The sequence below is a fragment of the Streptomyces sp. NPDC017529 genome (genome assembly GCF_044329785.1).
Lineage (GTDB): Bacteria > Actinomycetota > Actinomycetes > Streptomycetales > Streptomycetaceae > Streptomyces.
Window position 1 is genome coordinate 289,747 of sequence record NZ_JBIRJY010000006.1, and the last position, 52,716, is coordinate 342,462.

Genomic DNA, 52,716 nt, shown 5'->3' on the forward strand with positions numbered 1-52,716 from the left:
GATTGCTCGCGTACAGCTTGCTCCAGCCGCCCTTGACCTTCTGCTTCGCGGCGATCCCGGAGAGGCTGTCGCCGGGGGCGACGGTGTACGTGCCACCGTCCGCGGCGGAGGCGACGGAGGCGCCGACGACCGGCAGCGCCAGGGTGGCCGCCGCCGTCGAGGCGCGGGTGAGTAATCGCCCCGCACCACTGCGGCGGCGGGGGGCTCGGTGACGGCCGGTCGGGGAGAACATCATCACGGGGGCGTCCTTCCGGTGGGCATCCGGGATCCGAACGCCAGCACGGTATGGAGGCCCCGTCCATGAACACAAGCACCACGGGAGAATCGGTCAGCGGCTGTCCCGATAGGCCCGTTACGCACCCGGGTTCCGGCCCTTCGCAGTTCCGTTCACGTTCCTTTGCCGTCACTCGGCGGCAAGGCGGCCCCGGGTGAGCCGGCCTCGCCGCTGCGAGCGTGGCACATGGCGGTAAGCCTCTGCCGCCTTCTGCGCGCAACGCTTTCGCAGACGATTCCGTGCGCCAGCCGCTCGACCGACACGCCCGACTTCTCGGCTTCGGCACGCAGTTCGGTCAGTTCTTCCCCGGCGAGATCAACCGTGATCGCAGGCATGACCGCAGGCCAGGCCACCCACCAGCATGCTCGCGCCCCAGTAGTCACCACGAGTGAGCGGCCGCACGGCGTTCACCTCCGGGACGGATGACCGGCTCACCGCACCGGATGCCCCGCCCCCCGCAACGTCTCCTTGACCTCGCCGATCCGCAGATCCCCGAAGTGGAAGACGGACGCGGCCAGCACCGCGTCGGCGCCTGCTTCGACGGCGGGCGGGAAGTCGGCCAGGCGGCCCGCGCCGCCGCTGGCGATGACGGGGACCGTGACGTGCTTGCGGACGGTGGCGATCATCTCGGTGTCGTAGCCGTCCTTGGTGCCGTCCGCGTCCATGGAGTTCAGGAGGATCTCGCCGGCGCCGAGTTCCGCGGCGCGGTGGGCCCATTCGACGGCGTCGATGCCGGTGCCGCGGCGGCCGCCGTGGGTGGTGACCTCGAAGGAGCCGGTCTCGGTGCGGCGGGCGTCGACGGACAGGACCAGGACCTGGCTGCCGAAGCGTTCGGCGATCTCGCGGATCAGGTCGGGGCGGGCGATGGCGGCGGTGTTGACGCCGACCTTGTCCGCGCCGGCGCGGAGGAGTTTGTCGACGTCCTCGGGGGTGCGGACGCCGCCGCCGACCGTGAGGGGGATGAAGACCTGTTCGGCGGTGCGGCGGACCACGTCGTAGGTGGTCTCGCGGTTGCCGGAGGAGGCCGTGATGTCCAGGAAGGTCAGTTCGTCGGCGCCCTCCTGGCCGTAGATCTTGGCCATTTCGACGGGGTCGCCGGCGTCGCGGAGGTTCTGGAAGTTGACGCCCTTGACGACCCGGCCGTTGTCCACGTCCAGGCAGGGGATGACTCGGACCGCCAGGGTCATGTGTTCGTGGCCTCTCTGAATGCTTCGAGTTCGACTTCGACCAGTACGCGCGAGTCGGCGAAGCCGGAGACCACGACCAGGGTCGTGGCGGGCCGTACGGCGTCGAAGAGTTCCTTGTGGGCGCGGGCCGCCTCGTCCACGTCGCGCGCGTGGGTCAGGTACATGCGGGTACGGATGACCGACCCGGCCCCGAGCCCGAACGGCTCCAGGGCCTCCAGCGCGCTGGTGAAGGCGACCTTCGTCTGCTCGTACGGGTCGCCCTCCCCGTACAGCACGCCACCGACCAGTGGCATCGTGCCGGCGACCAGGACGCGGTCGCCGGCCGCCACGGCGCGCGCGAAGCCGATGATCTCTTCCCAGGGACTGTCGGTCTGCGCGCGCTCTATGGTCATGACGAAACGGCCTCCAATGCCTCTTCCAGGGTGAACGCCTTGGCGTAGAGCGCCTTGCCGACGATCGCGCCCTCGACGCCTTCAGGTACCAGGGTGGCGATCGCCCGGAGGTCGTCAAGGGAGGAGACGCCGCCGGAGGCGACGACGGGCTTGTCGGTCGCGGCGCAGACGCCCCGCAGCAGTTCCAGGTTGGGGCCCTGGAGCGTGCCGTCCTTGTTGATGTCGGTGACGACGTAGCGGGCGCAGCCCTCGGAGTCCAGGCGGGCCAGCGTCTCGTAGAGGTCGCCGCCGTCGCGGGTCCAGCCGCGGCCGCGCAGGGTGGTGCCGCGGACGTCCAGGCCGACCGCGATCTTGTCGCCGTGCTCGGCGATGACCTTGGCGACCCACTCGGGGGTCTCCAGGGCCGCCGTACCGAGGTTGACGCGCTTGCAGCCGGTGGCCAGCGCGGCCTCCAGGGAGGCGTCGTCGCGGATGCCGCCGGAGAGTTCGACCTTGATGTCCATGCTCCGGGCGACCTCGGCGATCTGCTTGCGGTTGTCGCCGGTGCCGAACGCCGCGTCGAGGTCGACCAGGTGCAGCCACTCGGCGCCGGACCGCTGCCAGGCCAGTGCCGCCTGCAACGGGTCGCCGTAGGACGTCTCGGAGCCGGACTCGCCGTGGACGAGGCGGACCGCCTGGCCGTCGCGGACGTCGACGGCGGGGAGGAGTTCGAGCTTGCTCATCGCGGAGGGTCCTAGAGGGTCTTGGTCCAGTTGGACAGCAGCTGGGCGCCGGCGTCGCCGGACTTCTCGGGGTGGAACTGGGTGGCCCACAGCGGACCGTTCTCGACGGCGGCCACGAACGGCTCGCCGTGGGTGGCCCAGGTGACCTTGGGCGCGCGGATGTTGGGGTTGCCGACCACCAGCTCCCAGTCGCCCACGGCGTAGGAGTGCACGAAGTAGTAGCGGGCGTCGGCGGGCAGGCCGTCGAACAGGCGCGTGCCCTCCGGCGCCTGGACGGTGTTCCAGCCCATGTGCGGGACGACGTCGGCCTTGAGGGGGCCGACCGTGCCGGGCCACTCGTCCAGCCCCTCGGTCTCCACGCCGTGCTCGATGCCGCGGGAGAAGAGGACCTGCATGCCGACGCAGATGCCCATGACCGGGCGGCCGCCGGACAGCCGGCGGCCGATGACCCAGTCGCCGCGGGCCTCGCGCAGGCCCTTCATGCAGGCGGCGAAGGCGCCGACGCCGGGGACCAGCAGCCCGTCGGCGTTCATGGCCTTGTCGTAGTCACCGGTGATCTCCACGTCGGCGCCGACGTGGGCGAGGGCGCGCTCGGCGGAGCGGACGTTGCCGAAGCCGTAGTCGAAGACGACGACCTTCTTCGCGGGCGCGGTGCTCAATTCCACACCTCCAGCCGCAGGATGCCGGCGACCAGGCACATGGCCGAGCCGATGCCCAGCAGGACGAGCACGCTCTTGCCCATCCCCTGCTTCCAGAAGGAGTAGAGGCCGCCGAGCAGGAAGAGGCCGAGGACGATGAAGACGGTGGACAGGCCGTTCACAGCGCTCCCTTGGTGGAGGGGAGGATGCCGGCGGCGCGCGGGTCGCGTTCGCTGGCGTAGCGCAGCGCGCGGGCCAGCGCCTTGAACTGGCACTCCACGATGTGGTGGGCGTTGCGCCCGTACGGGACGTGGACGTGCAGGGCGATCTGCGCCTGCGCGACGAAGGACTCCAGGATGTGCCGGGTCATCGTCGTGTCGTACGTGCCGATCATCGGCGCGATGTTCTCCGGCTCGGTGTGCACCAGGTAGGGGCGCCCGGAGAGGTCGACGGTCACCTGGGCCAGCGACTCGTCCAGCGGGACGGTGCAGTTGCCGAAGCGGTAGATGCCGACCTTGTCGCCGAGGGCCTGCTTGAAGGCGGCACCCAGTGCGAGGGCGGTGTCCTCGATGGTGTGGTGGGTGTCGATGTGCAGGTCGCCGTCGGTCTTGACCTTGAGGTCGAAGAGGCCGTGCCGGCCGAGCTGGTCGAGCATGTGGTCGTAGAAGCCGACGCCTGTCGACACATCGACCTGCCCTGTGCCGTCGAGATCGATCTCGACCAGCACCGAGGTCTCCTTCGTGGTGCGCTCCACGCGCCCAACGCGGTTCATCGGTTCTCCTTCAGTACTGCACGGACCGCGTCGAGGAACGCGTCGTTCTCGGCCGGGGTTCCCGCGGTGACCCGCAGCCAGCCCGGTACTCCGTTGTCACGGACCAGGACGCCCTGGTCGAGGATGGCCTGCCAGACCGCGTGCTGGTCGTCGAACCTGCCGAACTGGACGAAGTTGGCGTCGGAGTCGACCACCTCGCAGCCGGCCGCGCGCAGCTCGTCCACCAGCCGGTCGCGCTCGGCCTTGAGCTGCTCGACGTACTTCAGGAGCGTGTCGGTGTGCTCCAGCGCCGCGAGCGCGGTGGCCTGGGTGACGGACGAGAGGTGGTACGGCAGGCGGACGAGCTGGACGGCGTCGACCACGGCCGGGTCGGCGGCCAGGTAGCCCAGGCGCAGCCCGGCGGCGCCGAACGCCTTGGACATGGTGCGCGAGACGACCAGGTTCGGCCGGCCCTCGATCAGCGGGAGCAGCGAGGGGCGGTGGCTGAACTCGCCGTACGCCTCGTCCACGACGACCAGCGCGCCGCCGGTCCCGGCGCGGGCGGCCTGCGCGGCCTCGTAGAGCGCGAGAACCGTTTCGGCGGCGACGGCGGTGCCGGTGGGGTTGTTGGGCGAGCAGACGAAGACCACGTCGGGCCGCTGCTCGCCGATGGCCGCCACGGCGGCCTCGACGTCGATGGTGAAGTCGTCGTTGCGCGGCCCGGAGATCCAGCCGGTGCCGGTGCCGCGGGAGATCAGGCCGTGCATCGAGTACGAGGGCTCGAAGCCGATGGCGGTGCGGCCGGGCCCGCCGAAGGTCTGCAGCAGCTGCTGGATGACCTCGTTGGAGCCGTTGGCGGCCCAGACGTTGGCCATCGTGACCTCGTGGCCGCCGGTGCGCGTCAGGTAGGCGGCCAGTTCGGTGCGCAGCTCGACCGCGTCCCGGTCGGGGTAGCGGTTCAGCTCGCGCGCGGCCTCGGTGACCCGCTCGGCGATGCGCTTCACCAGCGGCTCCGGCAGCGGGTACGGGTTCTCGTTGGTGTTCAGGCGTACGGGGACGTCCAGCTGCGGCGCGCCGTACGGGGACTTGCCGCGCAGCTCGTCCCGGACGGGGAGGTCGTCGATCTTCGTCACGTGCTCGCTCACTTGCCCTGCGGGATCTTCCAGTCGAACCTGGCCTTCAGCGCGGCGCCGTGGGCCGGGAGGTCCTCGGCCTCGGCGAGGGTCACCACATGGTGGGCGACCTCGGCCAGCGCGTCGCGGCTGTAGTCCACGACGTGGATGCCGCGCAGGAACGACTGGACGGACAGGCCCGAGGAGTGGCAGGCGCAGCCGCCGGTGGGCAGGACGTGGTTGGAGCCGGCGCAGTAGTCGCCGAGCGAGACGGGCGCGTACGGGCCGACGAAGATCGCGCCGGCGTTGCGGACCCGGGCGGCGACCGCGGACGCGTCGGCGGTCTGGATCTCCAGGTGCTCGGCGCCGTACGCGTCGACGACCTTGAGGCCCTCGTCCACGCCGTCCACCAGCACGATCGCGGACTGGCGGCCGGCCAGCGCGGTGCTGATCCGCTCGGTGTGCCTGGTGGCGGCCACCTGGGTCTTCAGCTCGGTCTCGACGGCGGCGGCCAGTTCGGCCGAGTCGGTGACCAGGACGGCGGCGGCGAGCGTGTCGTGCTCGGCCTGGCTGATCAGGTCGGCGGCGACGTGCGCGGCGTCGGCGGTGTCGTCCGCGAGCACCGCGATCTCGGTGGGACCGGCCTCCGCGTCGATGCCGATGCGGCCCTTGAGCAGGCGCTTGGCGGCGGCGACGTAGATGTTGCCGGGGCCGGTGACCAGGTTGACCGGGCGGCACTCCGCGGTGCCGTACGCGAACATGGCGATCGCCTGGGCGCCGCCGGCCGCGTACACCTCGTCCACGCCCAGCAGGGCGCAGGCGGCGAGGATCGTCGGGTGCGGCAGGCCGCCGAACTCCGCCTGCGGCGGGGAGGTGACGGCGACGCCTTCGACGCCGGCCTCCTGCGCGGGGATCACGTTCATGACGACGGAGGACGGGTAAACCGCCAGGCCACCGGGTACATACAGGCCGACGCGCTCGACCGGGACCCAGCGCTCGGTGACCGTGCCACCGGGGACGACCTTGGTGGTGACGTCCGTGCGGCGCTGTTCGCGGTGGACGATCCGGGCGCGCCGGATCGACTCCTCCAGGGCGGCCCGCACGGCCGGGTCCAGCTCAGCGAGCGCGCGCTCCAGCGCCTCGGCGGGCACGCGTACGCGCTCGATGGCGACACCGTCGAACCGATGGGCGTACTCGATCAGCGCGGCCGTCCCACGATGGCGCACGTCCTCGCAGATGGGCCGCACCTTCTCCAGGGCGGCTTCCACGTCGAACTCGGCACGGGGCAGCAGGTCGCGCAGGGCGCCGCCCTCGGGGAGGGCGTCACCGCGCAGATCGATTCGGGAGATCACCCCTCCAGTGTCTCAGACCCGTTCCCGGGCCCGAGCGCCCGTACCAGTCGGTGATACACAGCACCGGGACCGCGTAACGCCTGATGCGGCCGGTGCTCCTGGGACGCCGGGCGACCGTCTCGATTTGACCCTCACCGCCCGTGTTCGCGCGGTGACACAGCGGGAAAGGGGCCCGTACGGGCGTACGGGGAGACGAGCCGGACGTACGAGAACGGACGTACGGAAACCGCTGGACGCGGGCACCGCGCACGCGGGACCGTACGGACCCGCTCGGGGGAGCGGGGAAAGGGGGAAAGCACGGTGACCACGCCGGAGGAGGGCGACGCGCCCGCGGAGCTGCGGCTGAACCCTGCCGAGTGGAGCATGTGGCAGGCGTTCCGCAACGGCAGCACCTGCGACCTGCGCACCGGCGATCCGGCCAGGGACGACCCGCACGGGCAGGTCCGGTGGGGCCCGGAGCGGCGGGTGCGCGCCCGGATCGTGGCGCTCCTGCTGCTGGAGGGGCCGCCCGCGCAGCCCGGCCGGGTGTCCGCGCTGAAACTCGCGGGGGCGTACATCACCGACACTCTCGACCTTGCGGGCGGCACGATCAAGCCATTCGTGGAGCTGCGCGACTGCCGCTTCCAGAACGAGGTCGTGCTGCCCGAGAGCCGCTTCACCACGCTGCGGATGGTCGGCTGCGCGATACCCCGGGTGGAGGCGGCCCGGCTCCAGACCGAGGGCGACCTGCACCTGCCGCGCTGCGTCGTACGCTCCGGCATCCGGCTGACCGACGCGCACATCGGCACGGACCTGCTGCTCAACCAGACGGTGGTGCACAAGGACCGGCAGGGCAGGTCGGTGATGGCCGACGGGCTCACCGTCGCGCAGGACCTCCAGGCCGAGATGATGGAGTCCTACGGCGAGCTGTCGCTGCGCGGCGCGACGATCGGCGTGTCGCTGAGCCTGCGCGGCAGCCGGCTGAGCAACCCGTACGGGCGCCGGGCCCTGAACGCCCCCCAGATGACGGTCGAGCGCACGCTGTACCTGACCGGCGCCGGCCTGGCCAGCTCGCCCTTCTCCAGCGCGGCCACGCCCCCGTACGGCATCGCCCACACGCCCACCCGCGGCACCCGCTTGCAGCGCTTCGAGTGCGAGGGCGGGATGCGGCTGGACGACGGGCGGTTCGGCGACGCCGTCGACTTCGAGCAGGCGCGCTTCATCATGGAGGCCGACCAGGAGCTGTCGCTGCGCCGCATCCAGACCCCGGAGCTGCGCTTCCTGGGCGAGCGGCCGCAGCGCGGGCGCGTCATCCTCTCCGGCGCGCGGGTCGTCAACCTGGTGGACAAGGCGGCGAGCTGGCCGGGGCTCGGCGGCCTGTGGATGGCGGGCTTCAACTACGAGACGCTCATCCCGCGCGGGCACTTCCCGCTGTCGCGGCGGCTGGAGTGGGTGGCCGCCGCGACGCCGGAGTACGCGCCGGAGCCGTACGAGATGCTGGCCACCGCCCTGCGCGGCAGCGGCGAGGACTCCGACGCGCGCGAGGTGCTGCTGGCCAAGCAGCGGCGGCGCCGCGAGACGCTGCCGCTGGCCGCCAAGCTGTGGGGCATCCTCCAGGACTGGACGGTGGCGTACGGCTACCGGCCCGGGCGGGCCGCGGTGTGGATGGCGATCCTGTGGGCGCTCGGCACGGCCTACTTCGCCGGGTCCCCGCCGCCGGCCCTCAAACCCAACGAGGCGCCGCCCTGGAACCCGTACCTCTACTCCCTCGACCTCCTGCTGCCGGTGATCGACCTGAACCAGGACACCTTCTGGAAACCGGTCGGCGGGGCGCAGTGGGTGGCCGCGGTCATGATCCTGGCGGGCTGGGTCCTGGCGACGACGGTCGCGGCGGGTGCCTCGCGGCTGCTGCGCAGGCAGTAGGAGCACGAGGGGGCGCGAGCCGCCGTCCGAGCTACCGGACGGCGGACGGGCCCCGGCGGCCGTGCCGGGCGGCCCCACGAGGCGGGCCGCCGCCCCCGCACGGCCCTGTGGATCACGGCCCGGGAACCACTCCCGCCTCCACAGGCTCTAGGCTTACGGGCTGTGACCTCCGTGCGCCTACCGCTCTTCCCGCTGAACTCGGTGTTGTTCCCGGGACTCGTCCTCCCGCTCAACGTCTTCGAGGCGCGGTACCGGGCGATGATGCGCGACCTCCTCGCCCTGCCCGAAGACGAACGCCGCTTCGGGGTCGTCGCGATCCGCGACGGCCGCGAGGTCGCGCCCTCCGCACCCGGCCTGCCGGACGCCACGGCGCTGCCGGCCGCCGGCCCCGCAGCGGGCTTCGGCACCGACCCGGCCAGCGCCTTCCACACGGTGGGCTGCGTGGCGGACGCGGCCACCATCCGCGAGAAGAGCGGCTCCGCCCCCACGCCCGACGAGGACGCCGAGGCGGCACCGCCCGCGGCCGCCCCCGGGCCCGGCACCTCCGGTTACGAGGTGCTGGCCACCGGCACCACCCGCTTCAAGCTGCTGTCGGTGGACGCCTCGGGCCCGTACCTGATGGGCGAGGTGGAGGAGCTGGAGGAGACCGAGGGCGAGGGCGCCGGCGCGCTGGCCTCCGGCGTCGTACGGGCCTTCCGCACCTACCAGAAGCGGCTGGCCTGGGCGAACGAGCGCACCCTGGCCGGCGGGCAGGAGCTGCCGGCCGAGCCGTCGGTGCTGTCCTACCTGGTGGCGGCCGCCGCCGTACTCGACATCCCCGCCAAGCAGCGGCTCCTGGAGGCGCCGGACACCGCGGCGCGGCTCACGCAGGAGCTGAAACTGCTTCGCCAGGAGACCGCGGTGATCGGTAAGCTCCCGTCGCTGCCCGCGGTGGACCTGACCCGGCACCCCACCAGCCCCAACTGACCCCGTGACGAGCCGAGGCCCGACGACCTTGTCCAAGAAGCCGAAGCAGACCAGACAGCAGAAGAACGGTAAGCAGCCGGCCGGCGCGGGCGGCACACCGGCGACGGTGGCGCTCACCGAGGCGGGCGTGGACTTCACCCTGCACGCCTACGAGCACGACCCGGCCGCCGCCTCCTACGGCGAGGAAGCCGCCGAAGCGCTCGGTGTCTCCCCCGACCAGGTCTTCAAGACGCTCCTCGCGGAGGTGGACGGCGCCCTGACCGTCGCCGTGGTCCCGGTCTCCGGCTCCCTCGACCTCAAGGCCCTGGCGGCCGCGGCCGGCGGCAAGCGCGCCGCGATGGCCGACCCGGCCGCGGCGGAACGCAGCACCGGCTACGTACGCGGCGGCATCTCGCCGCTCGGCCAGCGCAAGCGGCTCCGTACGGTCATCGACGCGTCGGCCGCCGCGCACCGGACGGTCTGCGTCTCGGCCGGACGCCGCGGCCTGGAGGTCGAGCTGGCCCCCGACGACCTCCGGCAGCTCACCCAGGCGACGCTCGCGGCGATCGCACGAGGCTGAGTCCGGCGCAGGGGCTTTACGGCTCGCGGTTCCTCCGCTACGACCCGTAGGGGAGGTACGCCATGTCGAAGAAGACCCGTAAGCGGAAGTGGCGCATCAAGAAGGGCAAGGCCAACCACGGACGGCGCCCCGCCTGACCGGCCGGCGCGGGCCCGGGGCCACTGGCACCGGGCCCGGCCGGCAGGACCGTCAGCCGTCCGACGGCGGCGCCGGCTGCGGCGCCACCCACTCCGGCTCCGGCGGCTCCGGGTCGCGCGGCCCGAAGAGGCCGGTCAGGAACAAGTGCGTGATCATGGCGGCGACCGGCCAGGCGAGCAGCGCGCCCTTCGCGTGCAGACGCAGCGGCCCGTCGAAGACCACGCCCTTGCCGGCCTCGGCGGCATGCGCGGCCAGATCCGACGTCGGGCCCAGCCAGATCCCCAGCCGCCACGCCACCACGGACCCGAGCAGCCCGCCGACCACCAGCGCCACCACCAGCGGAATGCCGCCGGCCCTGCGGAGCACGAAAGCCGCCGCCGCGCACAGCACACCGAAACCGAGCGCCAGCAGGACGAACGTGCCGTCCCCGCCGATCGCCTCCTCGCCCTCGGTGTTCTTGAGGTAGACATTGCCGCTGCCGTCGCCGACCAGCGGCACGTGCGGCGCCAGCCACGCCCACAGGAGGCCCAGCAGCGCACCGCACACCGTCACCACGATCGCGATCAGCGCCGCTTCCAGCAGCTCACGGCGGAGTGCGGCCCGGTCCTGCACGGCTGACCCCTCGGTGGTCGGGTCGGCGGACGCCCCCGCGGGCTCGGCCCAGGGGTTGTACGTACGCTCGGGCGGTTGGTTGTCGTGCGGCGTCTGCGGTGCGGTCACCCCGTCATCGTGCCAGGTAGGGGCCGCGCCGCCGTCGGCAGGACGGCGGCCTGGCCGATTCTCTCCCGCCGGCCCCGTCACCGTACGGCCGCCCGGCGGTACGCCCAGGTCGCCACGGCCAGCGACAGCACGCCGACAGCCGCACAGACCCCCAGGTCGGCGACGACCGCCAGCCAGTCGGTACGGGCGTCGAACCCGCGCGCCAGCGCCTCGACCCCATAGGTCGACGGCAGCAGATCACGCGCGTACGAGATCGGCGCGGGCAGCCGGCCGGCCGGCAGCACGCCCAGCAGCAGCGCCGCCGACATACCCAACTGGCCGCACAACGTGGCCAGTTCCGGACGCGGCGCGAGCAGCCCCAGCGCCGCGCCGAGCCCGGCCAGCGCGGCACCGGCCAACGGGATCACCGCGACCAGCACCCACAGGTTCCCCATCGGCAACTGGAACAGCAGACAGCCGGTCACCGCCGTGACCACCGTGCCGGGCGCCGTGAACGACGCGTACGCGGCGGCCGCGCCGAGCACCACGGCGGCAGGCGGCACCGGCAGCGTGGCGTAGTGGTCGAGACCGCCGCTCGCCCGCAGCTGCCCGAAGTACTGGGCCAGCAGGTTCAGCGCCACGAACGCCACCACCAGCACACTGGAACCCGCCACCACGGCCCGCGCGGCGTCGCCCCCGTCCACCACCCCCCGCATCAGGACCATGATCCCGACCGACTGGAAGGTGGCCACGAACAGCAGCGGGATACGCGCGACCCTGGCCCGCGACAGCTGGGCCCGGTACACGGCGACGAGCGCCGGCAGCAGACGCGCACGGGGAGCCAGCGGCGCCACCGGCATCCCCTCGCCCTCCGGCCGCGCCCGTACGGCATCCTCCGGTCCTGCCGCGGCCCGCGCCACCGCCTCCGCTTCCGCGGGAACCACACTCACGCCTTCACCAAGCCTTCCTCCGTACGGCCCCCCAGCGCGAGATACACATCTTCCAGGCTCGGCGTCGCGAGCGTGAAGTCGTCCAGCGCGGCGAAGGCCGGCCCCGCCGTCACAGCGGCCACCGCCTCCCGCGCCCGGTCCGGCGGCAGCCGCAGCGTCCAGCGCCGCCCGGACATCCGCGCGCCCTCCCCCAGCGCCGCGACCTCGGGCACGTCCAGCGGCGCCCGCTCCCGCCACACCAGCTCCAGCCGGACCTCCTCGCCCACCAGGTCCTTCAGCCCACCGGGCGTGTCACAGGCGATGACCCGGCCCCGGTCGATCACCGCGACCCGGTCCAGCACACTCTCCGCCTCGATCACGTTGTGCGTCACCAGCACCACGGTGGCGCCACGCTCCGCCCTGCGGCGGTCCACGGCCGCCCACACCGCGCGGCGCGCCACGGGGTCCATACCGGTGGTCGGCTCGTCCAGCACCAGCAGCGGACGCTCGCCGACCAGCACCGCCGCAAAGCACGCAAGACGGCGCTGCCCACCCGAAAGCCGCTTGAGCGGACGCCCGGCGATGTCCCCGAGCCCCAGCTCCGCCACGACCGCGTCCCGCTCCGCACGCGCCTCCCGCGCCGCGAGCCCGCGCAGCCGCCCGGTCGTCTCCACGGCCAGCGCGACCGTCATCTCGTCCAGCGCGCTCGACTCCTGCCCGAGGTACCCGAGCAGGCGCGAAGCGCGCTCCGGGTACCGGACGAGGTCGTGGCCCAGCACCGTCACACTGCCGGAATCCGGCCGCAGCAGCCCCGTGAGCTGCCGCACCAGCGTCGACTTACCGGCACCGTTGGGCCCGAGCAGCCCGAAAATCTCTCCACGCCGTACGTCCAGACTGATCCCGTCACTGGCCCGCACGGCCGGCGCTCCCGCCGTTCCCCGTCGCCCGCGCACCGCGGGGTACGTCTTGACCAGGTCCCGCACGGCACACACCATCTCGCCGCGCTCCACCCGCTTCGCGCCCATCCTCACGAACAACGAGCGTACGCGCTTGCGCGGGGGTCGTTGCGGTCGGCCCTCTGGAGCCCGCAACGAAACCAGCCGCGCCCCCGCGCGAAGCGCAAAATCCCGGCTACTCCGACGCCACCGCATGCTCCGCAGCCGTACGCACATCCACCTCGCGCCAGAACCCGGCGCGAATCGCATAACGATCGTGTTCGTCGATCTGATCGTCCTTATGGGCGAGCAGCCCGAAACGCGCCGCATAGCGCAACAGCTCGCCGTCGATCCGGTGCGGAATACGGGGGTATTCCGTGGAGATCTGCTGGAGGTGCGCCGCGTCGGACAGCCGTTCCGTCCAGCGGCGGGCAAAGACCTGGCCGACCTCGAAGGGATCACCGCTGACGGCCGTGATGTCCTCTTCGCGGTCCGCCCAGCGCTGCTCCGCGCTGGTCAGCTGGGCGAGCGTCGGCAGGGACGCGGTTTCCGGCGGTTCCCCCACGGGGCCGCCCCGCTCGACCCACCCCTTGTCGGAGGACCAGCGCAGCGTCGCGCTGGGCACGGGGACGGGGGACGGCGACGGCTGCCCGCCCCGGTTCAGGTCGGCCAGGTCCTTCGGCGTGGGAACGGCGGGCGCGCCCTTGCCGCCCGTCCCGGCCCCCTCGCCCCCGCCACCGCGTTCAGCGGCGGCCGCAGCGGCCGCCGACCGGGAGCACGCCCCCGAGCCCCCCGCCCGCTCCGCGGGCAAGGGCCGCGCCGTACCGTTCGTACCGTTGGTATTGCTGTGCTCGCGGGCCCCGGCCCGCTCCGCCGCCCGTTCCGCCGCGACAGCGGCTTCCGGCAGCGGGGCGGAGAGGATCGCGGCGATCTCCGGCCGGGGTACGGGCGGCGGCGCGCAGGGGCCGCCGAGTTCTTTCAGCCGTACGGCCCGGGTGATCCAGGCCCGGTCCAGCACCCGCCGTTCGTCGGCCTCGGCGACCAGGTCCTCGGACTGGTTGTAGTCGCCGTCGGCGGCCTGGACGGCCCACAAGTGGACGGCGACGCCGTGCTCCTTGGCCGACATGAGGCCGGGCAGGAGGTCGCCGTCGCCGGTGACGAGCACGATGTCGGAGCAGGCGCGGTTGCGGGCGAGTTCGGTCAACTCCGCGTGCATGGCGGCGTCGACGCCTTTCTGGGCCCAGCGGCCGTCGCTGCGGGTGAGGGCGCCGAGCCGTACGGTGACCCGGGACATCACGCGCAGCCGGCGATGCTCGGGCTGCGGTACGCGGTCGGGCGCGCCGTCGAACCAGTAGATGCGGAGCAACGGCCGTTCCGTGTCGGCCTCGGCGCGCTGCCGCAGCCCCTGGATGAGCGCGGCGTGATCAACAGTGATCCGGGACCGGGTGGGCTCTCCGGCGAGCAGGCTCGCGGCGGCGCCCAGCAGATACCCGGCGTCCACCAGGACGACGCAGCGGTCCACGTTCCACCCTCTTTCCTGAGGTGCTGAAGTCGGACGCCCCCCGGCTCGGCCTGTGGCACGAGGTTTTCCTTCGGCTTTCCTTCGAGTCTGCCCGACCGTGCGGGGGTTAACTGCCCGAACTCGATCATCGGCGTGGCGGATTCGGCGCGTTCGCCGAACACACCACATGACACGCCGCGTTACTCACGGTAATTGCCCGAAATGCGCGCTTCAATGACGCATGTAAGCCTGGTCACGGCCCCGATCCCAGGATCCCCCTCAGGAGGCACGATCATGGCCAAGAACAAGAATCGCGACCGTAATCAACCACAGAAGGGCGCTCAGACGACCGAGCGCAACCGCCAGGACGCCGCCAAGTCGGCGATGGAGGCCCAGACGTCGGCCCAGCCCATCGAGGCGACCCCGAGCGACGTGGCCCGTAAGCACCAGCGCCGCTTCGGTCACAACTGACCGCCGCCGCACAGCATTAGAGGGGCGCATCCGGCTGGGATGCGCCCCTCTTGCGTCTACGTGCGCCGCCTACGGCGACGTCCGGTCCGCGCCGTGCCTGTCGCCCGTTCGGGGACATAAGTTGCGCCGCCGTACAAAGTCGGAAAAGCGTGCCGGGGGCGCGCCCGGCACCGGTCGCCGCTCGGGCTCAGCCCGCCAGGCAGGAGGGGCCCAGCAGGACCTTCAGGTCGCCGAAGAGCGACGGGTCCGGCGTCACCCGGTGCCGGTCCAGCCGGAGCACCGTGGTCTTGCGCGCTCCCTGGAGCTTGATCCGCACCTCGGTCGAGCCGCGGTGGCTGGTCAGCACCTCGCCCAGCTTCTCGACGAGCGGCGGGGTGACCTTGACCGTGGGGATCGTGATCGTCACGGGGGCGTTGGCGCCGGCCTCCGAGAGGTCGGGGACCATCATCTCCATGGCGACCAGCCGGGGGATGTCCTCGCGCTTGTCCAGGCGGCCCTTGACGAAGACGACGGTGTCCTCGACGAGTTGGGTGGACACCAGCTGGTAGGTCGCGGGGAAGAACATGCACTCGATGGAGCCGGCCAGGTCCTCCACGGTGGCGATGGCCCAGGCGTTGCCCTGCTTGGTCATCTTGCGCTGGAGGCCGGAGATGATGCCGCCGATGGTCACGATCGAGCCGTCGGAGTAGTCGCCGCCGGTCAGCTGGGAGATCGCCGCGTCCGCCTTGTCGGACAGCACGTGCTCCAGGCCGAAAAGGGGGTGGTCGGAGACGTACAGGCCGAGCATCTCGCGCTCCTGCGCGAGCAGGTACGTCTTGTCCCACTCGATGTCGGAGAACTCGACGTCCAGACCGAAGCCGGGGCCGTCGTCGGGGCTGTCGTCGCCCATGCCGCCGAAGAGGTCGAACTGTCCCTCGGCCTCCTTGCGCTTGACCTGCACCACGTTGTCGATCATGGCTTCGTAGTGCGCGGTCAGGCCCTTGCGGGTGTGTCCCATCTCGTCGAAGGCGCCCGCCTTGATCAGGGACTCGGTGGTGCGCTTGTTGCAGACGACCGCGTCGACCTTGTCGAGGTAGTCGGGGAAGGAGGCGTACTTCCCCTTGGCCTTGCGGCAGCGGATGATCGAATCGACGACGTTCTGGCCGACGTTGCGCACGGCGGTGAGGCCGAAGAGGATCACGTCGTCACCCTGGGCGGCGAAGTTCGCCAGGGACTCGTTCACGTTCGGCGGCAGGACCTTGATGCCCATGCGGCGGCACTCGTTCAGGTAGACCGCCGACTTGTCCTTGTCGTCGCGCACCGAGGTGAGCAGCGCGGACATGTATTCCGCGGGGTAGTTCGCCTTGAGGTAGGCGGTCCAGTACGTGACGAGGCCGTACGCGGAGGAGTGCGCCTTGTTGAACGCGTAGCCGGCGAACGGGACCAGGACGTCCCACAGGGCCTGGATCGCCTCGTCGCTGAAGCCGTTCTTCCGGGCACCGGCCTGGAAGAGGACGAAGTTCTTCTCCAGCTCCTCGGGCTTCTTCTTGCCCATCACGCGGCGCAGGACATCCGCCTCGCCGAGGGAGTACCCGGCGACGATCTGGGCGGCCTTCTGGACCTGCTCCTGGTAGACGATCAGGCCGTAGGTCAGGCCCAGGACCTCCTTGAGCGGCTCCTCCAGCTCCTTGTGGATCGGGGTGATCTCCTGGCGGCCGTTCTTGCGCTCGGCGTAGTTGATGTGGGAGTTCATGCCCATCGGACCCGGGCGGTACAGGGCCGATACGGCGGAAATGTCCTCGAAGTTGTCGGGCTGCATCTGGCGCAGCAGCGAACGCATCGGGCCGCCGTCGAACTGGAAGACGCCGAGGGTGTCACCGCGGCAGAGCAGCTCATAGGTCTTGGGGTCGTCCAGCGGGAGCTCCAGGAGCTCCAGCTTCTTGCCCTTGTTGGCCTCCACCATCTTGACGGCGTCATCCATGATGGTGAGGTTGCGCAGGCCCAGGAAGTCCATCTTGAGCAGGCCGAGCGACTCGCACTGCGGGTAGTCCCACTGCGTGATGGTCACGCCGTCGGTGTGCCGCGTCCACAGCGGGGCGTGGTCGACGATCGGCTCGCTGGACATGATCACGCCGGCCGCGTGCACACCCATCTGCCGGACCAGGCCCTCCACACCCTTGGCGGTGTCGATGACCTTCTTCACGTCCGGCTCGTTCTCGTACATCCCCCGGATCTCGCCGGCCTCGCTGTAACGGGGGTGCGTGGGGTCGGTGATGCCCGAGAGGTCGATGCCCTTGCCGAGGACGTCGGCGGGCATGGCCTTGGTGAGGCGGTCGCCCATGGCGTACGGGTAGCCCAGGACACGGGCCGAGTCCTTGATCGCGTTCTTGGCCTTGATCTTGCCGTACGTACCGATCATGGCGACCTTGTCGGCGCCGTACTTCTCCGTCACGTACCTGATCACTTCGACGCGCCTGCGCTCGTCGAAGTCGATGTCGACATCGGGCATGGAGACGCGCTCGGGGTTGAGGAACCGCTCGAAGATCAGTCCGTGGGTGATCGGGTCGAGGTCGGTGATGCCCATGGCGTACGCGACGATCGAGCCGGCCGCGGAGCCTCGGCCCGGGCCCACCGCGATGCCGTTGTTCTTCGCCCACATGATGAAGTCCGCGACCACGAGGAAGTACCCCGGGAACCCCATCTGCAGGATGATGTCCATCTCGTACTCGGCCTGCCGCTGCCGGTCCTCGGGGACCCCGTCGGGGTAACGGCGGGCCATGCCGCGCCGGACCTCCTCCTTGAACCACGTGACCTCGGTGTAGCCCTCCGGGATGTCGAACTTCGGCATGAGGTCGCGCTTCTCGAACATGCCGGTGGTGTCGATCTGCTCGGCGACCAGGAGGGTGTTGCGGCAGCCCTCCTGCCAGGCGTCCGAGGAGTCGATGGCGTACATCTCGTCCGTGGACTTGAGGTAGTAGCCGGTGCCGTCGAACCGGAAGCGGTCGGGGTCCGAGAGGTTCTTGCCGGTCTGGATGCACAGCAGGGCGTCGTGGGCGCTCGCCTCGTGCGCGTAGGTGTAGTGGGAGTCGTTGGTGACCAGCGGCGGGATGCCGAGCTTCTTGCCGATCTCCAGCAGGCCGTCGCGGACCCGGCGCTCGATCTCGATGCCGTGGTCCATCAGCTCCAGGAAGTAGCGGTCCTTGCCGAAGATGTCCTGGTATTCGGAGGCGGCCTTCAGGGCCTCGTCGAACTGGCCGAGGCGCAGCCGGGTCTGCAGCTCACCGGAGGGGCAGCCGGTGGAGGCGATCAGGCCCTCGGACCACTGGGAGATCGTCTCCTTGTCCATCCGGGGCCACTTCTGCAGCCAGCCTTCCTTGTACGCGTCGGAGGAGAGCTTGAAGAGGTTGTGCAGGCCGGTGCTGTTCGCCGCCCAGATCGTCTTGTGCGTGTAACCACCGGAACCGGAGACGTCGTCGCGCTTCTGGTGCGGCTGGCCCCACTGGATCTTGCGCTTGGTGCGCCGCGACTCGGGCGCCACGTACGCCTCGATGCCGATGATCGGCGTCACACCGGCCTTCTGGGCGGAGTGGAAGAAGTCGTAGGCGCCGTGGAGGTTGCCGTGGTCGGACATGGCGATGTGCGTCATCCCCATCTCCTTGCACGCTTCGAACATGTCCTTCAGCCGCGCGGCACCGTCCAGCAGCGAGTACTGGGTGTGCACGTGCAGATGCGTGAAGGGCGGCTTGGCCACGGCGGACGACCTCCGGGGAAGGTAGCGGAGAGGGACGGGACGGTCTCGAAGTCTACGACCCTCCACTGACAACGAGCGGGGGCGGAGCGGGGTGGGGCCGGCCACCGGGCGGGCACTCGTGAGTAGCCTCAGCCGTTGTACGAGATGGCACACCCGTCTGAATCATCCGCCCCAGGAGGCACCCCGCGATGTCGTCCCAGCACGTCCCGGCGCCGGACGCCGCTCAGCGCGGCGAGGAGATCCTCGCCGTCTTCGACACCGCCTTCGGAGAGCTGCTCGCCGCCGACCCGGCGGCCTTCCGGGTGAAGTTCCGGAAGATGGCCGCCTCCGCCTTCGCCTTCTACCGGGGCACGGCCTGCCTCTTCTACCACGACCTCCAGGCGCGCGGCGACGGCCCCGAGGGCGGCCCGTACGTGGACGAGCGCACGGGCCAGGTGTGGATCCACGGCGATCTGCACGCGGAGAACTTCGGCACGTACATGGACGCCACCGGCCGGCTGATCTTCAACGTCAACGACTTCGACGAGGCGTACGTCGGCCCCTTCACCTGGGACCTCAAGCGCTTCGCCGCCTCCGTCGCCCTGATCGGCTACGCCAAGGCGCTCAGCGACGAGCAGATCGGCGAGCTGGTGGGGATCTACGCCACCGCCTACCGCGAGCGGATCCACGCCCTGGCCACCGGCGCCAAGGACGACGACGTGCCGCCGTTCACGCTGGACACCGCCGACGGGCCGCTGCTGGGCGCGCTGCGCATGGCCCGCTCGCTGACCCGCTTCGGCCTGCTGGAGTCGATGACGGAGATCCGCGACTTCGAGCGCCGCTTCGCCGCGGGCGGCGGCACGGTCGAGCTGGACGCCGCGACCCGCTACAAGGTCCTGGCGGCCTTCGACGGCTATCTGGAGACGCTGCCCGAGTCCAGCCTGACCCGCCCGGACTCCTACCGCGTCAAGGACGTGGTGGGGCGCCGCGGCATCGGGATCGGCTCGGCCGGCCTGCCCTCGTACAACATCCTGCTGGAGGGCAACAGCGACGCCCTGGAGAACGACGTCGTCATCTACATGAAGCAGGCGCAGACCCCGGCGGTGTCGCGGCACATCACCGACCCGCGGGTGCGCGGCTACTTCCGGCACGAGGGGCACCGCACGGTGATCTCGCAGCGCGCCCTCCAGGACCACGCCGACCCGTGGCTGGGCTGGACCGAGCTGGACGGCGCCGGGCAGCTCGTCGCCGAGATCTCCCCGTACGCGGTCGACCTGGACTGGTCGGACATCGACGACCCGGCCGAGATCGCGGCGGTCGTCGCGGACCTGGGCCGGGCGACCGCGGCGATGCACGCCGCAGCGGACGACGAGAGCGGCCACTCGCTGGTGCCGTTCTCCACCGAGCGCGCCATCGACGCGGCCATCGCCGCCGACGAGGACGGCTTCGCCCGGCTCCTGGTGGACTTCGCCCACGCGTACGGGGCCCGGGCCCGCGCCGACCACCAGATCTTCGTGGACCTCTTCCGCAACGGCCGGATCCCCGGCCTGTGAGCCGGGTCACCGGGTGAGGGCCAAGGGGCGCGAGTTCGCGCCCCTTAGCCCCCACTGACACCGGGGCGTGGCAGACTCGCTGCAATGGACATCTCGGCGGCACACCTGCGGGCACTGCGCGCAGCGCTCTTCACGGCGCTGTGCGTGACGCTGTCCGCCGCGGGCCATGTGCTGCTGTCCCGGATGCCGCTGCCGCTGACCACCGTCGCCGTCCTCTCGGCCGCCGTCTTCACGGTGTCGTACGCGCTGGCCGGCCGCGAGCGCGGCTTCTGGCGTATCGCCGCGCTGCTCGTCCCGCTGGAGCTGGCGGCCGACACGGTCTTCAGCGCCGGCCAGCACGCCTGCTACGGACGCGCCGGCGGCCCGGTCACCGGCCCGCTGCGGTCCCTGGGTGTGGACCTGCTGTGCGGCGGCGGCAACGTCGGCGCCCCGCTGGCGCACCTTTCCGGCAGCGACCCGGCGCCCGTCTCGACGTGGCTGCTGCTGCTCGCCGCGCATGTCGCGACCGGGCTGCTCGCGGCGGCCTGGCTGCGGCGGGGCGAGGCGGCGCTGGCCCAGCTGATGGGGGCCGCGACCGCGTTCGCGTTCCGGCCGCTGCTGCTGGCGGTGGCGATGGTCCGGGCGCTGCCAGCGCCGCACCCCCGGCCCGCGCGGCCCGCCCGGACCGAGCCGGTCCCCCGGGCCGTCCCCTTGCTCGTGCACTGCGTCGTACGGCGTGGCCCGCCCTGCTCCCTCGCCGCGTAGGCCCCCGGCCCGCGGCTTCCGGACAGGCAGCCATTCCTCTTTCCCACGGAGCAGAACCAGTCATGAGCAACCGCAACAGCCAGGCCAACAAGCAGGCAGCCCGCGAGCGGCTGCGCGTCGAGCGCGAGCGGCAGAAGAAGAAGGAGAAGGTCCGCCGGCAGCTGACCGTCGGTGGTGCGATCGTCGCCGTGCTGGCCGTCGCGGGCGGCATCGGCGTCGCCGTGGCCAACTCCGGCGGCGCCTCGGGCGGTAACGGTGCCGACAAGTGGGGCAAGGCCGGGGCCGCCAAGCTGGTCCAGCCGGCCAACACGTCCGGCAAGAACGGCACGGAGATCATCGTCGGCAAGAAGGACGCCAAGCACACGCTGTCGCTCTTCGAGGACGCCCGCTGCCCCGGCTGCGCGGGCTTCGAGCAGAACGTCGGCGAGACGATCCAGAAGGACCTGAAGGACGGCAAGTACAAGGCCTCCATCCACCTGGGCACCTTCCTGGACAACAACCTCCAGGGCACCGGCTCCAAGAACGCGCTCAGCGCGATGGGCGCCGCGCTCAACGTGAGCCCCGACGCGTTCCTGAAGTTCAAGGAAGCGCTGTTCTCGAAGGAGTTCCACCCCGACGAGCGGCAGGACAAGTTCGCCGACGACGACTACCTGATCAAGGTCGCCGACTCGGTGCCCGCCCTGAAGGGCAACGCCAAGTTCCAGGACGCCGTGAAGGCCGGTACGTACAACCGCTGGGCGATGGAGATGTCCGAGGCGTTCAACGGCTTCAAGGACGTCAAGAGCACGCCGACGGTCAAGCTGGACGACACGGTGCTGGGCACCGACGGCCCGAACGGCAAGACCGCCCCGGCCTCCCCGGAGGCCTTCAACGCCGATGTCGACAAGGCCATGAAGTCCTGACCCGAGGCCGTCCGCCGGGCCCCCGGGCGGGGTTCCGGCGGACGGCGCCCGCGGTCTCCGATGCCAAATCTTGACCCGGCGGATCGCCGTGCTCATGGCAGACTCCGGGCATGGAGCGGACCGGGGCACGGCCGGGAGCGCCGCCCGGCGGACCACTGCGCGCCGTGCGTGCCGCGTTGTTCACCGCGCTGTGCCTGACGCCGTCCGCCTCCTCGCACGTCCCGCTCTCCCGTACCCCGGTGGCGCTGTCGGCGCTGCTCCCCTGGCTGCTGCGCACGGTGGCGACGCTCGCGTTCCGGCCGTTGCTGCCGGTGTCCGCCACACCCGCCGCGGTACGCCGCCGGGCCCGGCCCGTACACCTCCTCCCCCGGTCCCGGCCGCTGCACCGGCTCGGGCACAGCGTCGTACGGCGCGGCCCGCCCCGGCCCGTGCCCGCCGCCGCGCGCTGAGCGCGGCGCCGCGGCACGCCCGTACAGCGGCATGCGCCACGGAACACACCGAGTACACCGGGACCCAGGAAGTCGGGAAACACCATGAGCGACCACAACAGCCAGACCAGCAAGCAGGCGGCCCGCGAGCGGATCCGCGCCGAGCGCGAGCGGCAGAAGAAGAAGGAGAAGGTCCGCCGGCAGCTCATCGTGGCGGGTTCGGTGGTCGGCATCCTCGTCATAGCCGGCGGCATCGGCTTCGGCATCATGAAGGCGAACGAGCCCACCGGCTGGGAGGCCGCCGCGGACGCGGACCTGGTCAAGCCGGCCAACACGGCCGGCAAGAACGGCACCGAGATCGTCATCGGCAAGCCGGCGGCCAAGGAGACCCTGGAGGTCTTCGAGGACATCCGCTGCCCGGCCTGCGCCAGCTTCGAGCAGAGCGCGGGCCCGGCCCTCCTGAAGGGCATGGAGGACGGTCGCTACAAGATCCGCTTCACCATGTACACGTTCATCGACGGCGGGCAGGGCGGCGAGGGCTCCAAGAACGCGCTCAGCGCGCTCGGCGCGGCCCTGAACGTCGGCCCGGAGGCGTTCCTCAAGTACAAGACCGCGCTGTACGCCGAGAAGAACCACCCCGAGGAGTCCGACGACGCCTACGCCAAGGACAAGAAGCTGATCGAGGTGGCCGACCAGGTCCCGGAGCTGAAGGGCAACGAGAAGTTCCGGGCGGCGGTCGAGAAGGGCACCTACGACCGGTGGACGATGGAGATGACGGCGCTCTTCGGCCGTAAGGGCGTGACCGGTACGCCGGCGTTCGTGCACGGCGACAAGAAGCTGACGCTGCCGCAGGTCCCGCAGCAGCAGATGACCAAGGAGCAGTACTACAAGCTCGCCACGGCCAACTTCAACAAGATGATCGACGACGAGTTCGGCCCGGCGAAGAAGTAGCGGCGCCCGGACGGCGGCCCGCGGGAGGGCGTTGGCACACCCGCCCTCCCGCGGGCCGCCGCATCACACCGTCACAGCGAGTCGAGGAAGCCGAGGGCGACCTTCCAGGCGCTCTCAGCGGCCTCCTCGTCGTAGTCCGGCAGGCCGGGGTCGGTGAACAGGTGCCCGGCGCCCGGGTAGCGGTAGACCTCCACGTCCGCGCCGACCCGCCCCATCCGCAGGTACCAGGCGTTCAGCCAGTCGTGCGGCTCGAACGGGTCCGGGTCGGCGATGTGCAACTGTACGGGCAGCACGTCCACCGCCGCGTCGTCCGCGATGTCCGACGTGCCGTGCAACAGCAGCAGCCCGCGGGCCTTGTCGTCCGCCAGCGCGAGGTTCTGGGCGACCGCGCCGCCGAAGGAGAAACCCGCGTAGACCACGCGCCGGTCGGAGTACGGCGCGGCGGCGGTCACCGCGCGCCGCAGCAGCTCGTCCGTGCCGATCTCGTCCTTGATCGCCACGCCGTCCTTGACGGTCTCGGCGGTCCGCCCGTCGAAGAGGTCCGGGACGACGACCTCGTGCCCGGCGGCGCGCAGCCGGTCGGCCGCGGCGTGTACCGCGGGCCGCAGACCGCACACCGAGTGGAACAGAACGACCGTCGAGGACGGCGCGGGCGAAGGGGCCACTGAATTCACTTCCCTGTCGTTGGATCGCACTTCCACCATCGTGCCAGTTACGGTCAGTAGGAACCGGCACGAAGCTCACCACAACTAGGAGGACCGAAGTGTCCATGGAGGACGTGCTTCGTCCGCTCATCGTCGTAGGCGGCTCGATAGTCGTGACGCTCGTCCTGGGCTGGCTGGCCGACCTGGCCCTGCGCCGGGCCGACACGGCCCGCCCGGACACGCCACTGTGGGGCCTGCTGCGGCGCTGCCGCGTCCCCCTGCAGGTGGTGCTGGTGACGGCGCTGCTACGCGGCTCCTACGACAGAACCGGTCTGGAATTCATCGAGGACCACGAAGCGGGCCTCGGCCAGATCCTCTCCCTCGTCCTGATCGCGGCCACCGCCTGGCTCGCCATCCGGGCGTCGGCGGCCATCGTGGAGTCCTCGTACTCCCGGTACGCGGCGGGCGCGCGGGACGCCGCCCGGGTCCGGCGGGTCCGTACGCAGGTCACGCTGATCCAGCGGGTGGTCACGGCGATCGTCGTGGTCGTCGCCGCCGCCTCGATGCTGCTGACCTTCCCCAAGATGCACACCGTCGGCCAGTCCATGCTGGCCTCGGCCGGGCTGGTCGGCATCGTGGCCGGTGTCGCCGCGCAGTCCACGCTCGGCAACCTCTTCGCCGGCCTGCAGATCGCCTTCGGCGACATGGTCCGCATCGGCGACACGGTGGTCGTGGACAAGGAGTGGGGCACGGTCGAGGAGATCACCCTGACCTTCCTGACCGTACGGACCTGGGACGAGCGGCGGATAACGATGCCCGTCTCGTACTTCACCAGCAAGCCGTTCGAGAACTGGTCGCGCGGCGGCGCGCAGATGACCGGCACGGTCTTCTTCCACCTGGACCACGCGGCGCCCGTGGAGAAGATGCGGCACAAGCTGCACGAGATCCTGCAGAACAGCACCGACTGGGACGGCCGCGGCTGGAGCCTGGTGGTCACCGACACCACCCCCACCACGATCCAGGTACGCGCCCTGGTCACCGCCCGCGACTCGGACGCCATCTGGTCGGTCCGCTGCGAGGTCCGCGAACGGCTGGTCGACTGGCTGCGCGCCGAGCACCCGTACGCGCTGCCGCGGGTCGCCACCGCGCAGGCGCCCGGGGTCGGCGAGGGCATCGGCCTGCTGGACGACGGGCCGCGGGACAGCCCCCCGATGCTGGACAAGGGCCCGGGGCTCGACAACTGAGGGGCGCGGGGCCGGAAGGGCTGTCCCTCCGGCCCCGCCTGCCCGCCCTACGGCAGCGGCGCGCCCCGCAGGCTGCGCATGTCCAGCTGGCGCAGGACGCGGTCCACGATCTCCGGGTCGGCGCCCGGCTCGCTGCGCGCCGCCAGCACCTCGTGGCGGGCGGCCGAGAGCATCTCGCTCTGGATGCGCTGCACCTTCTTCATGCGCGTGATGCGCTTCTCGAAGTGCTCCCGCCGGTCGTCGTCCACGATGTCCGGGGCGATGCGCGCGCCCATGTCGTACGCGCGCCGGGAGAGCTGCTCGCTGATCTCCTCCGGCAGCTCCTCGACCTCCAGGATCTCCTTCAGGCGCCGCTTGGACGCCTTGATCACCCGGATTGCCAGCTCGTGTTCCAGCTTCTCCTCGGCCTCCGAGTCGGCCTTCACCCGCAGCTTCTTGACCAGGGTGGGCAGCGACAGGCCCTGGACGACGAGCCCGGAGAGCACCACCGCGAAGGCGATGAACAGGATCTCGTCGCGGGCCGGGAAGTCCCCGCCGCCGTCGATCTCGTACGGGATGGCCAGCGCCAGCGCCACGGACGCCACGCCGCGCATCCCGGACCACCACATGATCACGGTCTCCCGCCAGCTCAGCGGGATGTCCTCGTCGAAGTCCCGCCGTTTGTGCATGCGCTTGGCCAGCCAGGCGGCGGGCAGCAGCCACAGCAGCCGGACGCCCACCACGACCACCACGACGACGGCCCCGATGCCCAGCATCTCGCCCCAGCGGCCGGACGCGGCCTTGATGACGTTGTGCAGCTCCAGGCCGATCAGGCCGAAGGCGACGCCGGTGACCAGGGTGTCGACGATCTCCCAGAAGGTGTAGCCGGCCAGCCGGCCCATCACGTCGTCGGCGTCCACCGCGTACTCGGCGAGGAACAGCGCGGTGGTCAGCACCGCCAGCACCCCGGAGCCCTCCAGCTCCTCGGCCAGGACGTACGCGACGAACGGCACCAGCAGCGTCAGGCCGATCTGCAGCGTCGGATCGCCCAGCAGGCCCATCAGCTTGTTGGCGGCCCAGCCCAGCACCAGCCCGACCGCTATCGCGACGACCGCGGACAGGACGAGCGAGCCGACGGCGCCGGGCACCGAGAAGGAGCCGCTGATGGCCGCGGCGAGCGCGACGTGGTACAGCACGATCGCGGTGACGTCGTTGAACAGCCCCTCGCCCTCCAGGATGGAGACCATGCGGCGGGGCAGCCCCAGCTTGCCGGCGACGGCGGTCGCGGCGACCGGGTCGGGCGGCGCCACGAGGGCGCCGAGCACCACGGCGGCGGCGATCGGCATGCCGGGGACCACGGCGTGCGCGACGGCGGCGACGGCGGCCGTGGTCGCGAAGACCAGGGCCACCGCCAGCAGGAAGATGGGCCGGATGTTGGCCGTGAACTGGCGCCAGGAGGTGCGCTGCACGGCCGCGTACAGCAGCGGCGGCAGCACCAGCGGCAGGATGAACTCCGGCGGCACCTCCACGTTCGGCACGAACGGCAGCAGCGCCAGCACCGCGCCCGCGAGCGTCATCAGGACCGGTGACGGCAGGCCCAGCCGGTCACCGACCGGGACCATGACCACGGCCCCGAGAAGTAGGACGAACATCAGGGCCAGCTGATCCACGGTGGCTGCGCTCCGGGGTCGAAATCGATCACGTTCCGCCCCAAGCCTGCCATGACGCGTACAAAAACCGCTCGGACGAGCGGTGCGGCCGCTCGGCCGTCCGGTCTACCCGTCAGGGCACCCGGTCACCCGGACCGGGGCGCCCGGCTCAGGCGCTCTCCGCCCGCACCGTGTCCAGGGCGCGCTGGAGGTCCTCCGGATACGCGCTCTCGAACTCCACCCAGCGCCCGTCGGACGGGTGCTCGAAGCCGAGGCGCATCGCGTGCAGCCACTGCCGGGTGAGCCGCAGCCGCTTGGCGAGCGTCGGGTCGGCGCCGTAGGTCAGGTCGCCGACACACGGGTGGCGGTGCGCGGACATGTGGACGCGGATCTGGTGCGTCCGCCCGGTCTCCAGCTTGATGTCCAGCAGACTGGCCGCCCGGAACGCCTCGATCAGGTCGTAGTGGGTGACCGACGGCTTGCCCTCGGCCGTCACCGCCCACTTGTAGTCGTGCTGCGGGTGGCGGCCGATGGGGGCGTCGATCGTGCCGCTCATCGGGTCCGGGTGACCCTGCACCAGGGCGTGGTAGCGCTTGTCGACCGTACGCTCGCGGAACTGCTGCTTGAGCAGGGTGTACGCGCGCTCGGACTTCGCCACCACCATCAGCCCCGAGGTGCCGACGTCGAGGCGGTGCACGATGCCCTGGCGCTCGGCGGCGCCGGAGGTCGAGATGCGGAAGCCCGCGGCGGCCAGCCCGCCGATGACGGTGGTGCCGGTCCAGCCGGGGCTGGGGTGCGCGGCGACGCCGACCGGCTTGACGATCACCACGATGTCGTCGTCGTCGTGGACGATCTCCATGCCCTCGACGGGCTCGGCGACGACCTCGACCGGCGGCGCGGCGCGCGGCATCTCCACTTCCAGCCAGGCGCCGCCGTGCACCCGCTCGGACTTCATGACTTCGGCGCCGTCCACCCGGACCTTCCCGCCGGCCGCCAGCTCGGCGGCCTTCGTACGGGAAAAGCCGAACATGCGGGCCAGCGCGGCGTCGACGCGCTCGCCCTCCAGGCCGTCCGGTACGGGCAGGGTGCGGATCTCGGGAATCGTGCTCACATCACCGAGTATGGCAGTCCGCTGTGACACTCCCGCCTGCCCCGGTCCCCCCGGGGCCCCGACACGGGCTCTCAGTCCTTGTGGACCGTGCCGTCGGGGTCCAGGCCCTTGAAGGACAGGAACACGATCAGGATGCCGCCGCAGACGATCGCCGAGTCCGCGAGGTTGAAGACCGCGAAGTGGGCGGGCGCGATGAAGTCCACCACGGCGCCCTCGAAGACACCCGGCGTACGGAAGATCCGGTCGGTGAGGTTGCCGAAGGCGCCGCCCAGCAGCAGGCCGAGCGCGATGCCCCACGGCAGGCTGTACAGCTTGCGGGCGATCCGGATGATCACCACGATCACGATCGCCGCGATGATGGTGAGGAAGATCGTCAGTGCCTCGCCGATGCTGAAGGCGGCGCCGCGGTTGCGGATCACCTCCAGCCGCAGCAGCGAACCGATGACCTCCACGGGGGCGTGGTGCTCCAGCTTCGCGACCACCAGCGCCTTGCTGCCGAGGTCGAGGAGGTAGACGACGACCGCCACCAGGAACAAGGTGCCGATCCGCCGCTTGCCCTTGCGGGCGGCGCCGCCCGCCTCCGCGCCGGCCTCGTCCGACCCCGCCGCGTTCCCCCCGGTCGCCGGGGCCGCCGCCGGCCGGGACTCCGGCCCCGTCTCCGGCGTACCGGTGATGCGCTCCGCCTCTGCCACGTGTGAGCCCCTCAGCCCGTCGAATCCTGCGCGCCAGGCCGCCCCGGCTGAGCACGAGGGTACGGCACAAGCGTGCGGACACCGCCGGTACGGGTGCGACGGCCGGCGGGTGATTCCCCCGTCACCCGCCGGCGGCCCCGCCCACCGGGGCGCGAACCCCTATCGGCGCTCCTGCCTCTGCTTGCACTCCACGCACAGCGTCGCCCGGGGGAACGCCTGCATCCGGGCCTTGCCGATCGGCTTGCCGCAGTTCTCGCACAGGCCGTACGTGCCCGCGTCCAGCCGCTCCAGCGCGCGCTCGGTCTGGAGCAGCATCTCGCGCGCGTTGGAGGCCAGCGCCATCTCGTGCTCGCGGGTGATGTTCTTGCTGCCGGTGTCGGCCTCGTCGCCGGTGCCCTCGCCGGTGTCGCGCATCAACCCGGCGAGCGCGTCCTCGGACGCCATGATCTCCGCGCGCAGCCGCCCCACCTCGTCGTGCAGTTCGGCGCGGGCCTCGGCGACCTCTGCCGGTGTCCAGGGGTCCTCGCCGGGCCGTACGGCCAGCTCACCGGGGGCCGCGGCGCGCGCCTTGGGCACCGCGCCCGCCCTGCCGTCCTGTTCCGCCTCGGCGGTCGGTGCCCCGCCCGGAGTCTTCTTCTCCACCACCGTCTTGGCTCCCGTCTTCTTCGCGGGCACCGCCTTCTCGGCAGGTGCGGTCTTCTTGGCCGTCTTCCTGGGGGCGGCCTTGCGGGGCGCGGGCCCGCCGTCCGGAGGGGCCTGCCCGGCCTCCTTCGCCGCCTTCTTCGCCGCGGCCTTCTTCCCCGGTGTCTTCTTCGCCGTCCTTCCGGCCGCGGGCGGGTGCGCCGGCTCCTCCGCCGGAGTGTCCGGCACGGCCTCCGCGCTCATCGCCGTGGCGGCGGACGCTCGCTTCTTCGCCGCGGGCCCTGGCTTCTTGGCCGCGGCCTTCCCGGCGTCCGCCGTGCTCTTCTTCGCGGCGGTCTTCTTCGCCACCATGGCCGCGACCCCTTCACGTAAGTGATCATGTTCGCGAATCGTGACCGGAACGATAAATCGCCTCAAGGCACGCGGCAACGGGACGCACCGCCCTTTCCTACCCGGTCCCCCCACGCGGGAGCCCGGTCTGCATCCGTTGTGCCCCCCTGCCCGCCCGGTAATCCGCCAGCCCACGGGCCGCCCGGCGGTCCTCCGCCGACCGACCGCCGAGCGGCCGCCGACTCCCGCGCCCTGCGTATCGCCATTCGGGTCATGTCCTCGGCGGCCGGTACCTCAGTCGGCGGAGCCCGCAAAACCGGTCGGCCGGCACCGTCGGTGCCCCGTACACTGGCCACAGCGAAAGGCGCGGATGGGACGAGTAGCGTCGTACGCAGCCATGAGCGATCCGGGGACGGTGCGAGCCCGGAGGCGTGCGCGACGTGAAGATCAGCCCGGAGCCGCCGGAAGAAAGCCCACGGGCGGCCCGCGAGCGGCCCGCAGGCGACTAGAACCGGCCTCGCGACCCCAATGAGGGGGCGGTGGAACGCGCACCGCCAAGGAGGGTGGTACCGCGGGAGCCCAGGCTCTCGTCCCTCCGGACGGAGAACGCAGCAGGTGTCCGCCGGAGGAACGCCCCGATGTCACAGCCTCAGTACCGCCAGGTACCCGCCCAGGTAGACCTGCCCGCCCTTGAGCACGCGGTGCTCGATTTCTGGCGCGAGCAGAAGGTCTTCGCCCGTACCCTCCAGCAGTCCGAGGGACGCCCCGAATGGGTCTTCTACGAGGGCCCGCCGACCGCCAACGGCATGCCCGGCGCCCACCACATCGAGGCCCGCGTCTTCAAGGACGTCTTCCCCCGCTTCCGCACCATGCGCGGCTACCACGTCGGCCGCAAGGCCGGCTGGGACTGCCACGGCCTGCCGGTCGAGCTGGCCGTCGAGAAGGAACTGGGCTTCAACGGCAAGAAGGACATCGAGGCGTACGGCATCGCCGAGTTCAACGCCAAGTGCCGCGAGTCGGTGACCCGCCACACCGACGCCTTCTCCGAACTCACCACCCGGATGGGCTACTGGACGGACCTGGACGACCCGTACCGCACCATGGACCCCGACTACATCCAGTCGGTCTGGTGGTCCCTCAAGCAGATCTTCGACAAGGGCCTGCTGGCACAGGACCACCGCGTCGCCCCCTGGTGCCCCCGCTGCGGCACCGGCCTGTCCGACCACGAACTGGCCCAGGGCTACGAGAACGTCGTCGACCCCTCGGTCTTCGTCCGCCTCCCCCTCACCTCGGGCCCGCTGGCCGGCGAGGCCGCCCTCCTCATCTGGACGACCACCCCCTGGACCCTGGTCTCCAACACCGCCGTGGCCGCCCACCCCGACGTCACCTACGTCGTGGCCACCGACGGCCGGGAGAACCTGGTCGTCGCCGAGCCCCTGCTCGACAAGGCCCTCGGCGAGGGCTGGACCGCGACCGGACAGCGCTTCACCGGCCGCGAGATGGAGCGCTGGGCCTACCGCCGCCCCTTCGACCTGGTCGAGCTGGAGGGCGCCAACTTCGTCGTCAACGCCGACTACGTCACCACCGAAGACGGTACGGGCCTGGTCCACCAGGCCCCGGCCTTCGGTGAGGACGACCTCAAGATCTGCCGCGGCTACGGCCTCCCGGTCGTCAACCCGGTGCGCCCCGACGGCACCTTCGAGGAGGACCTCGCCCTCGTCGGCGGCCAGTTCTTCAAGAAGGCCGACGAAGCCCTCGTCGCCGACCTCGACGCCCGCGGCCTGCTCTTCCGCCACCTCGCCTACGAGCACAGCTACCCGCACTGCTGGCGCTGCCACACCGCCCTGCTCTACTACGCCCAGCCGTCCTGGTACATCCGCACCACCGCGGTCAAGGACGCTCTGCTGCGCGAGAACGAGGACACCAACTGGTTCCCCGAGTCGGTCAAGCACGGCCGCTTCGGCGACTGGCTGAACAACAACATCGACTGGGCCCTGTCCCGCAACCGCTACTGGGGAACCCCCCTCCCCATCTGGCGCTGCGCCGAAGACCACCTGACCTGCGTAGGCTCCCTCGCCGAGCTCACCGAACTGACCGGCACCGACCAGTCGGGCCTGGACCCCCACCGCCCGTACATCGACGCCGTCACCTTCCCCTGCCCCACCTGCCAGGGCACCGCGACGCGCGTCCCCGAGGTCATCGACGCCTGGTACGACTCGGGCTCCATGCCGTTCGCCCAGTGGGGATACCCCTACAAGAACAAGGAACTGTTCGAGAAGCGCTACCCCGCACAGTTCATCTCCGAGGCGATCGACCAGACCCGCGGCTGGTTCTACACCCTCATGGCCGTCGGCACCCTGGTCTTCGACAAGTCGTCCTACGAGAACGTCGTCTGCCTGGGCCACATCCTCGCCGAGGACGGCCGCAAGATGTCCAAGCACCTGGGCAACACCCTGGACCCGATCCCGCTGATGGACCAGCACGGCGCCGACGCCGTCCGCTGGTTCATGGCAGCCGGCGGCTCCCCCTGGGCAGCCCGCCGCGTAGGCCACGGCACCATCCAAGAGGTGGTCCGCAAGACCCTGCTCACCTACTGGAACACGGTCGCCTTCCAGGCCCTGTACGCCCGCACCTCCAACTGGGCCCCGAGCGCGTCCGACCCCGCCCCGGCCGACCGCCCCCTCCTCGACCGCTGGCTCCTGTCCGAACTGAACGCCCTCACCCAGGGCGTCACCGACGCCCTCGAAACCTACGACACCCAGCGCGCCGGCAAGCTCCTCTCCTCCTTCGTCGACGACCTCTCCAACTGGTACGTACGCCGCTCCCGCCGCCGCTTCTGGCAGGGCGACAAGGCGGCCCTGCGCACGCTCCACGAGGTCATCGAAACAGTCACCCGCCTGATGGCCCCCATCACCCCGTTCATCACCGAACGCGTGTGGCAGGACCTGATCGTCCCGGTCACCCCCGGCGCCCCCGACTCGGTCCACCTCTCCACCTGGCCCGAAGCCGACCCCGCCCTCGTCGACCCGGCTCTCTCCACGCACATGCAGCTGGTGCGCCGCCTGGTCGAACTGGGCCGCGCCACCCGCGCGGAGTCCGGCGTCAAGACCCGCCAGCCCCTCTCCCGCGCCCTGGTCGCGGCAGCCGGCTTCGAAGCCCTCTCCCCCGAACTGCGCACGCAGATCACCGAAGAGCTGAACGTCTCCACCCTCGCCTCCCTCTCCGAGGTGGGCGGCAGCCTGGTCGACACGACCGCGAAGGCCAACTTCCGCGCCCTGGGCAAGCGCTTCGGCAAGGGCGTACAGGCGGTCGCCAAGGCCATCGCCACGGCCGACGCCGCCGCCCTCTCCCTGGCCCTGCGCGAGGGAACCGCCACCGTCGAGGTGGACGGCGAGACGGTCTCCCTCTCCCCCGACGAGGTCATCATCACCGAGACCCCGCGCGAGGGCTGGTCGGTGGCCTCCGACGCGGGCGCCACCGTGGCCCTCGACCTGGAGATCACCCCGGACCTGCGCCGCGCCGGCCTGGCCCGCGACGCGATCCGCCTCATCCAGGAGGCCCGCAAGAACAGCGGCCTGGACGTGGCCGACCGGATCGCCCTGCGCTGGCAGACCACCGACGAAGACGTCCGCACGGCCCTGACCGACCACCAGCCCCTCATCTCGGAGGAGGTCCTGGCCACGGACTTCGCGAACGGCGAGGCCGACGAGACGTACGGCCCGGCGTTCGAGGACGAGAGCCTGTCCCTGACGTTCCGGCTGAGGAAGACGGAGGCGTAAGCCCCGACCGCGTAGACGCAACGGTCCCCGACGCAGGAAGCGTCGGGGGCCGTTCTCGTACAGGCAGAATGCGGCGTTTCTATGGCACCTCGCCCAAAACGCACGGAAAGCCGCGTGCAGAGCGGCTCGGGTCCACGCAGGGGTCTCCCCGCAGGCAGCCGGGTGCCTTGCGTTCACTTCAAACTCCTGGACGCCGTGCACGGTGACGAGGAGAGACCCCTGCGGGGGCCCGAGCCCCCACCTACCGAGCAGACCGCGCAGGACGCGCACCCCCACAAGCCAAACGCAAAGAGCTGGGCCCCCGGGGAAACCCCCCGGGGACCCAGCCCTGATTGCCGACTACGCCCTACGCGCGACGACTACGCGCGCAGCGCGGCTCCGCTCAGTTGTCGTCCTCGTCGATCAGGAACCCACGCATCGGCGACGGCGCCTGCTGCATCGGCTGCTGTCCCTGCGGCCGCACCGGAGCCATCGGCTGCGTCATCGCCGGCGACATCTGCTGCTGACCGCCGTACGACGGCGCGTTGCCGGAGCCACCGCCGTGACCGCCCATCGACTGCCCGCCACCCATGGCGTGGTTGCCACCCATGGACCCGGCACCCGCCGAGGCCATCGACGGCGACGGCGGCAGCGAGGCGGTCGCCGGCGTCCGCGGCGGCGCCAGCGAGTCGTCGGCCTGGTTCTCCAGCTGGCGCAGCTGACTCTCCAGGTAGGACTTCAGCCGCGTACGGTACTCGCGCTCGAAACCGCGCAGGTCTTCGACCTTGCGCTCCAGCGTGGCGCGGGCCGACTCCAGCGAGCCCATCGCGACGCGGTGCTTCTCCTGCGCGTCCCGCTCCAGCGCGTCCGCCTTGGCGCGGGCGTCCCGCTCCAGGCCCTCCGCACGGCTGCGCGCCTCGCCGACGATCTTGTTGGCCTCGGAACGGGCCTCCGCGATCGCCTGGTCGGCGGTCTGCTGTGCGAGCGAGAGCACGCGGGCGGCGCTGTCACCGCCCGGACCCTGGCCCGGCTGCGGCAGCTGCGGGCCGCCGTGACCACCGGGACCGCCCATCGGGCCGCCCAGCGGACCGCCAGGACCCATCGGGCCGGGGCCGTGCGGGCCCTGGGGACCGTGCCCACCGGGGCCGGCCGGCAGCTGCGGGGCACCACCAGGCAGCTGCGGCGGGCCGCCCAGCTGCTGTTGCTGCTGCTGCGGCGGCACCGGCTGCGGTCCGGATATGGCGGCGGGCACCGGGGCCCCCGGCCGTCCCTGCTGGTGCTGCTGCCCCTGGTCCTGCTGTTCCTGCTGCTTGCGCAGGCCCTGCTGCTGGTTCTGCGCGGCGGCACGCGTCGCGGCGGCCAGCTTGGCGCGCAGGTCCTCGTTCTCGCGCAGCAGGCGGGTCAGTTCGGCTTCGACCTCATCGAGGAAGGCATCGACCTCGTCCTCGTCATAGCCTTCTCGGAGGCGGACGGTCGTGAACTGCTTGTTCCGCACGTCCTCGGGGGTCAACGGCATCTCTACTTCACCTCAACGTAGTCGTCGGCAATCGGCAAGACCGTATCGTTCACACCAACAACACCGACCTCACGACGGTGATCAGGATGTACACGATGATCATCAATACGAAGAAGGACAGGTCGAGCGCCACGCCCCCGAGACGCAGCGGCGGAATGAACCGCCGCAAGAGCTTGAGTGGCGGATCAGTGACAGTGTAGGTGGCCTCCAGAACGACCACCATTGGCTTGCCGGGTTGCCATGAACGGGCGAACTGGAAGACGTAGTCCATCACCAGTCGGAAGATCAACACGATCAGGAAGCAGTACAACGCGATGTAGATCACCTGACCAGCGATACTCATCCGCGCTGTCCTCTCCCCTTGCCATGCTGTCGTGTTGGGCCTTTCGGCCTGGTGTGCCCGGTATTGCGTCTCAGCTCTGGTTGAAGAACCCGCCCTCTGCGATGCGGGCCTTGTCCTCCGCCGTGACATCGACGTTAGCAGGCGACAACAGGAACACCTTCTGCGTCACCCGCTCGATGCTGCCGTGCAGGCCGAAGACGAGACCGGCCGCAAAGTCGACAAGTCGCTTCGCATCCGTGTCGTCCATCTCCGTGAGATTCATGATCACCGGAGTGCCCTCACGGAAGTGTTCCCCGATGGTACGGGCTTCGTTGTAGGTCCGCGGGTGCAGCGTGGTGATGCGGTAGGGCTCCCGCTCGGACACAACCTTGGGCATGATCACCGGTGCGTTCTTCTCCAGATTCGGGCGGTCGGGTGTGATGGACGCCACGGGGGCGATTCGCGCGGGTCGTCCGCTTTCGACGGCCGGCGATGCGGGCTCACGCTGCGCGGGAGGCTGGGCGGCTCGGACGGGTTCGTCCCGCTCCGGGTGCGGCTCGGTGGGTACTTGGGTCTGCTGTCGCCGCCCCCGTTCGGGCTCCGGGTCAAGCTCGGGCTCGAACTCGTCGTCGGGGTCGAATCCCCGGCCGTCGTACCCATCGTCCTCCACGAGGCCGAGGTAGACCGCCATCTTGCGCATCGCGCCGGCCATTCTCTGCGTCCTCCGCTCTGTGGTGGATCGGCTCCGTCGCCGGGCGCCTTGGATCCACGCGGTCTGCCCACCTTTTGGGGGCAATGACCATATTTTGTGCTGTGGTCCGACTTGCTTGGCGACGTTACCCGAGCTGTGGTCGGACTCCGAGTACCGCAGTGCCGACGCGCACATGTGTCGCCCCGGCAGCCACGGCTTCATCGAGGTCCGCGCTCATCCCTGCTGACACTATGTTCGCAGCAGGATGGTTCGCGCGCAGGCCGGATGAGATTTCCATCAAACGCTCGAAAGCCGCACGTTGGCGTCCGGCATACGGGCCGGCCAGCGGAGCGACCGTCATCAGGCCGTCCAGCCGCAGCCCTTCGGCGTTCGCGATCGTGTCGGCGAGGGCAGCCACCCCGGCCGGGGCCGTCCCGCCGCGGTCGCCGGTCTCCCCGCGCCCGTCACCCGGTTCGGCGTCGAGCGCCACCTGGATGAGGCAGCCCAGCTCGCGGCCGGCCCGTACCGCTTCCTTCGAGAGCGCGGTGACCAGCTTGGGCCGGTCGACCGACTGCACGACATCGGCGTAATTGACCACAGACCGCACCTTGTTGGTCTGCAACTGACCGACGAAGTGCCAGATAAGGGGCAGATCCGAGCACTGGGCGGCTTTCGGCGCCGCGTCCTGGTCACGGTTCTCCGCCACATGGCGGACGCCCAGTTCCGCGAGCAGTCGGACGTCGCTCGCCGGGTAGGTCTTCGTGACCACGATGAGGGTCACTTCTTCACGCTTGCGACCGGCCTTGGCGCAGGCCGTGGAGATTCGTTCCTCCACCCGCGCCAGGTTGTCGGCCAGTTCGGTCCTACGATCCGTCACAGCTCAGCATCCAGCCATACATAGCTCGCGAGCCGCCCGGTGATGCGGTCGCGCCGGTAGGAGAAGTGGTCCGCCGACTCCAGCGTGCAGATGTGTGAATGTTCACGCATGTGGACGCCGTACGCGGCGAGTTGAGCCCTGACCCCGGCGGCCATGTCGACCGCGGGCGTGCCCCGGTCCGTGGTGGCCCACGCCTCGGGCACCACCGCGGCCACCTCGGCCCGCATCGCCTCGGGCACCTCGTAGCAGCGTCCGCAGACCGCGGGGCCGGTACGGGCGACGATGCGCGCCGGGTCGGCGCCGAGCGCGGTCATCGCCTCGACGGTCGCCGGGACCACCCCGGCCACCAGTCCCGGGCGCCCCGCGTGCGCGGCCCCCGCGATCCCGGCGACCGGGTCGGCGAGCAGTACGGGGGTGCAGTCGGCGGTCAGCACGGCGAGGACGGTGCCCCGGCGGGCCGTCACCACCGCGTCCACACAGGGGATCTCGGCGTCGTCGCGCCACGGCCCGTCGACCACGGCCACGTCCCGGCCGTGCACCTGGTTCATCCAGACGACGGAAGCCGGGTCCAGGCCGAGTTCCTTGGCCGCCAGTTCGCGGTTGGTCCGCACGGCCTGCGGGTCGTCGCCGACCGCGCCGCCGAGGTTGAGCTCGGCATACGGAGCGGCGCTCACCCCGCCCCACCTGTCGGTGAAGGCGAAGTGGGCGCCGCTCGTGTCGTTCGTCAGCACCGGGTGCTGTTGCCCTATCACGTCGGGACTTCGGTCACTTCAGGAAGTCGGGAACGTCCAGTTCCTCGGCCGCGGTGTCCGAGTACGGACGGGCCGGCGGAACCTGCGGCGACGTGGCCGGGGGCGGCGGCACCTCGCCGAGCGGGGACGGGTCGGCGGGCGCCGGCTCCTCGTCCCGTACCGGTACCGAGCCCAGACTGCCGAAGGACGACGGCCGGGACTCGGCCTGCGGTGCCGGGCGGCTGGGGGCCGACGCCGGCTCCTCGCGCTTGCCGTTGTTCTGGCTGCCCAGCACGGTCTGCTGACGGGCCGGCGGCTGGCCGCCGTCGAAGCCCGCGGCGATGACGGTCACCCGGACCTCGTCGCCGAGCGCGTCGTCGATGACCGCGCCGAAGATGATGTTCGCCTCGGGGTGGGCCGCCTCGCTGACCAGCTGCGCGGCCTCGTTGATCTCGAAGAGACCGAGGTCCGAGCCGCCGGAGATGGAGAGCAGCACGCCGCGGGCGCCGTCGATGGACGCCTCCAGGAGCGGCGAGGAGATCGCCATCTCGGCCGCGGCCACCGCGCGGTCGTCGCCGCGCGCCGAGCCGATGCCCATGAGGGCCGAGCCGGCCTCCGACATCACGGACTTGACGTCGGCGAAGTCGAGGTTGATCAGACCCGGGGTGGTGATCAGGTCGGTGATGCCCTGGACACCCGACAGCAGTACCTGGTCCGCGGACTTGAACGCGTCGAGCACGCTCACCTGGCGGTCCGAGATGGACAGCAGTCGGTCATTGGGGATCACGATGAGGGTGTCGACCTCGTCGCGCAGGCCGGCGATGCCGTCCTCGGCCTGGTTGGCGCGGCGGCGGCCCTCGAAGGTGAACGGGCGGGTGACCACACCGATCGTCAGGGCGCCCAGCGAGCGGGCGATGTTGGCGACGACGGGCGCGCCGCCGGTGCCGGTGCCGCCGCCCTCGCCCGCGGTCACGAAGACCATGTCGGCCCCCTTGAGGACCTCCTCGATCTCCTCGCGGTGGTCCTCGGCCGCCTTGCGGCCGACATCGGGGTTGGCGCCTGCGCCCAGGCCACGGGTGAGTTCCCGGCCGACGTCGAGCTTGACGTCGGCGTCGCTCATCAGCAGGGCCTGTGCATCGGTGTTGATCGCGATGAACTCGACGCCCTTGAGCCCGACCTCGATCATCCGGTTGATGGCGTTCACGCCACCGCCGCCGATGCCGACGACCTTGATGACTGCGAGGTAGTTCTGCGGTGCTGCCACGTCGAAGGCCTCTCGCCTCGAGTTACGTGTCGCCGCCGCACCGGGGGTGCGGTCGCCGACTGATGCCGATGGGACGGTCCGTATTGCCGACCCGAACCCTAACGCTGAAGTTTAGGGTTACCAGTGCCTGTGTTCCTGGGACTCTTTGGAACGAGACACTAAGTCGACAAGTGGCGCACGTTCAACGAACACGCCGAACCTCCCGTTTTTCTTTTCACCCTATGTGATCACCCATAGTGGTAGCCATCCAGGGTGCTGGCCTGCGGGTACGTACGTCAACTCCCGGACACCGCGGGTGCGGTGGGAACACTCACGTCGAAGTGGCGCGCGTCACGCGCCGCTTTCAGCGCGGCGGTGAGCACCTTGGCCTTCGCCGTACTGCGTTCGCCGCTCCCCCACGCGACCGTGCGACCACCCGTCAGTTTCAGCGTGATGGCGTCGTAGGAGCGCACCTCGACGGCGCGGACGTCCTGGTGAACCGCCTTGGGCAGGGCGGTGACGACGGCTCCGGCCGCGCTCCGGAGCCGGTCGGCGCCGAACCGCCGCAGGCTCGGGCTGTCCCGTACGGCCATTTCGAGCAGCGGTACGCCCTTCGGGGCGGCGGCGACCGTGGCGAAACGCGTCCCTTCCGCGTCCACTTCGACGAACTTTCCGCCCGTTTGAATAACGAGTACCGGCTGCCTTTCGGTCACTTTCAAGCTGACCGTGTGCGGCCAGGACCGTACGACGTCAACCGTCTTCACGCGCGGGAGTTTCGCGCGCACCCGGGCGGCGATCGCCGCCTTGTCCAAGGAGACGAGCGGCGTGTCCATCGGCACCTCGGCCGCCCTGACGACCTCATCCGCCGTCAGGAACCCGGTGCCACGCGCCTTGACGTCTTCCGTGCGCAGCCAGGTGGAGCCGTACAGGGCCCAGGCGCCGAAACCGGCCAGCAGTACGGCGCCGGCCAGTGCGATGATCAGGGTGCGGCGGGGCGGCATCGCGAACCGGTTCCGCAGCGCGGACAGTCCGCCGGGACCGGCCGGCCCCTTCGGCTTACCGGACTTACCGGTTCCGCCCGCCTTGCCCGCCTTTCCTGTCTTTCCCGCCTTGCCGGTCCGGCCGGAAGAGGGCGGGCCGGAGCGCGAGGACTTCTTCTCGCCGCGCCGGGCGGTCGTCGGTCCGGCCACGCTCCCTCTCTTTCCGGCCGCCACCCCGGGGGGCTCCCCGGGGCGGCACGGCCTCACCCTGCGTCAGCGACCCGCGATCGCCTCGTACACCATGCCGACCAGCAGCTCGTCCGCGTCCCTGCGGCCGAACTCGGACGCCGCGCGGGACATCTCGTACAGCCGGTGCGGGTCGGCGAGCACCGGGAGCACCGAGTTCTGCACCCACTCCGGCGTCAGCTGCGCGTCGTCGACCAGCAGGCCGCCGCCGGCGTTGACCACCGGCTGGGCGTTCAGCCGCTGTTCGCCGTTGCCGATGGGCAGCGGTACGTAGGCGGCCGGCAGCCCGACGGCGGACAGCTCGGCGACGGTCATCGCGCCCGCGCGGCAGAGCATCATGTCGGCCGCGGCGTACGCGAGATCCATCCGGTCCACGTACGGTACCGGGATATACGGGGGCATCCCGGGCATGTTGTCCACATGCGGCATTTCGTTCTTCGGGCCGACCGCGTGCAGCACCTGGATGCCGGAGCGCTGGAGCACCGGCACGGCGGCCTGGATGACCTCGTTGAGCCGCCGGGCGCCCTGCGAGCCGCCGGAGACCAGCAGCGTCGGCAGGTTGGGGTCCAGCCCGAACGCGGCCCGCGCCTCGGGGCGGACCGCCGCCCGGTCGAGGGTCGCGATGGAGCGGCGCAGCGGGATGCCGACATAGCGGGCGTCCCGCAGCTTGCTGTCCGGCGTGCTGACCGCCACGTACTTGGCGTACCGCGAGCCGATCTTGTTGGCCAGGCCGGGACGGGCGTTGGCCTCGTGCACGATGATCGGCACCCCGCGCCGCTTGGCGGCCAGGTAGCCGGGCAGCGCGACATAGCCGCCAAAGCCGACCACGCAGTCCGCCTTCGTGCGCTCCAGGATCTGCTCCGCGGCCTTGATCGTGCCGCGCAGCCGCCCGGGGACGGTGATCAGTTCGGGCGTGGGCTTGCGCGGCAGCGGTACGGCCGGAATCAGCCCCAGCTCGTAGCCACGCTCCGGCACGAGCCGGGTCTCCAGCCCCTTCTCCGTGCCGAGTGCCGTGATCCCCACGGTCGGGTCCTGCCTGCGCAGGGCGTCCGCGAGGGCGAGCGCGGGCTCGATGTGGCCGGCGGTCCCCCCACCGGCGAGTACGACATGCACCGAAATTCACCGCTCTCCGGACGGTCGCTTCTTGACGCGCCGTCTCATCGTCTTCCGTCTCACCCCAGCCGGCTTTCTGCCGAAAACAGGCTGCCGCATGGCCAGTGCCGCCCGCGCGGCGGGCTCGTCCCGCGCGAAGGCGATCAGCAGGCCGATGGCGAACATCGTCGGCAGCAGGGCGGAACCCCCGAAGGAGAACAGCGGCAGCGGGACCCCGGCGATCGGCAACAGACCGAGCACCGCACCGATGTTGATCACGGCCTGGGCCGTGATCCAGGTGGTCACGCCTCCCGCTGCGTACCTCACGAAGGGATCCTCCGTGCGTCCGGCCACGCGGATACCCGCATAGCCTAGAGCCGCGAAGAGCGCGAGCACCGACAGCGTCCCCGCAAGCCCCAGTTCCTCCCCGGTGATGGCGAAGATGAAGTCGGTGTGCGGTTCAGGGAGTTCGCCCCATTTTTCCATACTGGCGCCGAGTCCCGAACCGAAGAATCCGCCCGACGCCAGCGCGTAGATCCCGTGCACGGCCTGCCAGCACTGGTCCTGGGGCCCCGGGTCGGTCGCGCCGATGCAGGCGAGCCTGGCCATCCGGTTGGCGCTGGTCTTGATGAGCAGCGCTCCTATGACGGTGGCCGCGCCCAGTACGCCCACGAAGAGCCGGGTGGGCGCGCCGGCCAGCCACAGCAGGCCGAAGAGGATCGATGTGAGGATGATCGCGGTGCCCATGTCGCCGCCGAGCATGATCAGGCCGAGCAGCAGGAAGGCCACCGGGATCAGCGGCACCAGCAGGTGCTTCCACTGGGCGAGCAGCTTCTTGTCCTGTTTGCGCGCCAGCAGGTCGGCGCCCCACAGCACCAGCGCCAGCTTGCCGAACTCGCTGGGCTGCATCTGGAAGGGGCCGCCCAGGTTGATCCAGTTCTGGTTGCCGTTGACCGCGACCCCTATCCCGGGGATCTGCACCAAGGTCATCAGGAAGATCGAGACGGCGAGCAGCGGGTAGGCCAGCGTCCGGTGCACCTTGACCGTCATCCGGGCCGCCACCAGCATCAGGACGCCGCCGAGCACGGCCGCGAGCAGTTGCTTGCGGAAGAAGTACGTCGGTGCCAGGCCGAGCTGGAGCGCCTTGATCTGGGAGGCCGAGTAGACCATCACCAGGCCGAGCACCGTGATCAGCAGGCTGCCGCCGACCACCAGGTAGTAGGCGGTCAGCGGCCGGTCCCAGGCGCGCCTGAGCTGCGTGTACAGGCCCCGCGGGCTGCGGGTGGGGCCGCCGCCGCGCGGCGGGCGCGTTCCGGGACCGGTGCGCCGTGCCGGGCGCGGCGGCGCCGCCTTCGCCGATCGGGCCGTCATCCTCGTCCCCTCCACGGGTGCGCTGCGCCGTGCGTCCTCGACGGCGGCGGGGACGTACGGACTACTGTTCCTGAGCGGCCAGCGTGCGGACCGCGTCGGCGAAGGCTTCGCCCCGCTTGTTGTAGTTCAGGTACATGTCCATCGAGGCGCAGGCCGGGGCCAGCAGGACCGTATCGCCCGGCCGGGCCAGGCGCGTCGCTTCCCGTACGGCTTCGGACATCGCCTCAGTGTCGGTCCGGTCGAGGTCGACCACCGGGACATCCGGGGCGTGTCGCGCCAGGGCCTCCCGAATGAGCGCCCGGTCGGCGCCGATGAGGACCGCGCCGCGCAGCCGCGCCGCCGACTTCTGTACGAGTTCGTCGAAGGTGGCGCCCTTGGCCAGGCCGCCGGCGATCCAGACGATGTGTTCGTACGCCGCCAACGACGCCTCGGTGGCGTGGGTGTTGGTGGCCTTGGAGTCGTCGACGTACGCGACGCCGCCGACGTCCGCCACGTGCTCGATGCGGTGCGCGTCCGGGTGGAAGGCGCGCAGGCCGTCGCGTACGGACTGCGGGCGCACGCCGAAGGCACGGGCCAGGGCCGCCGCGGCGAGCGCGTTGGCGATGTTGTGCGGCGCCGCGGGCGTCACGTCCGAGATCTCGGCGAGTTCCTGCGCCTGCTGCTGCCGGTTCTCGACGAAGGCGCGGTCGACGAGGATGCCCTCGACGACGCCGAGCTGCGAGGGCCCCGGGGTGCCGAGGGTGAAGCCGATGGCGCGGCAGCCCTCCTCGACGTCGGCCTCGCGCACCAGGTCCTCGGTCACCCGGTCGGCGGCGTTGTAGACGCAGGCCACGGTGTTGCCCTCGTAGATCCGGCCCTTGTCGGCGGCGTACGCCTCCATGGAGCCGTGCCAGTCGAGGTGGTCGGGGGCCAGGTTGAGGACCGTGGCGGAGTGGGCGCGTACGGAGGGCGCCCAGTGCAGCTGGTAGCTGGAGAGCTCGACGGCGAGCACGTCGTACGGCTCGTCGGAGAGCACCACGTCCACGAGCGGGACGCCGATGTTGCCGACGGCGGCGGTGCGCAGCCCCTCGGCCTCCAGGATGGCGGCCAGCATCCGTACGGTCGTGGTCTTGCCGTTGGTGCCGGTGACCGCGAGCCAGGGCGGCGCGTCCGGGCCCCGCAGCCGCCAGGCCAGCTCCACGTCGCCCCACACGGGGACGCCGGCCGCCTCGGCGGCCTGGAAGAGCGGGCTGGCGGGCTTCCAGCCGGGGGTGGTGACGACGAGGTCGGTGCCCTCGGGGAGCGTGTCACCGTCGCCGAGGCGGACGGTGATCCCCAGCTCCTGGAGGGGGGCCGCCTGGGCGCGCTCCCGCTCGCCGTCGCTGCCGTTGACGACGGTGACGACGGCGCCGAGGCCGGCCAGGGCGCGGGCGGCGGGTACGCCGCTCACGCCGAGACCGGCCACGGTCACGTGCTGTCCGGCGAGGTCGGGGCCGGTCACTTGGCGGCCTGCCAGCCGCCGTAGAAGAGACCCAGGCCGACGATCACGCACATGCCCTGGATGATCCAGAACCGGACCACGACAAGGACCTCGGACCACCCCTTGAGTTCGAAGTGGTGCTGGAGCGGCGCCATCCGGAAGACGCGCTTGCCGGTGAGGCGGAAGGAGCCGACCTGGATGACCACGGACATGGTGATCAGGACGAAGAGGCCGCCGAGCACGGCCATCAGCAGCTCCGTGCGGGAGCAGATGGCCAGGCCGGCCAGCGCGCCGCCCAGGGCCAGCGAGCCGGTGTCGCCCATGAAGATCTTGGCGGGCGAGGTGTTCCACCACAGGAAGCCGAAGCAGGCGCCCATCAGGGCGGAGGCAACGACCGCCAGGTCGAGCGGGTCACGGACCTCGTAACAGGCCGGTCCCGCGCTGAGCGGGTTGGCGCAGGACTCCTGGTACTGCCAGATGCCGATGAAGGTGTACGCGCCGAAGACCATCACCGAGGCGCCGGTGGCCAGGCCGTCGAGGCCGTCGGTGAGGTTCACGCCGTTGGACATCGCCAGGATCATGAACAGCGCCCAGATGACGAAGAGCACCGGGCCGATCTGCCAGCCGAAGTCCTGGGTGAAGGACAGCCGGTCGGAGGCCGGGGTCTGGCCGCGCATGTCGGCGAACTGGAGCGAGAGCACCGCGAAGGCGATGCCGACGATCAGCTGGCCGGCCATCTTCGCCTTGGCCCGCAGGCCCAGCGAACGCTGCTTGACGATCTTGATGTAGTCGTCGAGGAAGCCCACCAGGCCCATGCCGGCCATCAGGAACAGCACCAGCACACCGGAGAAGGTGGGGTCGCTGCCGGTGATGACCTTGGTCAGCGCGTACGCGATGAGCGTGGCCAGGATGAAGGCGATGCCGCCCATGGTGGGCGTACCGCGCTTGCTGTGGTGGTCGCGCGGGCCGTCGTCGCGGATGAACTGCCCGTAGCCCTTCTTGGCCAGCAGCTTGATCAGCAGCGGCGTGCCGATCAGGGTCAGGAAGAGCCCGATCATTCCGGAGAAGAGGATCTGCTTCATCATCGGGTGGCGGCCCCGCCCTCGACAGCGTCGTCCAGCAATGCCGCGGCGACTCGTTCCAGACCGACCGACCTGGACGCCTTCACCAGCACGACGTCACCCGGCCGCAGCTCGCTGCGCAACAGGTCGACCGCCGCCTGCGCGTCGGACACGTGCACCGACTCCTCACCCCACGAACCCTCGTTCTTGGCGCCCATGTCGAGCCAGGCAGCTTCCCTGCCGCCGACCGCCACGAGCTTGCTGACGTTGAGCCGGACGACCAGGCGCCCGACCGCGTCGTGTTCGGCGAGTGACTCCCCGCCGAGCTCGGCCATCTCACCGAGCACCGCCCACGTACGGCCTCCCGTTGCCTTGGAGGCTTCGCCCATCGCCACGAGCGCGCGGAGCGCCGCCCGCGTGGATTCCGGGTTCGCGTTGTAGGCGTCGTTGACGACCGTCACACCGTCCGCGCGCTCGGTGACCTCCATCCGCCAGCGGGAGAGCGTGCCGGCTTCGGAGAGCGCGACGGCGATCTCGTCCACGGGCATGCCCAACTCATGGGCGACGGCGGCCGCGGCAAGCGCGTTCGACACGTGGTGCTCACCGTACAGCCGCATGGTCACGTCGCTGCACCCGGAGGGTGTGTGAAGCGTGAAGGACGGCTGCCCGAGCGCCGTAAGCCGGACATTCTCGGCACGTACGTCGGCCTCGGCGGACTCGCCGAAGAAGACCGTGCGGGCCTTCGTACGGGAGGCCATGGCACGCACGTACGGGTCGTCCGCGTTGAGTACGGCGATGCCGCCCTCGTCCGCCGCGGGCAGCGCCTCGACCAGTTCGCCCTTGGCCTGGGCGATCTGCTCGCGGCCGCCGAACTCGCCGATGTGCGCGGAGCCGACGTTGAGCACCAGGCCGATCCGCGGCGGGGTCAGCTCCGCCAAGTAGCGGATGTGGCCGATGCCGCGGGCGCCCATCTCCAGGACGAGGTACTTGGTGTCGGCGTCCGCGCGCAGCGCGGTCACCGGCAGCCCGATCTCGTTGTTGAGGTTGCCCACCGGGCACACGGTCGGCCCGCTGCGCGACAGCAGCTGGCCGATCAGATCCTTGGTGCTGGTCTTGCCGGCCGAGCCGGTGAGCCCGACGACGCTGGTGCCCAGGCGGCCGACGACGGCGCGGGCCAGCGCGCCGAGGGCGGCGACCACGTCGTCCACGACGATCGCGGGCACGCCGACGGGCCGGACGGCGAGCACCACCGCCGCGCCCGCGCCGACGGCGCGCTCGGCGTAGTCGTGGCCGTCCACGCGTTCGCCGGCGAAGGCCGCGAAGAGGCTGCCGGGGCGTACCTCACGGGAGTCGAACACGACGGGACCGGTGACCCGGGCTTGCGGGTCCGGTATGTCGTGCTGCTGCCCGCCGACGATGTCCGCGATCTCGGCGAGGGACAGGGAGATCACTTCTCACCCCCGGTGGTGGGCAGGAAATGCCGTTCGAAGGGTTTTGCGCGCATGGCGGTGTGTCATCCCTGGTGGTTCGGCTGCGGCGGGGTCAACGAAGCCTCGATGGCCCGGCGCAGCACCTGGCGGTCGTCGAAGGAGCGGACCACCCCGGCGATGTCCTGGCCCTGCTCGTGGCCCTTGCCCGCGACGATCACGGTGTCGCCGGGCTCGGCACGGGCGACGGCGGCCGCGATGGCGGCGGCCCGCTCCTCCTCGACCAGCACGGTGCCGCGCTCGTGGACGGGCACCTCGGCGGCGCCCGCGAGCATGGTGGCCAGGATGGCGAGGGGGTCCTCGCCGCGGGGGTTGTCGGAAGTCAGTACGGCGGTGTCGGCGAGGCGCGCGACCGCGGCGCCCATCGGCTTGCGCTTGTGCGGGTCGCGGTCGCCGCCGCAGCCCAGCACGGCGTGGATACGGCCCTCGGTGACCTTGCGCAGGGCGCGCAGGACCGATTCGACGGCGTCGGTCTTGTGGGCGTAGTCGACGACCGCCAGGTAGTCCTGGCCCGCGTCGATCCGCTCCAGGCGGCCGGGGACGCCGGGCACGGCGGCGACGCCGTCGGCGGCCGTCTGCGGGTCCACGCCGGCCACGACCAGGGCGGTGATGGCGGCCAGCGCGTTGGCGACGTTGAAGGGGCCCGGGAGGGGGGAGGCGGCGCGTACGGACACACCGTCGGGGCCCAGCACCGTGAAGGTCGAGCCGAGCGCGCCGACCTCGACGTCCGCGGCGCGCCAGTCGGCGTCCGGGTGGCCCTCGGCGGAGAACGTGGTGACCGGCACCTCGGACTCGCCGGCGGCCAGCCGTTTGCCGTACTCGTCGTCGATGTTGACCACGCCGGCCTTGCTGCGCGCCTTGGTGAACAGCTGCGCCTTGGCCTGGAAGTAGTCCTCCATCCCGGAGTGGAACTCCATGTGCTCCGGGCTGAGGTTGTTGAAGATCGCGACGTCGAAGACGCAGCCGTCGACGCGGCCGAGGACCAGCGCGTGGCTGGAGACCTCCATCGTCACCGAGCGCACGTCGCGCTCGCGCATGGCGGCGAACAGCGCCTGAAGGTCGGTGGCCTCGGGGGTGGTGCGCTCCGACTTCAGGCGCTCGTCGCCGATGCGCGACTCGACCGTGCCGATCAGCCCGGTCAGCCCGCCGCCGGACTTCTCGGCCGCGGCACGCAGGCCGCCGTCGATGAGGTACGCGGTGGTGGTCTTGCCCGAGGTGCCGGTGATGCCGATCTGGAGGAGGTCCTTGCCCGGGTCCCCGTAGATCGAGACGGCGAGCGCGCCCATCCGGGCCCGCGGCTCGTCCACGACCAGGACGGGCAGGCCCGTCGCGGCGGCGCGCTCGCGACCGGCCGGGTCGGTCAGCACCGCGGCGGCGCCGAGGTCGGCGGCCTGGTTGGCGAAGTCGGCGCCGTGGAAACGAGCGCCGGGCAGCGCGGCGTAGACGTCACCGGGGCGCACGGCCCTGGAGTCGTGGGTGATGCCGGTGACGGCGGCGTCCGCCGCGGCCGGTACCGAGGTGCCCAACTGCTCGGCGAGGTCCGCGAGGGGGGTGGCGCGTACCCGCTCTGGGCGGGGCGCTCCCGGAAACGATCCGGGGGCGTCCTTCTGGGCGTTTTGGGACTGATCAGCGTGTGACACGGCGGTGAGCGTACCGGGCCCGGCGGCCTCGGGGCGAAGTGAGGGCCGCGCGCCGGAGCGGTTCCCGGGTTCGGGAGTGATGGTCGTCACGGCGGTGCTGCCTCGTTTTCATTCGCCTGGCTTGAAGGTGACGGGCAGGCGCGGGGGCTGGGCGCCGCTCGGCGGGACCTGGAGCGTCTTGAGCGCGAACTCCATGACCTGCTTGTAGATCGGGCCGCACACCTGGCCGCCGAAGTAACTTCCCCTGGTCGGGTTCTGGACGGCGCAGTAGACGGTGATACGGGGCTGGTCGGCGGGCGCGAACCCGGCGAAGGAGGCGGTGTAACCGTGGTACCGGCCGGATTTCGGGTCCACCCGGTTGGACGTGCCGGTCTTGCCGCCGACCCGGTAGCCGTCGATCTTCGCCTTGGCGCCGGTGCCCTCCTTGTCGTCGACCACCGATTCGAGCATGGCGGCCAGCGTCTTGGCGGTCTTCGCGCTGACGACCCGGTTCTTCTCCGGCCGCGGAGCGGGCCGGTAGCGGCCGTCCGGGCCCGTGGTGCCCCTTATGAGCGTGGGGGCGATGCGCTCGCCGCCGTTGGCGATGGTCGAGTAGACCGAGGCGGCCTGGACGGCGTTGAGCGACAGGCCCTGCCCGAAGGGGATCGTGTACTGCTGCGAGGTGCTCCACTTCTGGGGCGCGGCCAGCAGTCCCGGCGTCTCGCCGGGGAAGCCGAGCCCGGTCGGCTTACCGATCCCGAACTTGCTCAGGTAGGAGTGGAGCACCTGGTTGGCTTCCGCACGGGTCTTGCCGAGCTGTTCGGTGGCCAGGATGGTGCCGATGTTGCTGGACTTGGCCAGCACGCCGTTGAGGGTCAGGTGCCAGGTCGGGTGGTCGATGTCGTCCGAGAACAGCCGGTCGCCGCGGTGCAGCCGGTTCGGGACGGTGACCCGGGTGGCGGGGGTGGCGGCGCCCTCCTCCAGGACGGCGGCCATCGACATCAGCTTGCTGGTGGAGCCCGGTTCGAAGGCGTCGGTGAGGGCGGCGTTGCCCAGCGCGTCGGGGTCGGCCTTCGAGATGTCGTTGGGGTCGAAGCCGGGGGCGTTGGCCAGGGCCAGGATCTCGCCGGTCGTGGTGTCCTGTACGACGACGTAGCCCCGGTCGGCCCGGGACTCGGCGACCTGCCGGGTGATGGCCTGCTGGGCCATCCACTGGATGTCGCGGTCCAGGGTCAGTTCCACGTCGGTGCCGGGGACGGCGGGGTGCTCCTGGGTGTCCGCCGTGGGCACGCGCCGGCCGCCGGACTGGGCGTAGACCAGCTTGCCGTCCTTGCCCGCCAGCTGCTTGTCGAGCCGGGCCTCCAGGCCGCCGCCGCCCCGGCCCTCGCTGTTGACGAAGCCGAGGACCCCGGAGGCGAGGTCCTTGTTCGGGTAGACGCGCTTGCTGTGCTTGTCCGCGAAGATCCCGACCAGGACGTTGGGGCGGCGCTGCTTCTTGGGCAGCTTGGCCGCCTTGGCGTCCAGGGACGCGCGCAGGTCCTTGATCTGCTTCCAGACCTGCGGGGTCTGCTGGCGGGACAGCCGTACGTAGCGCGAACCGGGCGCGGCGAGCTTCTTGGCCAGCGCCGCCCGGTCCTCGCCGAGGACCGGCGCGAGCAGCGCGGCGGCCTGCTGCGGGGCGTCCGGGATCTTGATCTTGTCGGGCGCCAGCAGGCTGGGGTCGGCGGTGATGTCGTACGCGTCCACGGTGGTGGCCAGGTCCACGCCGTCCCGGTCGGTGATCGCGCCGCGCTCGGCGGTCAGCTTGACCGGGACGTAGCGGTTGACGTTGGCCTTGGCGGCGTACGCGCCCGCGTCGACGGCCTGCACCTGGAACAGCCGGACGACGAAGACCAGCAGGATCAGCGTCAGGCCGAGGGAGACCAGGCGCAGCCGGGGGCGCGGGCTGCCGAGACGGATGACGCCGGCACGGGGGCGCGGCGCGCGGGCGGCCGGGGAGCGCTTGGCCGCGGGAGCGCGCTTGGCGGCGGGGCGCGGGGAGGGGGTGCGGTTCTGGCCGGTGGCCTTGTTCTGGCTCTGGGCCGCGGGCTTCGGGGCGGCCGTCTTCCGGCCGGGCGGCTTCTGGGCCGCGGGCCTGGGAGCCGCGGGCTTTGCGGCTGCGGGCTTCTGGCCTGCGGCTTTCTGGCCGCTGCCGCTCTGGCCGCCGCGCCCGGCGGCCTGGGCGGGGCGGGGCACGCGGCGGCGGGGGTCCGGCGCGCCCGGTCCCTTGGAGCCCGCGCCGGATCCGGAACCCGATCCGGAGCCGGAGCCGCCGGAGCGGGGGCCCTTGGGGTCGGTCATGCGGCGTCCTCCTCCGGTACGGGCGTGGGGGCGGTCTCGGCGTACGCGTACGTCACGGGGTCACCTGCCGGGAACCGTCGGGGCGGAGCCGGCCGCGGCGTCGGGCAGGGGGCGCCCGTGCACGGGCCGGGCGGGCATCGGGTGGTCGGGCAGCGGCGCCTCCGGGGCAGCGGGCCCTGCGGACGGCGCGGGCCCCGCCGACGGGCGCGGACCGGTGGCGGGTCGCGGCGCGGGCACGGCGACCGGCGGGACGGGGGCGCTCATCGGCCCCGCGCCGCTCCCCGCCGCGCTCGGCTTGCCCCGCACCGTGCCGTCCGGCTCCAGGAACGCCGGGCTGCCGCCCGGGACCATGCCCAGCTCGCGGGCGCGCTTCTCCAGCGCGCCCGGCGCCGAGTAGGCGTCCACCTCCTGCTGGAGCGCCTGCTGCTCGTCCGTCAGGTCGTTGGTCCGCTTCTCCAGCTTGCTCAGCTCGAAGGAACCCTGGTTGAGCGCGGAATTCAGCAGCAGCAGCGTGATCAGGCCGGTGCCGAGCAGCACCACTACGAGGAGGACGAACGGCGTGCGCGCCGCCGTGCCCGTGCCGGGGGCGAACAGGTCCGAGAGCCGTCCGGGCCCCCCACGCGTCCGCCCCGGCCCGGTCACGCGATGTCCTCGCGAATGCGCTCGGCGCCGCGCAGCCTGGCGGGGGCCGCGCGCCGGTTCTCGGCGATCTCCTCCTCGGTGGGCAGTTCGGCGCCGCGGGTCAGCAGCTTCAGGCGCGGCTGGTACTGCTCGGGGACGACGGGCAGGCCGGGCGGCGCGGTGTTGGCGGCGCCGGCCGCGAAGACCTGCTTGACGATCCGGTCCTCCAGGGACTGGTACGACAGCACGGCGATCCGGCCGCCGACCGCGAGGGCCCGTACGGCGGCCGGCACGGCGCCCTCGACGGCGGCCAGTTCCGCGTTGACCTCGATGCGCAGCGCCTGGAAGGTGCGCTTGGCGGGGTTGCCGCCGGTGCGCTTGGCGGCCTGCGGCAGCGCGTCGCGGATCAGCTCCACCAGGCGCGCGCTGTTCGAGAAGGGCTCCTTGGCCCGTTCCCGCACGACCGCCTCGACGATCCGCTTGGCCTGCTTCTCCTCGCCGTACGCGCGGAGGATGCGGACCAGCTCGCCGGGCGGGTAGGTGTTGAGGACCTCCGCGGCGCTGATGCCGGTCGTCTGGTCCATGCGCATGTCGAGCGGCGCGTCCTGCGCGTACGCGAAGCCGCGGTCGGCCTCGTCGAGCTGCATGGAGGAGACGCCGAGGTCGAACAGGACGCCCTGGACGCGCGGGGCGCCGAGGCGGTCCAGGACCTGCGGCAGCTCGTCGTAGACGGCGTGCACGAGCGTGGCGCGGTCCCCGAAGGGCGCCAGGCGCTCCCCCGCCAGCTTCAGTGCCGCCGGGTCGCGGTCGAGGGCGATCAGGCGGGCTGCCGGGAACGTGGCGAGCAGCGCCTCGCTGTGCCCTCCGAGGCCGAGCGTGCAGTCGACGACGACCGCGCCGGGCTCGGCGAGCGCGGGGGCGAGCATGTCCAGACACCGCTGGAGCATGACGGGTACGTGGCGATCGTTGCTGCTCATGCGCCTTCCGATGGGGTGGGCGGCAGGTGGGTCCCCCCGGCCGCTGGCTGGGGGAATGCCGCACGTACCGCTTGGTCCCCGCCCGCTCTGAAGGGGAAGTGGCCCTCCGACGACGGGGAAGTGCCGTCGGCGGACCGGATGGAGCGGGAGGAGGCCGAGCCGTACGTGCAGATCGCACGCGAAAGATTCGGGATCCAAGGAGAGCGTCACGCCTCCCACTTCGCGCCACTTTAGTCCACTGCCGCGCGGGGTCAATCAACCGGTTCCGCGCGTCCCGCACCGGCCCCCGGGGCGTTTTCGAACGATTTTCGAGAGGCCCCGGAGGGCCGTGCGGCGGCCCGCCCGAGGGCCCGCGGAGAGATCGAAAAGGAAGCTTTCACCCGATCGGCGGCAGCTTGGGGGGCGTGTGGAAAACCTCACAAGCGGCCGTACTGCCCCCCTATGCCCGTCCCCACGTGCAGCCTTACCGGCCGGTGACCCCTTACCGTGTTGCTATGCCGATACCTGCGTCGCAGCCGCTGCCCCCGTCCGCCGACAGCGCCGTGGCCCCCACGGGCGGCACGGTCACCGACCGCCTCGTCGAGGCCAACAAGCAATACGCCGCTGCCTTCACCGATCCGGGCATGGACGCCCGGCCCGTCCTCAAGGTCGCCGTCGTGGCGTGCATGGACGCACGCCTCGACCTGCACGACGCGCTGGGCCTGGAGCTCGGCGACTGCCACACCATCCGCAACGCGGGCGGGGTCGTCACCGACGACATCATCCGCTCCCTGACGATCAGCCAGCGGGCGCTGGGCACCCGCTCGGTCGTGCTCATCCACCACACGGGCTGCGGCCTGCTGAGCCTCACCGAGGACTTCCGCCACGACCTGGCGGCCGAGGTCGGCCAGCGCCCCACCTGGGCGGTCGAGGCGTTCAAGGACCTCGACGAGGACGTCCGGCAGTCCATGCAGCGCGTGCGGACCTCGCCGTTCCTGCTGCACAAGGACGACGTGCGGGGATTCGTCTTCGACGTGACGACGGGTCTGCTGCGGGAGATCGACCCGCAGTAGGCGCGCGTGCGTACGACGGAAGTGGTCCGCGGCCCCTGTGCCGCGGACCGCGGTCGTGGGGGGGGGGGGGGCCGCCCCCCCCCCCCCCCCCCGCGCCGGCCGGCCCCGCCCGCCCGGCCGCCGCCCCCGCTAAAAAACCCCCCACAAACCCGGGGGCGCCCCCCCCC

48 protein-coding genes (1 of these 48 only partly in view) are annotated in these 52,716 nt (G+C 71.5%); 12 read left to right on the plus strand and 36 right to left on the minus strand.

The window, feature by feature from the left end; translation table 11 throughout:
* The 10 genes from ACH4K4_RS18230 to hisD form a co-directional block, all read right to left on the minus strand.
* Window positions 1–235, minus strand: partial view of a peptidoglycan DD-metalloendopeptidase family protein gene (locus tag ACH4K4_RS18230; protein WP_398168700.1) — the start only. It extends 533 nt beyond the left edge of the window; the window shows 235 of its 768 coding nt (coding positions 1–235); the start codon lies at window positions 233–235; the stop codon falls past the left edge of the window.
* Window positions 236–387: 152 nt separating this feature from the next.
* Entirely contained in the window at window positions 388–609 is a 222-nt protein-coding gene (locus ACH4K4_RS18235) for a hypothetical protein (protein ID WP_398168354.1), read from the minus strand.
* A gap of 96 nt (window positions 610–705) precedes the next feature.
* Complete coding sequence (gene hisF, locus ACH4K4_RS18240) at window positions 706–1,461, minus strand: imidazole glycerol phosphate synthase subunit HisF (RefSeq protein WP_398168356.1); 756 nt, start codon at window positions 1,459–1,461, stop codon at window positions 706–708.
* On the minus strand, window positions 1,458–1,853 hold the full coding sequence (locus ACH4K4_RS18245) for a RidA family protein (protein WP_398168357.1): 396 nt from the start codon (window positions 1,851–1,853) through the stop codon (window positions 1,458–1,460). The genes hisF and ACH4K4_RS18245 overlap by 4 nt, the downstream gene beginning before the upstream one ends.
* Entirely contained in the window at window positions 1,850–2,575 is a 726-nt protein-coding gene (priA, locus tag ACH4K4_RS18250) for a bifunctional 1-(5-phosphoribosyl)-5-((5-phosphoribosylamino)methylideneamino)imidazole-4-carboxamide isomerase/phosphoribosylanthranilate isomerase PriA (RefSeq protein WP_398168358.1), read from the minus strand. Before priA ends, ACH4K4_RS18245 begins: the two co-directional genes overlap by 4 nt.
* Before the next feature lie 11 nt (window positions 2,576–2,586).
* On the minus strand, window positions 2,587–3,240 hold the full coding sequence (gene hisH, locus ACH4K4_RS18255) for an imidazole glycerol phosphate synthase subunit HisH (RefSeq protein ID WP_398168359.1): 654 nt from the start codon (window positions 3,238–3,240) through the stop codon (window positions 2,587–2,589).
* Complete coding sequence (locus ACH4K4_RS18260; RefSeq protein WP_199930901.1) at window positions 3,231–3,395, minus strand: hypothetical protein; 165 nt, start codon at window positions 3,393–3,395, stop codon at window positions 3,231–3,233. Before ACH4K4_RS18260 ends, hisH begins: the two co-directional genes overlap by 10 nt.
* The gene (hisB, locus tag ACH4K4_RS18265) at window positions 3,392–3,985 is read right to left on the minus strand and encodes an imidazoleglycerol-phosphate dehydratase HisB (protein ID WP_003984418.1); all 594 of its coding nucleotides are present in this window, start codon (window positions 3,983–3,985) and stop codon (window positions 3,392–3,394) included. The genes ACH4K4_RS18260 and hisB overlap by 4 nt, the downstream gene beginning before the upstream one ends.
* Entirely contained in the window at window positions 3,982–5,097 is a 1,116-nt protein-coding gene (locus tag ACH4K4_RS18270) for a histidinol-phosphate transaminase (protein WP_398168360.1), read from the minus strand. Before ACH4K4_RS18270 ends, hisB begins: the two co-directional genes overlap by 4 nt.
* Before the next feature lie 8 nt (window positions 5,098–5,105).
* Complete coding sequence (gene hisD / locus ACH4K4_RS18275) at window positions 5,106–6,428, minus strand: histidinol dehydrogenase (protein ID WP_398168361.1); 1,323 nt, start codon at window positions 6,426–6,428, stop codon at window positions 5,106–5,108.
* 300 nt (window positions 6,429–6,728) lie between these two features.
* Here hisD and ACH4K4_RS18280 point away from each other — a divergent pair, with 300 nt between their 5' ends.
* The 3 genes from ACH4K4_RS18280 (at window position 6,729) to ybaK (ending at window position 9,855) form a co-directional block, all read left to right on the plus strand.
* Window positions 6,729–8,330 (plus strand): oxidoreductase, encoded by a 1,602-nt coding sequence (locus ACH4K4_RS18280; RefSeq protein ID WP_398168362.1) that lies wholly within the window; start codon window positions 6,729–6,731, stop codon window positions 8,328–8,330.
* A gap of 162 nt (window positions 8,331–8,492) precedes the next feature.
* On the plus strand, window positions 8,493–9,296 hold the full coding sequence (locus tag ACH4K4_RS18285) for an LON peptidase substrate-binding domain-containing protein (protein WP_398168364.1): 804 nt from the start codon (window positions 8,493–8,495) through the stop codon (window positions 9,294–9,296).
* Window positions 9,297–9,324: 28 nt separating this feature from the next.
* Entirely contained in the window at window positions 9,325–9,855 is a 531-nt protein-coding gene (ybaK, locus tag ACH4K4_RS18290) for a Cys-tRNA(Pro) deacylase (RefSeq protein ID WP_398168702.1), read from the plus strand.
* A 189-nt stretch (window positions 9,856–10,044) separates the two neighbouring features.
* On the opposite strand, the gene ACH4K4_RS18295 is transcribed toward ybaK, so the two are convergent.
* From ACH4K4_RS18295 to ACH4K4_RS18310, 4 genes are all read right to left on the minus strand, one after another.
* The gene (locus ACH4K4_RS18295; protein WP_398168365.1) at window positions 10,045–10,713 is read right to left on the minus strand and encodes an ABC transporter permease; all 669 of its coding nucleotides are present in this window, start codon (window positions 10,711–10,713) and stop codon (window positions 10,045–10,047) included.
* A gap of 77 nt (window positions 10,714–10,790) precedes the next feature.
* Window positions 10,791–11,642 (minus strand): ABC transporter permease, encoded by an 852-nt coding sequence (locus ACH4K4_RS18300; protein WP_398168367.1) that lies wholly within the window; start codon window positions 11,640–11,642, stop codon window positions 10,791–10,793.
* Window positions 11,639–12,646 (minus strand): ABC transporter ATP-binding protein, encoded by a 1,008-nt coding sequence (locus ACH4K4_RS18305; RefSeq protein ID WP_398168703.1) that lies wholly within the window; start codon window positions 12,644–12,646, stop codon window positions 11,639–11,641. Before ACH4K4_RS18305 ends, ACH4K4_RS18300 begins: the two co-directional genes overlap by 4 nt.
* 106 nt (window positions 12,647–12,752) lie before the next feature.
* Window positions 12,753–14,078 (minus strand): NYN domain-containing protein, encoded by a 1,326-nt coding sequence (locus tag ACH4K4_RS18310; protein ID WP_398168368.1) that lies wholly within the window; start codon window positions 14,076–14,078, stop codon window positions 12,753–12,755.
* 273 nt (window positions 14,079–14,351) lie between these two features.
* Here ACH4K4_RS18310 and ACH4K4_RS18315 point away from each other — a divergent pair, with 273 nt between their 5' ends.
* A complete protein-coding gene (locus tag ACH4K4_RS18315) occupies window positions 14,352–14,528 on the plus strand; it encodes a hypothetical protein (protein ID WP_398168369.1) in 177 nt (58 codons plus the stop codon).
* A 187-nt stretch (window positions 14,529–14,715) separates the two neighbouring features.
* On the opposite strand, the gene dnaE is transcribed toward ACH4K4_RS18315, so the two are convergent.
* On the minus strand, window positions 14,716–18,258 hold the full coding sequence (gene dnaE, locus ACH4K4_RS18320; RefSeq protein ID WP_398168371.1) for a DNA polymerase III subunit alpha: 3,543 nt from the start codon (window positions 18,256–18,258) through the stop codon (window positions 14,716–14,718).
* A 188-nt stretch (window positions 18,259–18,446) separates the two neighbouring features.
* Between dnaE and ACH4K4_RS18325 the strand changes: the two genes are divergently transcribed.
* The 5 genes from ACH4K4_RS18325 to ACH4K4_RS18345 all read left to right on the plus strand — a co-directional run bounded on the left by ACH4K4_RS18325 (window position 18,447) and on the right by ACH4K4_RS18345 (window position 22,815).
* On the plus strand, window positions 18,447–19,790 hold the full coding sequence (locus tag ACH4K4_RS18325; protein WP_398168372.1) for a DUF2252 domain-containing protein: 1,344 nt from the start codon (window positions 18,447–18,449) through the stop codon (window positions 19,788–19,790).
* Between the two features lie 84 nt (window positions 19,791–19,874).
* A complete protein-coding gene (locus tag ACH4K4_RS18330; protein WP_398168374.1) occupies window positions 19,875–20,534 on the plus strand; it encodes a hypothetical protein in 660 nt (219 codons plus the stop codon).
* Window positions 20,535–20,596: 62 nt separating this feature from the next.
* Window positions 20,597–21,436, plus strand: coding sequence for a thioredoxin domain-containing protein (locus ACH4K4_RS18335; protein ID WP_398168375.1), 840 nt, complete (start codon window positions 20,597–20,599; stop codon window positions 21,434–21,436).
* A gap of 110 nt (window positions 21,437–21,546) precedes the next feature.
* Window positions 21,547–21,885 carry a hypothetical protein gene (locus ACH4K4_RS18340; protein WP_398168376.1) on the plus strand — a complete coding sequence of 113 codons (339 nt, stop codon included), beginning with the start codon at window positions 21,547–21,549 and terminating at the stop codon, window positions 21,883–21,885.
* An 84-nt stretch (window positions 21,886–21,969) separates the two neighbouring features.
* Window positions 21,970–22,815, plus strand: a complete 846-nt coding sequence (locus tag ACH4K4_RS18345) for a thioredoxin domain-containing protein (protein ID WP_398168378.1) — start codon at window positions 21,970–21,972, stop codon at window positions 22,813–22,815.
* A 71-nt stretch (window positions 22,816–22,886) separates the two neighbouring features.
* On the opposite strand, the gene ACH4K4_RS18350 is transcribed toward ACH4K4_RS18345, so the two are convergent.
* A complete protein-coding gene (locus ACH4K4_RS18350; protein WP_398168379.1) occupies window positions 22,887–23,480 on the minus strand; it encodes a dienelactone hydrolase family protein in 594 nt (197 codons plus the stop codon).
* A 104-nt stretch (window positions 23,481–23,584) separates the two neighbouring features.
* On the opposite strand from ACH4K4_RS18350, the gene ACH4K4_RS18355 reads away from it, so the two are divergent.
* Complete coding sequence (locus tag ACH4K4_RS18355) at window positions 23,585–24,703, plus strand: mechanosensitive ion channel family protein (RefSeq protein WP_398168380.1); 1,119 nt, start codon at window positions 23,585–23,587, stop codon at window positions 24,701–24,703.
* A gap of 47 nt (window positions 24,704–24,750) precedes the next feature.
* Here ACH4K4_RS18355 and ACH4K4_RS18360 read toward each other — a convergent pair whose 3' ends face one another.
* The 4 genes from ACH4K4_RS18360 to ACH4K4_RS18375 all read right to left on the minus strand — a co-directional run bounded on the left by ACH4K4_RS18360 (window position 24,751) and on the right by ACH4K4_RS18375 (window position 29,127).
* Window positions 24,751–26,352 carry a Na+/H+ antiporter gene (locus ACH4K4_RS18360; RefSeq protein ID WP_398168381.1) on the minus strand — a complete coding sequence of 534 codons (1,602 nt, stop codon included), beginning with the start codon at window positions 26,350–26,352 and terminating at the stop codon, window positions 24,751–24,753.
* Window positions 26,353–26,500: 148 nt separating this feature from the next.
* A complete protein-coding gene (locus ACH4K4_RS18365) occupies window positions 26,501–27,442 on the minus strand; it encodes an RluA family pseudouridine synthase (protein WP_398168382.1) in 942 nt (313 codons plus the stop codon).
* A gap of 71 nt (window positions 27,443–27,513) precedes the next feature.
* Window positions 27,514–28,134, minus strand: a complete 621-nt coding sequence (gene lspA, locus ACH4K4_RS18370) for a signal peptidase II (RefSeq protein WP_398168384.1) — start codon at window positions 28,132–28,134, stop codon at window positions 27,514–27,516.
* 159 nt (window positions 28,135–28,293) lie between these two features.
* Window positions 28,294–29,127, minus strand: coding sequence for a TraR/DksA C4-type zinc finger protein (locus tag ACH4K4_RS18375; RefSeq protein ID WP_398168385.1), 834 nt, complete (start codon window positions 29,125–29,127; stop codon window positions 28,294–28,296).
* 617 nt (window positions 29,128–29,744) lie between these two features.
* On the opposite strand from ACH4K4_RS18375, the gene ileS reads away from it, so the two are divergent.
* The gene (gene ileS / locus ACH4K4_RS18380; protein WP_398168387.1) at window positions 29,745–32,885 is read left to right on the plus strand and encodes an isoleucine--tRNA ligase; all 3,141 of its coding nucleotides are present in this window, start codon (window positions 29,745–29,747) and stop codon (window positions 32,883–32,885) included.
* A gap of 382 nt (window positions 32,886–33,267) precedes the next feature.
* On the opposite strand, the gene ACH4K4_RS18385 is transcribed toward ileS, so the two are convergent.
* The 16 genes from ACH4K4_RS18385 to rsmH all read right to left on the minus strand — a co-directional run bounded on the left by ACH4K4_RS18385 (window position 33,268) and on the right by rsmH (window position 51,497).
* Window positions 33,268–34,380 carry a DivIVA domain-containing protein gene (locus ACH4K4_RS18385; protein ID WP_398168388.1) on the minus strand — a complete coding sequence of 371 codons (1,113 nt, stop codon included), beginning with the start codon at window positions 34,378–34,380 and terminating at the stop codon, window positions 33,268–33,270.
* A gap of 49 nt (window positions 34,381–34,429) precedes the next feature.
* A complete protein-coding gene (locus ACH4K4_RS18390; RefSeq protein WP_003986336.1) occupies window positions 34,430–34,723 on the minus strand; it encodes a YggT family protein in 294 nt (97 codons plus the stop codon).
* 70 nt (window positions 34,724–34,793) lie between these two features.
* Window positions 34,794–35,414 (minus strand): cell division protein SepF, encoded by a 621-nt coding sequence (gene sepF / locus ACH4K4_RS18395; RefSeq protein ID WP_360134629.1) that lies wholly within the window; start codon window positions 35,412–35,414, stop codon window positions 34,794–34,796.
* 124 nt (window positions 35,415–35,538) lie between these two features.
* Window positions 35,539–36,270: a YggS family pyridoxal phosphate-dependent enzyme gene (locus ACH4K4_RS18400; RefSeq protein ID WP_398168389.1), complete on the minus strand. Its 732-nt coding sequence runs from the start codon at window positions 36,268–36,270 to the stop codon at window positions 35,539–35,541.
* Window positions 36,267–37,022, minus strand: coding sequence for a peptidoglycan editing factor PgeF (gene pgeF, locus ACH4K4_RS18405; RefSeq protein WP_398168391.1), 756 nt, complete (start codon window positions 37,020–37,022; stop codon window positions 36,267–36,269). Before pgeF ends, ACH4K4_RS18400 begins: the two co-directional genes overlap by 4 nt.
* A 13-nt stretch (window positions 37,023–37,035) precedes the next feature.
* Window positions 37,036–38,265, minus strand: coding sequence for a cell division protein FtsZ (gene ftsZ, locus ACH4K4_RS18410; protein ID WP_398168392.1), 1,230 nt, complete (start codon window positions 38,263–38,265; stop codon window positions 37,036–37,038).
* 275 nt (window positions 38,266–38,540) lie between these two features.
* A complete protein-coding gene (locus ACH4K4_RS18415) occupies window positions 38,541–39,434 on the minus strand; it encodes a cell division protein FtsQ/DivIB (protein WP_398168393.1) in 894 nt (297 codons plus the stop codon).
* A 63-nt stretch (window positions 39,435–39,497) separates the two neighbouring features.
* The gene (murG, locus tag ACH4K4_RS18420) at window positions 39,498–40,583 is read right to left on the minus strand and encodes an undecaprenyldiphospho-muramoylpentapeptide beta-N-acetylglucosaminyltransferase (protein WP_360134643.1); all 1,086 of its coding nucleotides are present in this window, start codon (window positions 40,581–40,583) and stop codon (window positions 39,498–39,500) included.
* Window positions 40,584–40,589: 6 nt separating this feature from the next.
* The gene (gene ftsW / locus ACH4K4_RS18425) at window positions 40,590–41,933 is read right to left on the minus strand and encodes a putative lipid II flippase FtsW (protein WP_398168395.1); all 1,344 of its coding nucleotides are present in this window, start codon (window positions 41,931–41,933) and stop codon (window positions 40,590–40,592) included.
* A gap of 61 nt (window positions 41,934–41,994) precedes the next feature.
* A complete protein-coding gene (gene murD / locus ACH4K4_RS18430) occupies window positions 41,995–43,413 on the minus strand; it encodes a UDP-N-acetylmuramoyl-L-alanine--D-glutamate ligase (protein WP_398168397.1) in 1,419 nt (472 codons plus the stop codon).
* Window positions 43,410–44,474: a phospho-N-acetylmuramoyl-pentapeptide-transferase gene (gene mraY, locus ACH4K4_RS18435; RefSeq protein ID WP_360134688.1), complete on the minus strand. Its 1,065-nt coding sequence runs from the start codon at window positions 44,472–44,474 to the stop codon at window positions 43,410–43,412. The genes murD and mraY overlap by 4 nt, the downstream gene beginning before the upstream one ends.
* Window positions 44,474–45,904, minus strand: coding sequence for a UDP-N-acetylmuramoyl-tripeptide--D-alanyl-D-alanine ligase (murF, locus tag ACH4K4_RS18440; protein WP_398168398.1), 1,431 nt, complete (start codon window positions 45,902–45,904; stop codon window positions 44,474–44,476). Before murF ends, mraY begins: the two co-directional genes overlap by 1 nt.
* Before the next feature lie 62 nt (window positions 45,905–45,966).
* On the minus strand, window positions 45,967–47,670 hold the full coding sequence (locus ACH4K4_RS18445) for a UDP-N-acetylmuramoyl-L-alanyl-D-glutamate--2,6-diaminopimelate ligase (RefSeq protein WP_398168400.1): 1,704 nt from the start codon (window positions 47,668–47,670) through the stop codon (window positions 45,967–45,969).
* Between the two features lie 18 nt (window positions 47,671–47,688).
* Window positions 47,689–49,899 (minus strand): peptidoglycan D,D-transpeptidase FtsI family protein, encoded by a 2,211-nt coding sequence (locus ACH4K4_RS18450; protein ID WP_398168402.1) that lies wholly within the window; start codon window positions 49,897–49,899, stop codon window positions 47,689–47,691.
* 60 nt (window positions 49,900–49,959) lie between these two features.
* Window positions 49,960–50,541 (minus strand): septum formation initiator family protein, encoded by a 582-nt coding sequence (locus ACH4K4_RS18455; protein ID WP_398168404.1) that lies wholly within the window; start codon window positions 50,539–50,541, stop codon window positions 49,960–49,962.
* Window positions 50,538–51,497 carry a 16S rRNA (cytosine(1402)-N(4))-methyltransferase RsmH gene (rsmH, locus tag ACH4K4_RS18460; protein WP_398168406.1) on the minus strand — a complete coding sequence of 320 codons (960 nt, stop codon included), beginning with the start codon at window positions 51,495–51,497 and terminating at the stop codon, window positions 50,538–50,540. Before rsmH ends, ACH4K4_RS18455 begins: the two co-directional genes overlap by 4 nt.
* Window positions 51,498–51,991: 494 nt before the next feature.
* On the opposite strand from rsmH, the gene ACH4K4_RS18465 reads away from it, so the two are divergent.
* Entirely contained in the window at window positions 51,992–52,549 is a 558-nt protein-coding gene (locus ACH4K4_RS18465) for a beta-class carbonic anhydrase (RefSeq protein WP_398168407.1), read from the plus strand.
* The last annotated feature ends 167 nt before the right edge of the window (window positions 52,550–52,716 follow it).

What these genes read in the sequence shown, in the direction of transcription:
- ACH4K4_RS18235 (WP_398168354.1), bottom strand. Translation starts at nt 609, where the DNA reads ATGCCTGCGATCACGGTTGATCTCGCCGGGGAAGAACTGACCGAACTG.
- hisF (WP_398168356.1), bottom strand. Translation starts at nt 1,461, where the DNA reads ATGACCCTGGCGGTCCGAGTCATCCCCTGCCTGGACGTGGACAACGGC.
- ACH4K4_RS18245 (WP_398168357.1), bottom strand. Translation starts at nt 1,853, where the DNA reads ATGACCATAGAGCGCGCGCAGACCGACAGTCCCTGGGAAGAGATCATC.
- priA (WP_398168358.1), bottom strand. Translation starts at nt 2,575, where the DNA reads ATGAGCAAGCTCGAACTCCTCCCCGCCGTCGACGTCCGCGACGGCCAG.
- hisB (WP_003984418.1), bottom strand. Translation starts at nt 3,985, where the DNA reads ATGAACCGCGTTGGGCGCGTGGAGCGCACCACGAAGGAGACCTCGGTG.
- ACH4K4_RS18305 (WP_398168703.1), bottom strand. Translation starts at nt 12,646, where the DNA reads ATGGGCGCGAAGCGGGTGGAGCGCGGCGAGATGGTGTGTGCCGTGCGG.
- ACH4K4_RS18315 (WP_398168369.1), top strand. Translation starts at nt 14,352, where the DNA reads ATGGCCAAGAACAAGAATCGCGACCGTAATCAACCACAGAAGGGCGCT.
- ACH4K4_RS18325 (WP_398168372.1), top strand. Translation starts at nt 18,447, where the DNA reads ATGTCGTCCCAGCACGTCCCGGCGCCGGACGCCGCTCAGCGCGGCGAG.
- ACH4K4_RS18330 (WP_398168374.1), top strand. Translation starts at nt 19,875, where the DNA reads ATGGACATCTCGGCGGCACACCTGCGGGCACTGCGCGCAGCGCTCTTC.
- ACH4K4_RS18335 (WP_398168375.1), top strand. Translation starts at nt 20,597, where the DNA reads ATGAGCAACCGCAACAGCCAGGCCAACAAGCAGGCAGCCCGCGAGCGG.
- ACH4K4_RS18340 (WP_398168376.1), top strand. Translation starts at nt 21,547, where the DNA reads ATGGAGCGGACCGGGGCACGGCCGGGAGCGCCGCCCGGCGGACCACTG.
- ACH4K4_RS18345 (WP_398168378.1), top strand. Translation starts at nt 21,970, where the DNA reads ATGAGCGACCACAACAGCCAGACCAGCAAGCAGGCGGCCCGCGAGCGG.
- ACH4K4_RS18355 (WP_398168380.1), top strand. Translation starts at nt 23,585, where the DNA reads ATGGAGGACGTGCTTCGTCCGCTCATCGTCGTAGGCGGCTCGATAGTC.
- ACH4K4_RS18375 (WP_398168385.1), bottom strand. Translation starts at nt 29,127, where the DNA reads ATGGTGGCGAAGAAGACCGCCGCGAAGAAGAGCACGGCGGACGCCGGG.
- ileS (WP_398168387.1), top strand. Translation starts at nt 29,745, where the DNA reads ATGTCACAGCCTCAGTACCGCCAGGTACCCGCCCAGGTAGACCTGCCC.
- ACH4K4_RS18385 (WP_398168388.1), bottom strand. Translation starts at nt 34,380, where the DNA reads ATGCCGTTGACCCCCGAGGACGTGCGGAACAAGCAGTTCACGACCGTC.
- ACH4K4_RS18390 (WP_003986336.1), bottom strand. Translation starts at nt 34,723, where the DNA reads ATGAGTATCGCTGGTCAGGTGATCTACATCGCGTTGTACTGCTTCCTG.
- sepF (WP_360134629.1), bottom strand. Translation starts at nt 35,414, where the DNA reads ATGGCCGGCGCGATGCGCAAGATGGCGGTCTACCTCGGCCTCGTGGAG.
- ftsW (WP_398168395.1), bottom strand. Translation starts at nt 41,933, where the DNA reads ATGACGGCCCGATCGGCGAAGGCGGCGCCGCCGCGCCCGGCACGGCGC.
- mraY (WP_360134688.1), bottom strand. Translation starts at nt 44,474, where the DNA reads ATGAAGCAGATCCTCTTCTCCGGAATGATCGGGCTCTTCCTGACCCTG.
- ACH4K4_RS18450 (WP_398168402.1), bottom strand. Translation starts at nt 49,899, where the DNA reads ATGACCGACCCCAAGGGCCCCCGCTCCGGCGGCTCCGGCTCCGGATCG.
- rsmH (WP_398168406.1), bottom strand. Translation starts at nt 51,497, where the DNA reads ATGAGCAGCAACGATCGCCACGTACCCGTCATGCTCCAGCGGTGTCTG.
- ACH4K4_RS18465 (WP_398168407.1), top strand. Translation starts at nt 51,992, where the DNA reads ATGCCGATACCTGCGTCGCAGCCGCTGCCCCCGTCCGCCGACAGCGCC.